Below are 47,035 nucleotides of genomic sequence, written 5' to 3' on the forward strand. Positions count from 1 at the left end.
TGAACGAAGCCCTCGCCGACAGCGGCGTCCCGGCCAGCATCGACATCATCGGCACCTACAACACCAACTACACCGGCAACAACACCTCCTCACTGATGTGGAGCAAGCTGAGCAACCCGCAGGACCCCGCGCTGGGCACCGCCGCCGCCGATGCACGCCAGCGCTACGGCGTGGACCTGATCACCGTCGTCAACAGCGTTCCGGGCCAGTCCTCCGGGCAGGGCAGCCTGCCGGTGCGCGGCAACTTCCACGACAGCCTCGCCTTCTCCGTCGTCGACTACGACTCGCTCACCGGCTGGTACAACCTCGGCCACGAGATCGGCCACAACCTCGGCCTCTTCCACGACCGGCGGACCCTCTCCCAGCAGGTCCCCGACGGCAGCTGGGTCAACGAGCTCAACACCCCGTACGGGACCGGCTGGATCACCCCCGACGAGCAGCACACCGACCTCATGGCGTACGCCAGCTCCTGCCGCCGGCCATGCCGCACGGAGAACGTGTACTCCGACCCGTCGCTCAACATCTACGGCCAGCCCCTCGGCGACGAGAGCAACAACAACGCCAAGCTCGCCCGCCTCACCACTCCCATCGTGGCCGGCTACCGGTCCCTCACCATCCCCCGGACCCGCTACGCCCTCACGCTCGAAAGCACCGACGGCGGCAGCGTCCGCCCTGCCGTCTACGGCCCCTACAAGCCGGGCACGGTCGTCTCCGTCACCGCCACCCCGGCCCCCGGCCACCGCCTGGCAGCCTGGATCTACGACGGCCGCCAGTACGCACCAGCCGAACAGGTCAACGTGACCATGGACGCCGCCCACACTCTCAGGGCGGTCTTCATCGAGACCTGAGGGACGTCATCCCGGGTCATCGAGCGCGTCTGAAAGATCGTGCAAGTCCGTGATGTGGCAGCCTGGCCCGGGGCTCGGCCTCGGGCCTGTGGGCCAGGCGGAACGGACGAGTCATGGCGGACAAGACGGAACCGGTGGCTGCGGTGGCGGCCGGGGACAAGACGGTCGACGAGGTCGTCGAGCGGTTGCTCGATAGAGCCGATGCCTCAGGGGGCAGCGCTGTTCCACTCGGTGCCCCTGTGGGGCCTGATCGCCCTGGCCGGAGCCACCACCGCGGCCGGCGCAGCGGACACCCTGTCCCGCTGCGCCACCGCACCCGCCGCCTGGCTGATCATGGCCGTGGTGACGGCGTACTGCCTGGCATCACCCGCCGTCCTCCCCGTCCTCTGGAACGAGGAGAACGAGGAGAACGAGACCTAGTGACAGCCCGGTAGCCGCCCACACGGGCAAAGAGGAGGGCCTCCCCCACAGGGGGCCCTCCTCTTTGCCCATTCCGCTCCCGCACTGTGCAGGTCGTCATCGGCGTCTTCACGGCCTCGTCGCCCCCGCCCGTCCCCGCTTCTGCTCGAGCGCCGCCTGCGGTCAAGGGCCGTCCTGATCAGAGGACTGTTTGCGCTAAGCCCGATCGTTTCTGCAGTGAACCTGACATTCCGGCAGGCGCGGCCCTGCTCGACAGGCAGACGGACCGGGATAGATCTGGAGACAGCCCGCAGGAGTACGCGGGCTCCCTGTCGATCGAGTGAAAGCAGATCCCTGTGCTGAAGAGGTCTCTGGTCGTCGCTGCGGCTGCGGCAATGACGTTTGCGTCGGCCGGCGTCGCGGCGGCTGACGATGTCGTGCGTGTGGTGGAGAGTGCGGAGGTGACCATCCCGGTCGCCAGCGGCGGGTATCCCGGCCGCGCGGTGGCGAAGGCGGAGTGCCCGGCCGGGGAGACCCGAACGGGCGGCGGTGCCATGGTGGTCGCGGGCAACTCCTACGCCGACCGTTATGCGGTCGGCGCGAGCATCCCGATCGCGGGTGAAGGCTGGTGGGCGTTCGCAACGAACTCCGACCCGAACGACCCCGGGAAGCTCAAGGCGTACGCGATCTGTGCGAAAGTCGTCAGGAACCCCACCCTGACCACTCCGTGACCGGGCCCGCCGGTCACCTTCCGCTCCACGGGCTCGACGAGAACGCAGGCGCGGCCTGAGTGACAAGAGCTCCCTCCACGGATGGACGCTGTTGGTCGATCGACGAGGGGCTTCGTGACGACGGCCTGTGCGACCCCGTGGGGGTTGTGCAGGCCGTCGTCGTGTGGGTGGGGTGGGGTTTCGGTGTCGCTGCGTGGAGTGGATCTGTTGGAGATCCCGGAGGAGACCGTGCGGGTGGCTCGCGCGGTGTTCCCGTCACATCGAGGAGGTCCGTACACGCCGACACAGCACGGCCGGAGTGTCGATGCCGGAGGTGACACCACGGACTCTGCCAGGGCCTGCGAGGCCGCTTGACGCCCGGCCACGGACCGGCGATACCGCCGGGCCCCTGCCGCCTCATCGATGAGGAAGTCATCGGGCCGGTTTCGCCGCAGCCCGGGATCAGCGGCGTTGCAGGATTCCCACCGCCGCGACCGCGTCCTCCACCGCGGCGAACACGGGCAGCGCCGGCTGGTTGACCCTCATCAGGTGACGGGTCGCAGCCAGCGGACACGCCGCCGCCATCGGCATTCGCTGCTCGACGCAATGCCGGAAGATCCTCAGCACCACGGAGACCACCGCATTCGTGCCGGCCGCACGGGCGAGGGCCACCACCAGACCCGACGGGCGCCGCTCGGCGATGAGAGTGTCGAGGGCGCGTGCCAGCTCGGCGCGCTGCGACGTACCGACCGGAGCGTGCACGCCGACCACCAGGCAGTCGTCGTGATCCCAGCTGAGCATGACCACCACACCCTTCCACCCACATCAGCCGGCACACTGCCGTGACGCGTACTCGACGGGAACCCTGCGGCCCACGCCGGACACCCACGCCCCCGGTTCCGGCCGCCACGGCCGGTGCAAAGGGACGAGGAAGAAGAGAGCGGCGTGCCGGTGAGGCCCGGCCATCGTGACGATGGTCCGGCCCCGACTTCGTTCTCAGGGGCGGAGCCCTTGGGGCTCCTCCACACCCTCACACACACTCCACCCGGGCCGCACACCCACGGGGCAGGCGAGTGAGCACACGGCCCCCGCCAGCCCTGCCGCCCGCCGCCCGCCGCCCGCCGTGCAGTGTCGGCATGGAAGGTGGGGCTGCGGGCGAACGCACAGCCCCACCTTGGCTGCGCAGCACGGCCAAGGAGGGGAGAAACCGCCCTGCTGCAACCCCTCGGGAAAGTCCTCAGACCAGATGTCTGCCCACCACCACACCAAACAGACACGGAAAAGGCAGGCTGGCGGCCAGGACCGGGTCGCCGACTGCGGCAGTGGTCGGCAACCCACACCACCGTGCCGGTGAAACCACCCGGACCGACCCGCGCCCGGCCTGCCCGGCCCGGGCGCGGGTCAGGGGCCGGTCGTGACGGGCGGGGTGGGCTGTCCGTAGAGGGCGGTGAGGGCGTCGTATAGATCGCGGAGGGCTGCTTCGGCGTCGTGGAGTCCCTCGGTGGAGGGACTGTGGTGGCGGCGGATCAGGGGGGCGAGGGCGGTGGCGCAGTCTCCGGCCAGGTGCCCCAGCGGGGTGTGGTGGCGGGCGCCGACCAAGGCCAGGGCGGTGACGGCTTCCCGGATGCGGTCGAGGCGGGCCTGTGGTGTGGCGCCCAGCGGGTACGGTGCCAGCCGGCCGAGGAGCGTGTGGGCGAGCGCCCGTTCCTCGTCGGTCGGCGCGACAACCACGACGGCAGCGGTCCGTGTGAACACACGGCAGGCGAAACGCATGCCGGTCTCGGCATCGGTGCCCGCGGTCACGGCGCGCGTCAGGGCGCGCGGGTCTGGCGCGCGGGGGCGCAGCCAGGGGGCAGGGGTACTGGTAGAGGTGGGGTGCGGCATGGCGGTGCCCGCCATTTCCGGGGATTCGGGAGCCCATCACGGTCGGCCACCTTCCGCGACGCGTCGCGGGAACTGAAGGCCGTCACGCACGCGGCCTCGGACGGCCGCGCACAGCCGAGCAAGGCTTCCGTACCGTCCGACAGCCACACGCTACGTGACCTTGTGGTGGCGCGGGGTCCCTCACCAGACCAGGCTGGTATTACCCCCAGTCTGCCCCCATTTCCCCGCAATAGAGACCTCAGGGCCAAAACCGTACAGACCGACGGTCGTGGGCACCCCCGGGGCTGCCTGCCCCCGGCAACACGGGGCACCGAGCCTCACCCGTGCGCGCCCTTTCGCCACGGCTACCTGCGAGCCCGGACCGGCACCCCCGGGCCGGGAAGCGCGCAGTTCCTCGCAGCGGCGCGGCGAATACCCCACCAGGGCACAACGACTCCACCCCGCGCATCTGCCCGGTGCACGGATCAGCCGGCAGCCGCCCGGACCTACGGGACGGCGTGCCGGGCGGGGCCGGGTTCCCCGCGCGGGCATGCCCACCAGGACACCTCCACCCACGTCCGGCGTGAGCGGGTCCCGGCGGCGGGCGCGGACGGTCACCTGATCCGCGCGCACCGGCCTCCTCGAACGCCGACACCGGCACCAGCGCGGCGCGCAGCCCTTCCGCGTCCACCGCATCCACAACCTTCCCCGGCCAACGCCCCCCGGGCCGGGCGCAGGAACCGCGCCGGTGGCCACCGCCCACCGCCACGCCCCCACCGACCCCCGCAGCCGTGCAACCGCTCCCGCCTCTTCCAACAGCCCCGAAGCGCAATGAAACGTGCCCCGCTCGCACGTTGCGCCGCCCGACCGCCGGGTTGCATGCCGGGTCTTGGGTTGACCCTGACACGGTGTGAGGGGGTTGGCTGATCTCACCCGCCCGGCGGCCCGCCGGCCGGGATCACCTCGGTCTCCGCTCAATCTCCACGAAGGATTCTCGTGCTCGCTTACGTCGGTTCCGGCCCTTACTGCTTCACCAACTCGCTGGCCATGATGCTGGGTGAGGAGGCGCCCTCCACGGCGGTCATCGAGACGCTGACGGGTTCACCGTTCGGCGCGCAGCTCCTCGGCGGTTCCCTGCCGTTGTTCGATCCGTACGGCTGGGACCCGGAGCTCGGTCTCGATGCCGCGATCGCCCTGCTGGGCTGGAGCTGTGAGCGCACCGACGGAGGGACGCCGGCGGAGGCGCTGGAGCGGTTGCGGACCGCCTGCTCGCGGGGGCCGGTCCTGGTCGGGCCGGTGGACATGGGCCTACTGCTGTACCAGCCCGGCACGCCCGACGACGGGGGCGGCGACCACTACGTCGTGGTGCTCGCCGCCGACGAGGACGGCGTCGAACTCCACGACCCCCACGGTCACCCGTACGCGACACTGCCCACGCAGGCGTTCCTGTCCGCCTGGGAGGCGAAGGCGATCGGCTACATCGACGCCCCGTTCGTGATGCGGGCCGACTTCGTACGCGAGCACCCGACCACTCCTGCCGACGCGCTCAGGCGGTCGCTGCCGGCGGCCGAGCGGTGGCTGGCCGGCCGTGACGACCTGCCCGTGCCGCCCGGCACACTGGGCGGGGCCGCCGCCGTCGAAGCACTCGCCGACATGGTCGCCCACGGCCTGCCCCCGCACGTCCGCACGCTGCTCACCGCGTTCGGCGTCCGTGTGGGAGCGCGCCGCCTCAACGACGCCGCGACCTGCCTGCACGAGCTGGGGCTGTCCCACGCAGCGTCCCTCGCACAGGGCCAGGCCCGGATCCTGGGCGGTCTGCAGTACCCGCTGCTGCACGGCGACGACCAGGCCGCGGCAGCGCAGCTGCGCCGGCTCGCCCCCACCTATGCACAGCTGCACGCGGCCCTCGCTGCAGCGCGGGGCGACGCGTCCTGACCGGACGGATCCGGCCCGGCCCTCATCGAACGGGCCGGGCCGGATCCGCAAGCTGCCGCCGTACGGCTCCAGGCATGCCGGGCACCGGGGGCACCCGTGCACGGCCTCTGCCCGCGGCCCCGGACCGCCACCCCGGTTGAGGATGCGCGCAGGCCCTACAGCGGATCGGCGGAGCGGACCCGGTGCAGATGGACGAGGACGTCGTAGGCCCGTCCCAGGGCGAGGACGGGCAGCGGCTCGGGGATGAACGTCGAACCGGCGTCGTAGACCGGCCGGGCCCGGTCTAGCCAGGTGCGGGCGGCGGCAGGTGCGGTGCGCAGGTCGAGGTAGAAGTCCCGGTGCCGGACCCGGTCCAGGGAGTGCTCGTTCATGCCGGGGCGCGCCGCCGGTACGGTGACCGGCTTCCACTCCCCGTCGAGGGAGGTGTCCTTGGTGAGGAAGGAACCGCCGGCGAAGCTGAAGCCGATCGCGGCGTAGCCGCGGCCCAGGCGGTCGCGCAGCAGGGCGCCCTGGGTCCGCGGGTACATGTCCGGATGGGTGGACCGGTATCCGACGTGACCGTTGTGGGGCGACAGCAGCACCTTGTGGCCGGTGTTGCGCTGCCACCACAGCACGTTGTCGGCCATGGCCTGGTCGCGCAGGCGCTCGGCGGCGGTGACCGAGGCCGGGTCGGCGAGGTCGACGGTGGCGAAGGCGAAGGTCTGCGCGATGTTCCGCGCGTGCTGCACCGTCCACGCGTGGTCGCCTCCGGCTTCCGGCTGCCGCCCGGCGTTCTGTTGCCCTGCGACCAGGTCAAGTGCCTCCTGCGCGCGGGCGGCGTTCTCCTTCCGCTCTGCGAGCGGAAGGCTCAGATAGCCGCAGATGTCGTCGAACGGGCGCAGAGCGGCGTACAGCTCGGTGAGCCGGGGCAGTGCCTGCGGGCGGGTACGGCGTACGGCGTACGGCGGACGGCGGACAGCACGCGCGCGAAGACGTGGTCGCCGAGCTCCGGCACCCCGAGATCGTCCCCCATGAAGTGGACGCGGCGGCCTGGGTGCCTGCGGTTGTGCTCGCGCATCCAGCCGATCAGGCTGACGAACTCCTCGCGCTCCCAGGGGGATCCGGCCAGCGTGTCCCGTGCGATGCTCCGCGGGTCGCCGGCACCTCCCCGGAGGTACTCGTCGATCCTGAGCCCGGCCGACCAGCTCATCTCCAGGGCGAAGGTGGTGAAGCCGCGCTCCTCGACGAGGTGCCGGAAGACGCGCTCCTTCATGGCGAAGAACCCGTGCGAACCGTGGGTGGCCTCGCCCAGCCCCACCACCTCCGCCTTCTCGACCATGGCGCCCGCCCAGTGCCCGCAGGTCGGCGCTCCGGCCGCCGGGGTCGGTGGAGCGCAGGGGGTGCGCTGCCCGTTCCAGGGAGCGCAAGAGGGCTGCTTCCTCTTTCCTCGCGCCCGAGCCTGCCGACGCGGCCGGCCCTGCCGGAGACGGAGACGGAGACGGAGACGGGGCAGCCTCGCCGGGGCCGGCCAGCGCCGTGGCGGCCAGTCCTGCCGTGAGTGCGAGCAGCCGTCGCCGGCCGGTCGCCTTCGTCGGGTATCCGTGCAATTGCGATCACTCCTCGTGTGCGGTGGCCCGGACCGCACTGGGGTGGTCCACCGGGTCGGGCCGGGGCTCACCCGGGGAGTCCGTACGGCGGGGGTTGCCCCGGTTCCCGGCCTCGTCGGACCGGAGCCTCCCGGGCGGGTCCTGCGGCGTCCGTTCAGGCCTCGGGTCCGGGGGCGAGGGTGGTGAGGGCGGTGGCGAGCTGGTCGAGGCGGGCGGGGTCGAGGGAGTAGAGGACGTAGTAGCCCTCGCGGCGGGTGGTGGTGAGTCCTGCCTGGGTGAGCTGGTGGAGGTGACGGGAGGTCACGGAGGGCGACAGGCCGAGGAGGGTGGCGAGCTCCTGCGTGGTGCGGCCCTGGGCGGCGAGGTGGGTGATGATCTGCAGGCGCGGGGCGGCGGCCAGGGCCCGCAGCGCGGTGAGGGTGTCCTCCTGGCTGGCGGGGCGGGCCGCCGAGGCCGGCGCGAGGGGCAGCGCAGGGTAGGTGATCCGCAGGGGCCAGGGTGCGTCGCAGGTGACACGGACGTGCGGCCAGACGTAGTGACTGGCGGTGAACGTCACGGGATGTTCGCGGCTGACGGTCAGGTCGTGGTCGTGCGGGCGGTCGAGTCTCAGGGTCCGGCGGCCGGGGTCGATGCGGATCTGCGGGGCCAGGGTGCGCAGCATCGGGAGCAGCCCTTGATGGGCGATCCTGGCTCCGGAGCGGGCGATCGACTCGTACAGGGAGGGTTCGATGCGGTCCCACTCGTCGGCGAAGGCCGCGCTCCAGTAGTCCTCCAGGACGGTGAGCACGTCGTCGAGGGCCGGGAGGGGGTCGGCGAGGATGCCGTCCAGGCGTGCCGCCCGGCCGGGGTCGGTCTGCCGGAGTGCGGTGAGGGCCGCGTCGCGGGCGGCGGGGTCGGCGACGAGGTCGTCCCCCGCGTGGCGGGTGGCGTGGACGAGGGTCCGGGCGAGTTCGGCGGCCAGCAGGGCGGGCGGCAGCGTCCGAACGGCGGCGAGCTGCCCCGCGAAGTCGGCCTCGTGATCGCCGGCCCTGCTCTCGAAGAACGCGGGGATGTAGTCGGCGACGACGGAACCCTGCTCGCGCATCCGCCGGCGCAGGCCGGCGGGCAGACGGCGGCACCGCCGGACCCACGGGACGTGCAGGGCGTGGTGTCCGGGATCGGTGAGGACGTGCCAGGAGTGCACGGCTTCGAGCAACGGTGAGACGGAGAAGGCGATGTCCTCCTCGGCCGTCTCGGCGAAGCGCAGGGTGATCACGATTGCAGGATTTCACAATCAGTTGATCCGAGCCCGCCGCGTCGCTCAGGCTCGGGAACAGACCGCATGCGCCGTCAGGCCGCAGGTCACCCCTCCCCCACGCCGAGCGAAAGGCCACAGGTCTTCCCCCATGAACACGCCCGAGGCGCTGTGGCGAGCCGTGCTGGACACGGACGGCTGCACGTACGCCGTCCACACGCACGCCCCCGCGCACAGCGTCGCCGAGCGGCAGGCCCTGCCCTTTCCCTGGTCGCAGGCGGTCAAGACGCTCGCCTTCACCACCCCGGACGTCGCGCTGCTGCTCGTGGTGCTGCGGGCGGAGGACCGGGTGGACTTCGCCCGCCTGGCGGCCGTACTCGGCACCAGCCGGTCCCGGCTGCGCCCGGCGGACCCCGAACTGCTCGCGGCGGAGGGCCTGGTGCCCGGAGGCGTCCCGCCGGTCAGCCACCGGCCCGGGGTGCCGTGCCTGATCGACACCGCGGTCGCCGAAGCGGACGGTCCCGTCTACTGCGGCGCGGGCACGGCCGACCGCACCCTCCAGCTCGACTCCGCCGTCCTGGTCCGCCTACCGCGCGCCCGGGTGGCCTCGGTCTGCCGGTAGCGACCACGGCCCCGGACCCACCCCCGCCGTCCCCGCACGACCGCACGACCGCTCGACCGCTCGACCGCTCGACCGCTCGACAGAACAGGAAGTCCCAGCCGATGGTGAGTACCGAAAGCCTTCTCGCGTTCGCCGCAATGTCACTCGTCGTGATCGCGATTCCCGGGCCCAGCGTCCTGTTCGTCGTCGGCCGCGCCCTGGCCCACGGTCGCCGTACCGCGCTCGCCACCGTCCTGGGCAACCTCCTCGGCTCCTACGCCCTCGTCCTCTCGGTCTCCCTCGGCGTCGGCGCCCTGGTCCAGAGCTCCGCGACCGTGTTCACCGCCGTGAAGCTGGCCGGCGCCGCCTATCTCGTCCACCTCGGTGTCCGGGCGTTCCGCCACCGCGGCCGGCTGCGCGCCGACCTGGTGACCGAGGCGGGCGAACGTCCCGGCGATCTGCGCACGGTTCTGGACGGCCTGCTGGTGGGCGCCACCAACCCCAAGGGCCTGGTCTTCTTCGCCGCGGTCCTCCCGCAGTTCGTCGACCACGGCGCCGGGCACGTACCGCTGCAGATGATGGTCCTCGGCCTGGTGGCGGCCGGAATCGGCCTGATCTGCGACACCGCCTGGGGCTTGGGCGCATCGGCCGCACGGACCTGGTTCGCCGGCTCCGACCGGCGCCTGTCGGCGATCGGCGGCGCGGGCGGCATCGCACTGATCGGCCTCGGGCTCACGGCCGCCACCACCCGGGCCTGACCGCTCCCGGGCTACCTGTGGACGATCGCGTTATTCCCCAGGCCCTGGTATGCGGGCTAGGCTGCGCCGGGCAGTCCCAGGACGACCAGGAGAGCAGAGGACAGTTCTTCCGCGAACAGGGCCGACCCGGTGAGTGTCTGCCGGATGGCTTGCTCGTCGGGCGTCAGTCCCGCGGCGGCCGACCAGGCGAGTGCGCCGGCCACGGCGGGTTCGATGGGGAAGTGCTCCAGAGGTATCTCGTAGCTCTTCGCCATCTCGCGGTTGAGCAGGCCCTCCCAGGAGTTGCCGTCCGGCGTGAGGGCCTCGATGAAGCCCACATCACTGTCGAGGAAGGACACCGTGACCGCCGGTGTCCCCGTTCGCTGGACGAGGTTGGCAAGGCTGCGCCGTCCGGCGTCGGCGAAGTCCGTGACCTGCCAGCCGTCCGCCAACGCCTGCGTGTCACCGATGTCGGTGAACCCGGCTGCCCGCATGAGCTGGTGCAGTTCCCCCGTGGACCGGGCCGTCAATGATCCGCCTGAGTCTCCCATGGCCCGCAAGTTGGCCGATGCCTCTGACAAGCCAACTCGTGCCCCTGAGACGTCGCCAATGGGGCCGGGACGGCGGTGCCTGGGCTGCCGGCCGGGCGACTCACCTCCCTGCTGCGCCCCGAGGTGCCCGCGGAAACCGGCCCGGCCCGTCCCTGACCTGGACCGGGCCGGGTCCGCCCGGTCGGAGCACGGGGCGCAGCGGGTGGACGCGGTCGTGTGGCGCCAGCCCCGCGGGGCCGATACAGCCCGAGGTGGAGACGCCCACGATCGCCGCCGAGCCCCTCCCGGTCGCCGCGCCGACGTCGGACGGCGCCTCGAGGCCGCGATGGCGCCTCGGGTGCCACCCGCCGACGGTTGGTTGCTCCCTCTGGGTGAGGGGGACCGGGCTTGCGGTCGTCTCGGGAGGAATGTGCAGCACCCGGCGCCACGCGCGGTGCGTACCGCGGGGACCGACCGGACCGGGTCAGCGGGTCGTGTGCCGGAAGCCAATCCGGGTCCGGCATCCGCTCCATGGCAGAGCCAGGTCAGCGACCTGGTGCTCGTCTGTTCTCCTGGGCCCCCGCTGGTGGTCAGGCGTGCTTGTCCGCGGGCTGGTGGGTGGGCTGGACCGACCAGGCCGGGGGTTCGTCGTTGCCCGACTCCTCGTCGCCTTCCGCGTCGGCGAAGCTTGCGTGGATCTTGTCCGGGGCGTGGTGGACCGGGGCGTAGACGGCGTAGAGCTGCAGGGGTTCGTCCCCGGTGTTGGTGACGTTGTGCCACGTGCCGGCGGGTACGAAGACCGCCCAGCCGTCCTCGACCTCCTGATCGAAGTCGAGGCGGTCCTTCGCGCTGCCCATCTGAACGCGGCCGCGGCCCGCGTCGAGCCGGAGGAACTGGTCGGTCTCCGGGTGCGCCTCCAGGCCGATGTCCTCGCCCACCGGGATCGACATGAGGGTCAGCTGGAGGTATTTCCCGGACCAGGCGACCGAGCGGTAGTGGGTGTTCTCCAGCGTCGCCTGCTCGAGGTCGAAACTCTGAGGTTCGGGCCCGATGTCCTTGATGGTCATGCTTCTCTCCCGGTCGACGGAGGTGTTGGCCGCTCTGGCACAGGTATTGCGCCGGGCCAACCCTTCCAGACTGACCGGGTGCTGAGCACGCGCGTCCCGCGGTCATTTCCGCGCCGAGGCCCAGTGGTGAGCTTGGCAGGCGTCCGCTGCGTCCAGAGCACGTCGACGAGCCGGTCGACCGGGACGTTTCGGCCCGGGCCGAAAGGAGGATTCCCAGGACGGTCCGCGCGTGTCGGCACCCGACCGTCACCGGCCGCCCGCCCACCCGGACGTCCAGCGGCCCGCGAATTCCCACCTGCAGCATGATCGGTCAGATGCGCCAACGGCCGCGCCTCGGATCGCGTGTGCACCCAGCACGCCGACGTATGCCAGAGAAAGGAGCAACCGGACGCTGTCAGTGGCAGGACCGTACGGTCCGGGTGGTGGCTCCATGACGGGTCACACGGGCGGCTGCAGAAGCCGTCGTGCGGTGCTCGCCAGTGAGGACTGGTGGGAGGCGGGCGGGCTGATGAAGTCCCGGACCCGTCTCGCGCTCGCCCGGGCTGAACCCGGGCCGGGCGCCGCACCGCAACGGCGGACGCAGCCGGCCCGAACGGCGTTACCGCGAAGCACGGAGTTCCTGCCAAGAATGGAGGACCTCGCCGCGGACACTTCTCACAGCGTCCACTTCCACGCCCTTCGCCACGGTGTACGCCCTCAACCAGGCCGTCAAGGACGCGCAGCAAGCCCCCACGAGCACGCCGGCACCCTCGTCCGCACCGGCCGCGGGCCCGCACCCGGCCCTGGCCGCACTGCTGATGCTCCGCGAGGTCCGCGAACAGCTCGCCGGCTGGGAAACCGGCCTGATCGAGAACGCCCGCGGCCAGGGCGCCAGCTGGGCCGACCTCGCCGGCCCCCTCGGAGTCGCCAGCCGCCAGGCGGCCGAGCGCCGCTACCTGCGCCTGCGGCCGGGGAAGGCCGGAAGTACGGGCGAGGAACGCGTCCAGGCCACCCGCGACACCCGGGCCGCCGACCGCAGCGTGGACGCCTGGGCCCGGGACAACGCCGCAGACCTGCGCCGCCTCGCCGGCCAGATCACCGCCCTCACCGGCCTGCCCGCCGGCGCCGGGGGTGCCATCGGCGACCTGAACCAGGCCCTCGCCCACGACGACACCGCCCGCCTCGTCCGCCCCCTGACCGACGCGCGCCCCCACCTGCGGCCCGAGGACGCCGACCTCGCCGAACGCATCGACGCCGTCACCCGCCACACCGACCAGCTCCGCCACGACACCCACGACACCCACGACCAGCGCAGCACGTGATCCGCACCCGATACGGCACGGCCCCGGCCGCAACGGGTGCCGACGACGGGTGGAACGCGGAACGACACTGCAGGCTGGCCCGACGGCGTCGCCGGGCCTGCGGCCCCCCGGCCGTGACAACGGTCGCCGGACGGCGAAGTCCGGCCACCCGGAGCGTTGTTCAAGACGTGTAGCAGCCGAGCCTTCACAACTCCCCCTCAACCGTAGCCGCGGGTGCCAGACTGACCGACGCTCCGTCAGGAACGACCCGCACGTCCATCGCCGCTCCGGACCGCGGGGCCCGGGGCCGGCGGCCATGCTCACGAGAGGGGAAGCAGTGGCACCACAGGAATCCCTGCTCAAGATCTACGGAGACCGGTCGTACCGGCACGTGACGATGGCGCGGCACCAGGGCACCACCATCGCGTTCGCGATGGACGCGTCCCGCCGTATCGTCTACTCGGCGTTGGACCTGTCCGGCCCGCCGGCCAAAGGCGAGACGGACACCGCGTACTGGAGCGACAACCCGGCCGAGCTGGTCTTCCCCCGGGAGCTGGCCGAGGTGGGGTACGCAGTGGTCGGCGCGACGGCGATGCCGACGGTCAAGCGCGGCGGGGCCGAGGCGGCTGTCGACGAGCGGCCGACGGCCCAGGAGACCGACCTCTTCCTGTCCACCACCGCGCGGCTGACGGCGGACGCCCCGTTCCACGTGGTCTCCGACAGTACGTACGTGGTGGTGTTACGGCAGTCGGTCGGCGAGACGCACTCCGACGCGGTGTACAAGCTGACCGGCGGCGGCTGCTCGGGCAGCGCGTCCCGCACGGACTACGTGCTCAGCGGTACGAAGAAGGTGCCGCTGGTGCGCGACACCCTGCTGTGCGACCGGTTCCTGCTGGTGGACGGCAAGCTCAAGCCGGTGCTCGAGGTCCGCTACAAGCGAAGCCGGCACGCCACCCGTCCCGAGTCGGCCAAGGACAGCCTGGGCACCGAGGACATGGAGGGCCGCCCGTTCCACGAGCCGACCCAGGAGCTGTCCTTCGTCCGGAACCTGACCCAGGGCCGGTTCGCCGCCGTGCTGGTGCCCACCGCGATCAGCGGCGTGCAGCGCTGGCAGCTGTTCGCCCACAACGACGCCACCGGGCGGGTCGACTCCTTCAGCGTCGAGCAGGGCGCCCAGGGCCTGTTCAACACCCGGGGCACCCGTTTCTACACCAGCCCCGACCCGTTGTACCGGGACGCGGTGTTCGAGCGCAGCCCGGGCAACTGCCCGTTCACCGGGCGCGAGCTGGTACCGGTGACGGGCACCGAGGGGCGTGCGGAGACCGCGCTGCGGCTGGACGGGACCGACGCCCACGTCGACCTCGGCGATCCGGCGGCGCTGCGGTTCGGCGGCAAGGCGTACTCGATCGAGGCCTGGGTCAAACCCGCCTCCTACGACGGCCCGGTGCTGGCCAGGAGCGGGGAGTACCTGCTGGCGGTGGACGCCGCCGGTCTGGTGAGCCTCACCCACCAGGGCGCGCCGTTGCCGCTCCTGTCCACCGAGTCGGTGCCGACGGACGCCTACACCCACATCGCCGCCACCTTCGACGGCACCACCGTGAAGCTGTACGTCAACGGCAGGCCGGCCGGCAGCGGGGCGCTGCCGTTCACCCCGGCCCCCGGTGTGAACACCCTGGTCGGCAAGGACTCCTCCGGCGGTACGGACAAGCTTTTCAAGGGCGACGTCGACGAGATCAGGATCTGGGACCGGGTGCGTTCCGCCGCCGAGCTCACCGAGGACATGAGCTATCGGCTGATCGGTAACGAGCCGGGCCTGGTGGCCTACTACCGGTTCGACGAGGGCGCGGGGAGCACCGCGTACGACCAGAGCGACCGGGCGCTGCACGGCACGCTCGCCGGCGGCGTGCAGTGGGCCGGCTCGGAGGCCCCGGTCGGCGACCACCCCGGGGTGCGGCGCGACAGCTTCACCCTCAAGGGGCGCTCGGTGGTGTCCGGCCTGTCGGCCGTGCTGTACCACCAGCAGGAGAACGCGGTCGCCGGGTACCGCTCCGACCCGAAGCCCGCCAAGCGGCAGGCCCGGGTGCTGCTGGCGTTCGCCGCCAGGTACGGCCAGAACCCGTGCCTGGCGAGCCTGGACTTCGCGGTCGGCCGCGACGGCCGGCTGGCCCAGGCGCCGGACGTGCTGGACCCGGCGGTGCTCAAGCGCCCGACGAAGGGCCAGGACTCGGAGCAGGTCAGCGCCCTGCAGCAGCTGATCAAGCGGCTGGAGCCGGAGGTCGCGGCCCTTCAGGCGGAGATGACCCGGCTGGCCGGCACCGCGGGCCGGGTGGCCGAGTGCCAGGCAGAAGTCGACCGGCTGAAGCCGGGCGTCGACGACCTGGAGCGGCGCTACTTCGCCGAGAAGGACCTGGTCACCTCCTGGACCTACAGCCTGGAACTCAAGACGCCGCGCCAGTTGGCCGGCGGCTACCTGGTGCAGTCGCTCTTCGCCATCCTCACCTCGGAGTACGAGGCCGGGGTGCAGTTCGTCCCTCCCAACGGTCCCCGGACGACCTGGCGGGTGGACGACACCGGCCAGAGCCAGAACGGCCGGCCCTGCCACTTCCTGGTCGCCCACGAGCGCAACCGGGACCTGCGCGTCACCGGCAACTCGACGTCCGAGACCGCCCGGCTGAGCACGATCGTCCGCGAACCGGGCAACGTCAGCGCGCAGTTCCAGCTGATCACCGAGGGCGAGTACGTCCGCATCGTCAACCGCGGCAGTCGGCTCGCGATCGGTTCGCCCTCCACGTACCAGTTGCCCCACCTGGTCCAGTCGAGCGAATGCCTCACAGGGGACTCGGGCCTGTTCAAGATGACGCGCCTGTCCATGCGCTCGGGTGTGGACGTGGCGTACCTCGCGGCCAAGGAGAAGCTGGACGCCGCGCGCCAGCTGCTCCAGGAGGCGCGCACGGCCCGGCAGCGGGTCGCCGAGCTGCAGCTCGTGCTGATCGGCAAACAGGCCGAACTCAAGGACTCGCAGGACCAGTTGGCCCGATTGTCGACGGCCCTGCAGGGGGACGACGACCTGACGGTGGCGATGCCGCTGCTGGCGGTGGACTCCACCGGTCTGAGCCTGTCCGGCGGCCTGCTCGAATTCGCCCGGGGCACCGACCGGCCCGCACTGCTGGACAGCGGCACCGGCAACGTCGTGCTGTACTTCCGCGGCGCCGAGAACCAGTTTTTCGCCGTGTACTACGACACCGCCGTCGTCCGCGGCGCACAGAGGCTCGCCGGGGACGGAGGCACACTCACCTTCCTCGCCCGCGACCCGGCGGTTCCCCTGGACAGCGCCACCATCAAGGTCGCCGACGGCGACGCGCCCGGCCGATGCGACCTGACGATCACCGTCGGGACGGACACCGAGACCTGGCGGTCCCTGCCGCGCAAGGCCGACCTGATGGCCGCCGCCCTGGCCGGGAGCCCCGGCCGGCCGGTGACGGTCGGCGCGGTCGCCCGGGTGACAGGCAGAAATGTGGAGCTGACCGGGGCCACCACCGTGCCGGTCCCGGCCAAGGCCCATCTCGTGATCGGCAGCACCGGCTACGCCGCGGAGGCCGACAACCCCACCGGCGCCAAGACGCTCACCCTCACGACGGCGGGCACCGCGATCAAGCCCGGCGACAAGGTCAGCCTGGTCGGCTACGACTGGGCCCGGGCGGAGTCCACCCGGGCCGGGGTCCTGCTGTCCGCCGGATCCCGGCTGATCGGGCTCACCACGGGCGGCGTCGACTCCGTCCCCAACGGCACGGCCAAGGCGACGATCACCGGGCGCGGCTGCCGCTGGCGGGCCGAGATGCCCGGGCGGGCCTTCCTGTTCGACGGCAAGGAGCAGTACCTGACCCTGCCTGCCGGCCAGGCGCCTGGCGTCGTTCTCACCGGCGACCTGACCATGGAGGCCTGGGTCAACCCCGAGTCAGGGCAGGGCCGGGTCATCCACGCCGGCGCGAACGGATCGGGCTACTCCCTCGCGCTCGCCCCCGTCGCCCTCCCGGCCTGGCAGTTCGTCGGTGGCACCAAGGCCGTGCTGACTCCCTCGCTCGACCTGGCGAACCGGGACTTCACCATCGAGCTGTGGGCCAAGCGCAACCAGTCCCGGGGCCGCGTCGAGCCGCTGCTGTTCCACGGCGCGACGGACGGCCGGGTCGACCAGTCCCTGCACCTGTGGGTCCACCCCGACGAGACCCTCTACTTCTCGCTGTACGGCGACGACCTGAAGACCGCCCAGGCCTACCCGGACCTGGAATGGCACCACTGGGCAGCGGTGTACAAGAACGCCACCCGCGAGCAGATCCTCTACCGGGACGGCATCGAAGTCGGCCGCCGCACCTCCAACGGGGCCTACACCGGCAACGGCCCGCTGATCCTGGGCCACTTCCCCTTCAACGGAGACTACCTCGACGGCCGGATCGACGAGGTCCGCGTCTTCGGGCGGGCCCGCACCCAGCAGGAGATCTCCGCCGAGCGCCACCAACGGCTCTCCGGCCGGGAGCCCGGGCTGCTCGGGTACTGGGCCTTCCCCGGGCCGAGCGGCCCGGCCTCACCGATCAAGGGCTACCAGGTGGTGGCCCGGGTGGGCGACCGGGTGGTGCGCTCGGCGGAGCGCTTCCCGTGCAACGAATGGGCGCACCTGGCCGCCACGTTCACCCAGTCCTGGGCCCTGAGCCTGAACGGCGGCGCGGGCCTGTCGGTGGCCCCGCAGAACTCGCTGGACGTCCTGGAGGACCTCACCATCGAGGCGTTCGTCCGGATCGACAAGCTCGGCGCACCGATGGGCCTGCTCGCCAAAGGCACGGTGGTCGACGGCGGCCGGGACGGCGTCCCGTACCAGTTGGGCATCCTGGCCGACGGCCGGGTGGAGTTCGCCTTCGCCGAGGCCGACGGCAAGGCCGTCCGCTACACCTCCGACCGGCCCGTGACGGCCGGTGCCTTCCACCGGGTGAGCGTGGTGCGCCAGCGCCGCAAGCCCGACACCTCCGCCGCCGCCCAGGCGAACGCGAGCATCCAGTCCGAGCAGGACATCCGCTTCTACCTGGACGGCGGAACCGCCGGCAGTCACCTGTACAGCGGGCCTGGTGCACAGTCCAACACCAGCGAGCTGGAGATCGGCCGGGGGCTGCACGGTGTCCTGTGCGAGGTGCGGCTGTGGAACTCCGCACGGCCGACCGTCCAGCTCGGGCTGCCGGTCACCGCGCGTGAGAAGGGGCTGCTGGCCCGCTGGCCCTTCAACGAGAATGCCGGGAACGTCACCGTCGACGTCTCCGGCTCCTTCCCGGCCAAACTGCGGGGCGCCCGCTGGACCCGCGACGTCGACCCCACGGCCAGCCCGCTGCGGCTGTACCGCAACGGCGAGCCGCTGTCCGAGGCCCCCGCGACCACCCAGGACACCGTCTCCTGGGGCGATGCCCAACTCACCCTGGGCGCCCGCCTGGAAGCGGGCAAACCCACGGAGCTGCTGGCCGGAACGCTGGAGGAGGTGCGGATCTGGCGCACCGTGCGCACCCGGGAGCAGATCGGCGACAACCTGTTCACCCGCCTGCGCGAGAACAAGCAGGACCTGCTCGGCTACTGGCCCTTCGAGCGGGACTCCACCGAACCCGGCACCACCTCGGTGCGCGACGAGGGCCTGCGCGGCAACAACCTGTCCTTCTCCGCGAAACGGCCCCGCGTCCTGCTCTCGACCGCGCCCGTGTCCACCGACACCGCCCAGGTCCGCTCGGCCCTCGCCGACGTCCGCACCCCCTTCCACGACACCATCGCCGGCGCCCCCGGCGCCACCGAGTACGCCGACCTCCAGTACGACGCGAAGGGTGAAGCGCTCGGTGTGCTCAAGCGCTGCTACGGCTTCGTCCGCGACGGCCGCTGGCACCTGGTCACCGGCTACAAGGTGGGCGACCTGACCACCGAATGGGTCGGCCAGGCCCAGTTCGACCCGCAACTCATGGGCTACATCGAAGGCGCCCCGCCGGTGCCCTCGGAGAACCTCACCGACAAGGCCGACGGCTACGCCGCCGCCTCCTCGGTGGAGTTCGCCGAGGCCAACCAGGTGGTGCGGAGCCTGTCCTCCAGCAAGACCCGCAGCGTCAACGCCGCCTTCGGCTTCGCGGTGGGCTTCGAGACCGACGCCAGCGTCCTGTCGATCACCGCTCCGGCCGGCTTCGGCATCGCGTCCCCCCTCGCCGACGCCCAGTTGAAGGTCGGCCTGACGGGCTGCCTTGAGTTCTCCAACACATGGAGCGAGGACACCAAGGTCAGCCAGGGCACCAACACCGCCCGCAAGGCCAAGCTGGCCCTGACCGGCTACACCGAGGACGCCGCCAAGGTGCTGAACTCCGCCGTCGGCCGCCGGTACGTGCCCGCCAACACCGGCATGGCGCTCGTTCAGTCCCAGACCGCCGACGTCTTCGCGCTGCGCCTGGCGCACACCGGTGCCCTGGTCGCCTACCGGATGCTGCCCAACCCGGACATCCCGCCGGACTGGAACCTCATCCACTTCCCGATCAACCCCCGCTACACCAAACAGGGCACCCTGGACGGCGCAGTCGGCTTCGACGACCGAGGCAAAGTCACCGACCCCGACTACCCCACCGCCACCGGCTACGGCGAGTACAGCTACTTCAAGCCGCGGGACGCCTACGCGCTCAAGCGCCGGATCACCCGCGACCAGCAGCGACTGCACGCCTTCTACGAATCGGTCTCGACCGAGACCCACCGCGCGGACCCGACCCAGGGACAGGCCAACGCGCTCCTGCGCTCGATGGGCATGTCCGTCGAGCAGCAGGAGACCGGGCGCAGCACCGCCGGCAGCGCCGCCGCCACCGGCTTCTCGCACCGGGACCTGGTCAACACCTACGTCTGGACGGCCCAGGGGGGCTTCTTCGCCGAGACCACCGAGGCCACCGACGCCGTCAGCGAGACGACCTCCGGCTCCTACGCGCTCAGCGGCAGCATCGGCGGCACCTACGGGGGCAACTTCGGCTTCAGCGGCGTGAACTTCTACGGCCAGCTCGAGGCCTCCGTGGGCGGCGGTTTCAGCGTCACCCGCGCCAAGGGCAAGGACGCCTCCCGCTCCTTCGGCCTCGACGTCCAGTGCGCACCCCCGGGCGACCTGCAGCGCCGCGACAAGGACGGCAAGCCCGTCTACGACGCGGCAGGCAAGCCCGTCCTGGTGCCGGGCAAGGTCGACGCCTACCGCTTCCTCACCTTCTACCTCGGCGAGAACAGCGCCAACTTCGACGACTTCTACCACAAGGTCGTCGACCCCACCTGGCTGTCGGGCAGCGACGCCCCCGACGCCGCCGCCCTACGGCAGACCCGCCAGAGCTCCGCGAAACCCCCGTGCTGGCGGATCCTGCACCGCGTCACCTACGTCAGCCGGGTACTCGCACCCATCCCGGCACCGGGAGCGCCGCCGCTGGAGAAGGCGATGCGCGCCGAGAACATCGACAGCAACTACGAGCTGATCAAGCGCCTGGAACCGCACGTCCGCCCCGCGGCCACCAGCACCGCCGCCCTCGCCACCGCCACCCGCGCGGCCCTGGCCGCCCAACTGCCCGAGCTCCTCCCCCACTCCACGGAGATCATCGACTACCTCAGCCGCTACTTCGGCATGGACAACTGACCTGGGCCCGGCCCTCCGTCACCTCGGAGGGCCGGGCGCTCCAGGCGTCCGGTTCGGACGGTCCAGGAAGTATTTCGGGGCCGCGGCGGTGACCGGGCGGGGCGCCGACCGAGGGCAGCAGCACGGCACGGACGCCCTCACATCACCGCCGAGGACCTGCCTAACTCGCTCCCCGAGTTGGCGGGGCCTGCGCCTGGCAGGCGCCGGGCACCTGGACCACCCCATGACCACCGGCAGGGTCACAGGCTAGCGCCCTCCGGGCGGGCAGATCCGGTGCGGCAGCCAGGTGGGGAAGCCTCGGCGTTCGTCCCGGGAGAGGTCGCGGCCGAGGACGTCGCAGAGTTCTCTCTTCCAGAGCTCCGGGTCGAGACGGAGGATGTTCACCACCTCTCTGTCGATGCGCCGGAGCAGCGTCCTGCCGTCGTGGGAAGCCGCCAGGAACTCCTGTTCCTCCGCGAACACATAGGACTCGCCGCGGTCCTCGGGGTCCGCCAGGTCCTGGAACCGTACGGAGTTCCCGTTGGCCAGGAAGTACTCCGAGGTGTCCGCCCGGAAACCGTGCTGGAACCCGCCGTACTGGTGCAGCGGTCCGACCGGGCCCAGCACCCTGCTCGGGGCCCGCCCCTCCCGCCCTGCCGACCACACCTCCACCATGGACCCCTTGGTCTGCACGACGGCGAAATCTCCGCTCCGGTCGAGCACGGCGGTGCTGACGTCGGGCCGCAGCCCGACCGCGAGCGCCTTGTTCTCTTTGCCCGTGCGCAGCGAAACGGCATGGACGACCGGGTCTCCGGCGACCAGGAGCTGTACGTGTCCGGGCTCGGGGTGGAAGGAAGCGGTGAACTGTGCCGGGTCCTTGGCGGCGAACGCCAGCCGGCGGACGTCGAACGGCTTCGAGAGACGACGGCCGTCCCGGGCGTTCCAGTGCTCGACGAGGAAGCCGGAGACGGTCAGCAACTGGTCGCCCGGGCCGAAGAAGACCTGCACCATCGTGTCCCGGGGTGGCGGCGCGGTGACGATGTCGGTGGCCGTCCGCAGGGAGGGGAGCTCCCAGACCCGGACCGTGGTCGGGCTGATGAGGTCGGCGGCCAGCGTCGCGTTCCGGTTGCTCTTCACCTGCGGCAGGTCCTGCGAGAACTCGGACCACGCCTTCCTCGAGGGCCGTTTCACCTCTTTGACGACGGTCGACCCTTGCGCGTCCATGCGTACGATGCCCAGGCCGTCCCCGTCCTCTCCGAGCCGGACCACCGTCTCGCCGCCCTCGCCCCAGGCCGCACCGCTGAGCAGCACCGGAGGGCTGTCGGCTGTGACGGTGCTCCAGGTCAAAGGGCGTCCGGTCACCGCGCTCTCGTCCCGGACGATCAGTACGGGCTCTTCCGGCTCGCCCACGAGGGTCAGGTCCTCGTCCTGCGATGTGGGCAGACTCGGGGGCCCCAGGGCCTCCCGTACCTTGCTTCCGGGCCGGGTCCCGACGACGTGCCAGGTGGCGCCCACCGTGCGGACCGCGAAATGGTCCCCCGTACCGTCGGCCGCGATGCTCTTGCACGAGCCGGAGAACTTTCCGGTCGCGTGACGCGTGAGCACCCGTCCGTCCGCCACCCGGACGGCCTCGTACGTGGGGCCGGCCCCCAGCCGCCCGTCCCGGCAGACGGTCAGCACCGCGCCGTTGCCCGACAGGGCGAGAGCCGGGACCTGCGACGCCCGGACGCCCGTCGCGAGCTTCCGCGTGCTTCCCGTGGCGGTGTCGACTCGCACCAGCGAGCCGGTCCCGGTCCTCTTCTGTTCGGCGTCGGGTCGCAGGTGAGCCACGAGCGTGTCGCTGTCCGGCCCGAACCACACCCGGTCGATCGCGGGCGGCCGCCCGGGCAGCTCCCGCGTGTGCCCGGTCGCCAGGTCCCGTATCCGTACCTTCCCGTCGGTCGCGGTGACGACCTCGCGCGCGTCCGGTGAGAAGTCCGCCAGACCGAGGCGTTGGTCGAACGAGGTTCCCGGCTGTCCGAACTCCGCACCGCGGATCTTGTTCTCCCGCCCCAGCACCGCCGTCCCGTCGGTCTTCGCGCGGTTCACGTCGTGCCAGACCAGGGTGCCGCCGTCCTTGGTCGACAGGTAGCCGATCCTGCGGCCGTCCCGGCTGACCATCGGGAAGAACACCTGTTCGGCGAGCGGGAGCCGGGCTCGTACGATCCGCTCGCCCGCGCCCCGGACGAAGAGCACGGTGCCGCCCTTCGAGCTCGTCACCCCGCCGACCTTGGTCGTCACGAGCACCACCCGGCCGTCCGTGCTCGTCGCCATCTGGTCGATCAGGGCTTCGGTCCCGGACAGGGCCCATCTGTCCTGTACGAAGCGGTCGTAGCGTCGCAGCAGCGCGTTGCGGGCCTCCTGGGTGGGGGCGAGGTCGTGAGCCGCCATGGCAACCAGGGCGGCACCGCCCGGGTCGCGCTGCGCCAGCTCGTCCGAGAGGACCGCCAGCGACCGGGACCGCCCCTCGGCCTCCCGTACGGCGCTGACCCGGGATTCCTGGACGAGGAAGGTGCCGAGCCCGGCGACGAGCGCCAGGACGAGGGCGGCTGCGCCCCACGCGACCCGGACGCGGCCGCGCCGGAGCCGGTGGCGGCGGCGTGCGAGGTGGATGAACTCCCTTTCCTGATCTGTCAGTTCGGACTCCCGAACCGACAGCCTGGCTTCCAGAGCGTCCAGTTGCAGCGGTCCGGGCAGCAGGTCGGGGGAACGTCCGGCCGTCTCCCAGCGGTCGAGGTCGTAACGCAGCTCCGCGCGGGCCGCCAGCAGCTCGCTGTCGGTCCTCACCTGCGCGGCCAGCGTCGGCCATGTGGTGATCAGGGTTTCGTGGGCCAGCTCGGCCGTCTGCGTTCCGTCGAGGTCGCCGTGCAGGACGAGCAGGCGACGCCCGGCCAGCGCCTGGGCGATCCGCCACCGCGCCTCGCCCGCCTCCTCGCGGGTGATCATCCGGCGCAGCGGGGAGTCTCCCCCGGGCACCACCCGGACGAGTCCGGTCAGCAGCCGCAGGGCGTCGGCCTCGTCCGCCGGGGCCACGCACTCCCGCCAGGCCTGCTCGGCGTAGCGCGCCAGGGCGCCGGAGACCCCGCCGATCTCGTCGTACGTCTCCAGGCGCAGCCGTCCCCCGGCCCGGCGGTCCCACAGCTGGGACAGGACGAAGCCGAGCAGAGGCAGGATGCCGGGAGCGCCGCCGGCGTCGTCCAGTAGGCGCTCGGCCAGGCCAGGGTCGTACGTCACGGCCGGCAGGGGTCTGACCGGCTCGCGGATCACCTCCTCCAGTTGGTGCCGGGACATGGGAGTGAGAGGGATGGTGGCTCCGCCGTCCAGCGCCGGCCCCAGTACCGGGTGGCTGAGCGCCGCGTCCACGAAGTCGGAGCGAAGGGTCAGGAGCACGCGGATGCCCTCCGGCTGCTGCTCGCGGAAGAGCAGGCCGGCAGCCTCCGCCGCCTCCGCCTCGGAACGGTCCAGGAGGGCCTCGGCCTGGTCGACGACCACGAGGACCCGGGCGGCCCGGGAACCGAGCGTGCGGTGGAGGGTGCCGGCCAGCCCCTGCTCGGTCAGCAAGGACGCCACCGACTCCGGACTGCCGACCGGAGCGGGCCCGCCCCCGCCCGCTGCCCGCTCCGCCACGTGCAGGCTGTACAGCTCGCCGGCGAGCGCGTGGCGCAGGGACGCGATGTGCCCGGCGTTGACCACCAGGACCGCATACCCCTCCTCCCGCATCCGCGGTACCACTCCCGCGAGCACCAGCGAGGACTTCCCGCAGCCGGAGGGGCCGTACACGGTGACCGGGCTGTCGCGGGCCAAGGCGGCGGCCACCCGGGTGATGTCGCCGCCCCGCCCGAAGAAGACCCCGGCGTCGGCTTCCCGGAAGGTGGTGAGCCCGCGGAAAGGCGTGCGCGGAGCGACCAGGGGAAGCAGCTCGGGAAGGGCTGCCAGGAGTGTGCCGGTCCGCAGGGCGAACGCCTGCTGTGCGCCGCGCCCGGGTTCGGCGGCCACCATCAGACCGACGGCCGCGCCGAGGTCGTCGTCCCAGACGGGACTGCCGCTGAAGCCCTGCTTGACGTGCACGCCCTCGCCGTCGCCCCGGGACAGCTGGATCCATCCTTCCCGGGTCGGCCCCCGGAACGTACCGCTGTGCCAGATGCCCCCGGGATGCTCGTCCGTGAAGCCGACGCTCCGGGCGGAGTGGTGCCAGACGCCCTGCGGCGGGTCGACCAGGGGCAGGGGCCGGGCGCCGGGTATCGGTTCCGGCAGTCGCAGGAGGGCCATGTCGCCGGTCCGGTCGGGCCGAACGGGAATCCAGCGCTGAACGACGGCGGTATGGTCACGGCCGTCGTACGCGGCCAGCGGCAGATCGACGGCGACCTCGGCCCCGGTCTCCACGGCGTCCTCCCGAGGCCGGTCCAGGGCGTCGGAGACCACATGGGCGCACGTGAGCACGAGATCGTCGGCCACCAGGAAGCCGGTGCCCGCCACGACGCCGTCCCGGCCCTTGATGCGGACGACGGCGCTCACGAGGGCGGCTTCGGGACCGTACGGGGAGTCGGGGCGCGGAACCGCGCCTTTCGGGGCCGCCTCACGACTGTCCCGGTGGTCCCTGTCCGAGGCGTACAGGTCGCCGTCGCCGGCCCCGTCCCCGCCTCGCGCTCCGTCTGTCACTGGACCCCCACCCGCATCAACCGCTCTGCACCCGCCCGGTATCGGTACCGGAGACCGTCCCGTCGCTCCTGTTCCAGGTCAGGCTCACAGAGAAGTTGGCCGCCGTCGCAGTGCTGGCGATGACGACGTCCGCGGCGGCCGACAGGGACACCCCGAACTGCAGGGTGATCTCGTCCGGCGCCTGGGCCATGCCGGAGAACCGCCCCACGAAGCTCTCCGCCACGGGACGTACGGTGTCCAGCATCTGCCCGAGCGTCTGCTCGGCCCGCGCCACCGTACGGCCGCCCCGCCCGACGCGGACGAGAGCCTCGTCCACCTCACGGATCTGGACCCGGACGGTCTCACTGCTGCCGTCGCCCAGGGGCACTTCCACCGTGTGGACGGGACGTTCACTCATGGCGCCACTCCAATGCTCTGGGGCTCAAGATCGTATCGAGGGCAGCCAGGCGGGGTGGGGGCGTCCGGCGAATGGGGACTGCAGTTCCCCTGTGATGCTGACCACTCGATGCCCGTGCGGCGGCGGGGTGTTGGCGGTCGTCGTCGCCGAGGCCCGCCTGCCCGGCAGGCTGCGGATCGGCGACGCCGCCGCGGGATTCCAGGACCTGGCGACGTCCGGGAGCACCGGCTTGCCCGTGGTCAGGCGGGCCGGGCGGGGGCCCGGAGTTCGAGCTTGTATCCGCCGTGTGGGGTGGGCCCGGCGATGAGGGTGCCGTCGAGCAGTTCGGCGCGTTCCTTCAGGCCGATGAGTCCCTGCCGGGCGCTGGGCAGGGCGAAGGACGGGCGGGTGGGAGCGGTGTTGGTGATCGTGACGCCGAACTCGTGGGCGTCACGCCACAGACGGATGTCGGCGCGGGCCCCAGGGGCGTGCTTGCGTACGTTGGTCAGGGCTTCCTGGACCGTCCGGTAGACGGTGCGCTGGGCGGTGGTGCTGATGTCGGCCGGCAGCTCTCCGGACAGGGTGGTCTCGATGCCGCTGTTGGCGATGAGCTGCTGGAGGTCGGCGAGGGTGGGCTGGGGGGTGAGTTCGGTTTCCTTGCCGCCGGAGGCCCGGAGCAGGGTGACCATGTGGCGGAGTTCGTCGAGGGTGTTCGCGCTGAGGGTACGGATGGTGCGCGCGGCCTCGCGGACGTCGGGGTCCTTGGCGGCGACCTGCAGGGCCCCTGCCTGTACGGCAATGAGGCTGACCTGGTGGGAGACGACGTCGTGCATCTCGCGGGCCAGTTGGGCGCGTTCTCGGGCGAGGACGGTCTGGGCGTACAGGGCGCGTTCGTGTTCGCGGGCCTCTTCGACCTCGACGAGCTGGCGGGCCACGTCGTGCCCGGCCTGGACGAGCTGGCCGAACAGGACGGGGGCAGCGGCCGTGGCAAGCGTGTAGACGAACTGGACGAGCGTCCAGGTGCGGTCGCCGTCGAACGCGTCGGACAAAGGCCAGAGGAGGGTGCCCGCTGTCGCGTTCAGGAGGGCGCAGCCGGCGAGCAGGGGGCGGTTGCGGGTGGATGCGGCCAAGGTGTACAGGGCGGCGATCGGGGCGACCGCGACGTCCATGAACAGGGTCATGGGCAGGGTCAGCAGGAAGACGGCCAGCGGGAATCGTCTGCGCAGGAAAAGTCCGGCGGCGCCCACGGCGGCGCAGGCCCACATCACAGGGGTGCCCTCGCCCAGGAGGTTGATCCAGGCGTCGAGCGCGGCCAGTGCCACGAGGCCCGTGTCGACGGACCAGGGCGGCAGGCGCCGCCACAGCGCCCGGGCCGTGCTCATGGCCGGTTGTCCCGGGTCGCGCCGTCGTCGGTGCGCGTGAGCACTCCGGCGCGCTCGGCGAGCAGTGCGGCCTGGACGCGACTGGTGACCCGCAGCTTGGTGAGGATCGAGCTGACGTGGTCCTTGACGGTGCCCTGGCTCAGGTGGATGCGGGTGCCGATGTCGGCGTTGGAGAGTCCTTCCGCGATCAGGATGAGGACGTCGCGTTCCCGGTCGCTGAGCAGCCTGACGCGCGCTGTGTCCGCGTCCTGGGGTGCTACGGCCCCCGGGTGGCTGCGGAGCAGGGCGCGTGAGGCCTTCGGTGACATCACCACTCCACCCGCGGCCAGGGTGCGGACCAGTTGGGCGAGCTGTTCGGGCTCGGTGTCCTTGAGGAGGAAGCCGGAGGCCCCCGAGCGCAATGCGGTGAGGATGTACTCGTCGGTGTCGAAGGTGGTCAGCATGGCCACGTGCGGCGGTTCGGGCATTTCCTGGATCTGCCGCAGCACGGTCAGGCCGTCCACGTCCGGCATGCGGATGTCCAGGAGCACGACGTCCGGCCGCTCGTCCCGGATCACGTCGGCCGCCTGGGCGCCCTCGGCGGTCGCCACGACCTCGATGCCGTCGGACGCGTTCAGGATCATCCGGAACCCGGACCGCACCAGAGCTTCGTCGTCCACCACCACTACCCGGATCACCGGCGTTCCGCCTCACGCTCTCGTCTGCTCTGTCCAGCTGCTCTGCGACCCGCACGCCCGGGTGCTTCACGTGCTTGTACGGATTCGCCTGACGTCGACCGTACGCCCGGCAGAGTACGTGGCGGTGTGCTCACCCCTGGAATGTGGACACCCGGCGGGTCGGCGCCAGCCGGTCGGGGGGTGCGCTCCGGCCGGTCGGCAGGCCGGCCGGCGATGCTCGGCGGATGGCGCCCGCCGTCCTCGTACCGTGGGGCCGGCCCATGCGACCGTCTGTGGCCCCGCGCCGGGGGCCGCAGCCGCAGCCGCAGCCGACGTCCGTACCGTTTCGAGGACGCGTCCAGGAGCTCCTGCCCGCCCTCGACCGCCACCTCTGACCGTGCGACCACCCCGCCGGTCGGCGGGGTGGTCCCGGCCGGTCGGCGGGGGTGCCACCACAGCCTGACGGATGGTCCGCCTCCGGGCGGCACCGGGAGGTTGTCCGTATGACACAGACGCAGCCGCCACAGCAGACATCCGTTCCGCAGGAGCACGCGCCTCCACGGACGGCGGGGTCGTCCGAGTCCACCGGGAAGCCCTCGGGCGGCCCCTCGATGGGGCGTCTGGTCGGCGTGGACCTGGCCCGTGCGCTGGCGGTGTTCGGCATGTACATCGTGCACATCGGACCGGCCCTGTCGTCCACGCACGGGGTCGGCACCTGGGTTCGCTACCTGGCCGACGGCCACTCGTCGGTCCTGTTCGCCACCCTGGCAGGGTTCTCGCTGATGCTGATCGCCGGCCGCCGTGAGCCGAAGACCGGCCTGGCCGGCCGGCAGGCGAAGGCCCGGATCGCGATCCGGGCCGTGATCCTGCTCGCGCTGGGCACGGTTCTGGCGATGGAGTACGGGGGCGTGATCATCCTCGGCTTCTACGGCGTCTACTTCCTCCTCGCCCTGCCAATGCTGCGGCTGTCCGCCAAGGCACTGGCGATCACCGCAGCCGGGCTCGCGCTCGTCACACCTCAGCTGGCATTCGCCCTGAACTCGCAGCTCAGCGAATCCGTCCAGCAGACCGTCAACGCCTACGACCCGCTCAAGAAGGTCAGTGAGGTCGGCGTACTCGACCTGCTGCTGACCGGCTTCTACCCGACGATCACCTGGATGTCGTTCGTGGTCGCCGGCATGGCACTGGCCCGCCTCGACCTCTCGGCCGTCTCCGTCCAGCGTCGCCTGGCCGCGCTCGGCGCCGCCCTGACCGCCGGCGCGTACGGGCTGTCCCTGCTCGTGGCGGGCAAGGACGCACTGCGCAGCATGGCGGAGGGCGGGAAGTCGTCCGGCGCGTTCGAGAAGGGGCCGTCCTTCGGCAGCGGATCCTTCGACGCCCCTCAGCGGGCGGCCTCGGAACTGCTGACCGCCGGGCCGCACAGCGGCACCACCTTCGACATCATCGGCAGCGTCGGCGTCGCCATCCTCGTGATCGTCGGTGCGACGGTGCTCATGGACCGCGTGGCGCGCCTGCGCCGTCTGGCCAGGCCCGTCATCGCCGTGGGCACCATGTCCCTGACGGCGTACGTCGGGCACTTCCTCGCCCAGTCCGTGCTCGGCGTATCGGCCGGCGAAAGCAGCCAGGCCTCCTGGATCCCCGTGCTCGCGTTCATCCTCGGGGCGATCGTGTTCGCCGCGCTCTGGTCGCGCTTCTTCCGCCGGGGACCGTTGGAGGCGCTGCTCAACGCCGCCACCAAGCCGGCGAAGCACGTCCGCTGACGCCGGGCCGGGGCGGGCGGCCTGTCACGGCCCGCCCCGGCTCCGACTGCCCTCGCGGGCCGCACACCTCGACCGCCGGGCCGGCACCCCGCCGAACGGCTGAACCAGGCCCCGATCAGCTCGGGCAGGAACGCTCGACGCCGCCGACCACGGACGGTGGATCCTAGGCTGCGGCCGGGCTGACGAAGTCCTGACGAGCATGCTCCTCGCGCGGCGGGGACCGGCCCCTCTTACTCCGTACGTGTTGTCGCCCCGGAACCGGAATCCACATGACCTTCGTCCTCATCGTGATCACCGCCGTGACTGCCGGGTGGGCGCTCGCCGCCCGCAGGCTTGAGCGGGGGCACGTCAGAGCCCCTGTGGTGCTGGTCCTCGCGGGCGTCGGCACCGGGGTGTTCACGCACAGCCAGATCGCGGTGACGCTCAACTCCGAGATCGCCCAGCACGTGGCCGAGGTCATCCTGGCGGTCCTGCTGTTCGTCGACGCCACGGAACTGCCGGGCGGGCGGCTCTTCGGCAACCACCCCGGCGCAGCCGCCCGCACCCTGCTGGTGGCACTGCCCCTGAGCCTGGCCGCCGTCGTTACGCTCGGCACGCTGATGCTCCCCGACCTGCCCGCGGTGGTCCTCCTGATCATCGCGTGCATCATCGTCCCCACCGACTTCGCGCCGGCCGAGACCCTCGTGCGGGACACCCGGATCCCGGCACGCGTCCGCGACGTCCTCAACGTGGAGAGCGGCTACAACGACGGCATCATCTCGCCCGTCTTCCTCTTCGCGCTCGTCCTGGCGGGCTCCACCTCACAGGCGCACACCCCCTTGCAGGCACTGGGCACGGCCGTTCCGTTCGCTGCGAAGGCCCTGGTCGTGGGTGCCGCCCTCGGTTCCCTGCTCGCCTGGCTGATGATCACGGCCGATCGCAGGCAGTGGATGACCGGACAGTCCCGACGCGTCCTCGTCCTGGTCACACCGCTGCTGGTCTACACCGTGACGGTGGCGGCCGGCGGCAACGGCTTCGTCGCCGCTTTCGTCTGCGGGATCGCCTTCCGGTACGTCCGCCAGACCCCGGCCCGGCGGCACGAAACCCGAGGCGCCGACCCCACGGACTTCCGCCTCGTCGAGGACACCAGTTCGATCATGACCATGTGCATGTGGTTCTTCTTCGGAAACGCCGCCGTGCTCGCCCTGACCGACGGCCTCCACGTGCCGACCGTGCTGCTCTGCCTCGCCGCGCTCACCGTCGTACGCATCGCTCCGATCCTGCTCGCCTTCCTCGGATCGGACTTCACCCGGGGGGAACGGCTCATGATCGGGTCCCTCGGGCCCCGCGGCACCACCTCGATCGTGTTCGGCCTGCTCGCCTTCAACGCCCTCCCCGACGGCCCCGCTGCGGACACCGCCCTGTACGCCATGACCATCACCGTGCTCGCCAGCGTCCTGCTCCACGGCCTCGCCTCCACACCCCTCGCCCGCCTGCTCACCACCGCCGGCCCCGCCACGACAGCCAGCCCGGAGCAGGTCCGCTGAACACCCGAACCGGCCGGGTCACACCTGGGCCGCCCGCGGCAGTCCGCTCGGTTCAGCGGGACCCCGCCGGCCCCTGCCCCATGGGCGGGCATGAAGACTCCGGAGTCCGGTGCCACCACCAGCGCTGCCCCCGCCATGCGGCGGGGGCAGCGCTCGGCCACTTCTGTCACCCGGCGGGGCGCCCGGCCGGGGTCAGGAGCTGGGTCGTGGCGAGCTGTGCGTACAGCTCGTCCCGCTCCACCAGCTCCTCGTGGGTGCCGATCGCGCGGACCCTGCCCTGGTCCATGACGACGATGCGGTCCGCCTCCGTCACCGTCGACAGGCGGTGCGCCACCACCAGGACGGTGGTCTCGCGTGCCGTCTCGGCGATGACGTGCCGCAGCGCCACCTCGTTGACCGCGTCGAGCTGCGAGGTCGCCTCGTCCAGCAGCAGCAACCGGGGCTTGCGCAGCAGTGCGCGGGCGATCGCGACGCGCTGGCGTTCACCGCCGGACAGCTTCGAACCGCGGTGCCCGACCAGGGTGTCCAGGCCGTACGGGAGACGCTCGACGAGGGTGTCGAGCCTGGTGCGGGCGAGGACGGCGCGGATGTCGTCGTCCGTCGCGGCGGGCGCGCTGAAGACCAGGTTCTCCCGCAGGGTGCCGGCGAGCACCGGCGCGTCCTGCTCGACGTACCCGATGGCGGACCGCAGCCCGGACAGGGGCCATTCCCGTATGTCCGTGCCGTCGACCAGGATGCGTCCGCCGGCCGTCTCGTAGAACCGCTCGACGAGTGAGAAGAGCGTCGACTTGCCCGCACCCGACGGCCCGACGAAGGCGGTCATTCCGGCGCCCGGCACTTCGAAGTCCACCTCCTGGTGGATGTACGGCAGCCCGGGACCGTAGCGGAAGGAGACTTTCTCGAAGCGGACGGACGCCGGACGCTCCTCGGCCTGCGCCGGCTCGTGTGTGGCCGACGGCTCCGCCGGCAGGCGGTCCACTTCCTTGATGCGAGCGATCGCGGCCGCACCCTCCTGGTAGGCGGAAGCGGACTCGACCAGCCTGTACACCGGTTCCATCAGGTAGAACAGGTACAGCAGGAAGGCGATGAGCGTGGAGACGGGGATGTCCCCGGACGCGACCCGCGCCCCGCCGACCGCGAGCACCGCGAGGAACGCCAGCTCGACGGCGAGGTTGTCCGCCGTTCCCAGCAGGGCCTCCCACTTCGCGCCGCGCACGCCGTGGCGCCACGCCCGGCGGGCAGAAGCCTCGAGGCGGGCGGTCTCCCTCTCCTCGGCGCCGGACGCCTTCACGGTGCGGAACGCGCCGAAGGCCCGCTCCAGGCCGGTGGACAGCTCCCCGACGGCGGCCTGGGAGCGTTCGGCGGCCTGCCCGATCTTCGGCATCACCAAGGCGGCGCCCGCCCCGACGACCGCGACCACCACGAGGGTGACGCCGAGCAGGACTGCGTCGAGGAAGGCCATCACCACGACCGCCGCGATCAACGTGACCGTCCCGGTCGCGGCGTTGACCACCGCCTGGGTGCTGACGGCCCGCAGCAGCGTGGTGTCGGAGGTCACCCGGGACATCAGATCACCCGGCTGCATCCGGTCCACCGCCGAGAGCCGCAGCCGCAGCAGCCGGCCGATGAGGCTGCGGCGAGCGGCCAGGACCACCGACTCCGCCGTCCGCTCCAGGACATAGGCGCCGAACGCCTCGGCCACCGTGCTCAGCAGCACCAGTGCGGTCAGCGCCGCCAGAATGCCGGCAAGGGTGCCACCGGACGAGAGCCGCTCAACCAGCTCCTTCGTGGCCAGCGGCTGCAGCAGTCCCCCGGCGGCCCCTGCCAGCGCCAGCAGCAGACCAAGTACGACGGTCCACCGGTGCGGGCGGACGTACCCGTACAGCGCCTTGAGCGTCTCCCGGACGCGCAGGCACTCGGCACCCGTCGCCTCCGGGGCGGATGCGGTGTTCACAAGATTCCCTATCTCTCGGTGGCCGGCCCCGCACCGCGTCAGCAGCAGCGGGCACCGGCCGGAACGGGCCTTGGCGCTCGGCTCATGGAGTCGGCTCGACGGCCGTCGCGGCGAGCGTGTGCACCACGACAGCGCAAAGGTCAGGGCGGACGACAGCCAGACAGAGGACACTCGCCACCAGCGCCATGCCGGGGAACTCCCAGAGCCCGCTCGCGTGCCGCCGGGCGTTCCCACGGGCCCCTGCTCCCGTCGACAGCCGACGGGAAGTGCCGGGTTCCAGCTCCTGCGTACGCTCTGTCATGCCACCAGCCTGGAGGCCGAGGCGTTCCGTGGGCCATCCGACGATCGTCGGCTCCACCCCCGCCAAGTGGCTGGAACCCCCAGCACACACCGTGATCGCCCGGTGTTCGGCTGTTGTGCAGATCTGCTGGTCCCGTCCACTGCCGGACCGCTGTCCGCACCGGAAAATGGAGACGCGGCACAGTCGGCCGCCGGGCTGCGGGGCACAGAGCCGCGCGCCAGCGGTCACCACCGCATGACCGAGGTTCGGTGACGTCGCCGGCGTCTACACCAAGAGCGACCGGGCCGCCGAACTCCTCGGCCGGACGCCGAAGCTGTCTCTCGAGGACGGCATCCGGTCCGCTCTGGAGTGGACCCCGGTCCGCGACAAGCTGCAGGAGCACTGTGAAGACCGCCTCTCGCACGCACCCGCTTCCGGCCGAAGCAGTACGGCACCCACCGCGCCCCCGAGGAGCCCCAGTTGCTCGAAGGTCCGCAAGCGGCTCCGGGTGCACAGGGGTTCGGCAGCCGTCGCGGAAACGCGGGCTGCCGGACGGCGATCGATCAAGTCGCCCGATTCCGCCCGTCGGCGTCGGGCAGGACGGGAAACTCTGCACTACCCGCCCGCCGTGGTCACCAACTCACCGGTAAGGGCGCGCATGCGTGTCGCGTCGGCGCGCGGTGGCGCGCCGAACTGGCGCTTGTACTCCCGGCTGAACTGCGAGGGGCTGTCGTATCCCACGCTGGAGGCGACTGCGGTCACGTCGTTGGGGCGGCGGGCCAGCAGCAGCCGGGCTGCCTGCAGCCGGATCTGCTTCTGGAACTGGATCGGGCTCATCGCGGTGACCGACTGGAAGTTCCGGTGGAACGCGGAGACGCTCATCCCGGAAGACCGGGCCAGGTCCTCGACCCGAAAGGCCTCGGCGTAGTGCTCGCGGATCCAGCCAACCGCCCGGGTGACGTGGGTCAGGCCGCTGTCCGCGAGGCCGAGCTGCCGGACCGTCTCTCCCTGCTCCCCCGTCATCAGCCGCCAGAGGATCTCGCGCTTGATCAGAGGGGCCATCACCCGGCGGTCACGCGGCCGGTCCAGCAGGCGCAGCAGCCGCACGACGGCGTCGATCAGCTCGGCCGGTGCGTCGCTGACCGTGATCCCGGGCCGGGTCGACCGGGACGACGGCGGCAGGTCGCCGGGCCCCGCCCGGAGCATCAGCTCCGCGATGACGGCGGGATCCAGCGTCATGCCGAATCCGAGTTCGGGCCCCTGTGCGATGCGGCCCACCACCGGCAGGTCGGCCGAGGCGACCAGGTACTGGCCCACCCCGTACTCGTACACCCTGTCTCCGAGCGCGAGCCGCTTGGCCCCCTGGGCGATGACCGCCAGCACCACGCCGGACATCGTGTACTCCGGCTCGGCGCCCGGTTCGGCCCGGCAGATCCGGACGCCGTCGATGGCCGTGCTCAGATCGGGCCGCGCATGGCGGCCCAGCAGGTCGCGGAGCTCGTCGAGAGACATGCCCCCATCTCATCACGAGTCCCGCAGGATCCCCCTGGCAGCAGGAGGATCGTGCAAGAACGTAAGAAGATCGGGCGGGCCGCTGCGTGCCGGGCCGGCCAGGGCGTCTAATCCCCGGTGTGCGCGTAGTGCGCAATGATCCGGCCACGGGCGCTGGCATGAAAGCGCAGGTGGAAGCCGACCAGGGCCGGCGACGCGTCCGCATCCGGGCCCAGTTTCTCCCGGTCGACGGCATACACCGTGAACACGTACCGGTGCGGGCCGTCCCCTGCCGGAGGTGCCGCTCCCCCGAAGTCCCTGCTGCCGTAGTCGTTCCGTACCTGCACGGCACCGGTGGGCAGCCCGGTGAAGTCTCCGGTTCCGGCCCCCGCCGGCAGCTCGGTGACGTGCGCCGGGATGTCGAAGACCGTCCAGTGCCAGAACCCGCTGCCGGTCGGCGCATCCGGGTCGTAGCACGTGACCGCGTAACTGCCGGTGCCCTCGGGCCCGGCCGACCAGCCGATCTGCGGCGAGGAGTTCCCCTTCGCGTACACGTGTGCGTCCGGGAGGGTCCCGCCGTCGGTCACGTCCGTGCTGCTCACCGACAACTCGGGCACCGGCGGGTGGAAGGCGTGCGGCAGAGGAGGCCGTTGCACCTGATCGCTCAACGTCTTGCTCCTTCATCGTGTCTACGAGGGCTGCTGCCCTGGGCGTGTCCCCATCGGAACACGGACCCGGCGAGCAGGGCGTCCGCCCGGCAGGATCGTGCAAGAGGTTGCGATCTTTGCCCGGTGCCGGAGCGCAGGTGCGGCGTCGGCGGCTACGGACTCTTCGGTGACGACGGTCTGCTCGCCTCCCACGTTGCGGCACACATCGTCTTCTACATCGCCGCGGCCCTGCACATCGGGCTCGTGCTCGAGCACCAGCTCGTCGACCGCGACCACTTGCTACACCGCATGCTGTGACGTGCTCGTCCCGGTCGAGGGTGTTACGCATGGGAGACAGGGTCACCGTTACCGCGCCGTGAGGGCTGCAGACGAGATGCGTGAAACCGGGATGTCTGCGTCGCTGCTGTAGCGGTGGTGGAGACGTGCGCCGTTGCGTGTCACCCTCGGGCCGTTCAGGCGGCCCGAGGGTGACACGGGTTCAGTTCACGTGCTTGTCGAACCACTCGACCAGCTGCTCGGGGTGCTCGGAGAAGTAGTTGTAGCCGTCCCAGCGCCGGGTGCTGCCCTCGATCCAGAACAGCTTCTTGTCGCCGACGGGGACGGCGTTGAAGATCGCCTGCACGTCGGAGGGCTTGGTCAGTGCGTCGTCATGCACCTGGGTGATGAAGGTGGGCACCTGGCAGTTCTTGGCGTACTCGATCGGCGACACCTCGTCGATGGTGAAGCTGAGGTTCAGTTCCACCTCCCGGTCCACGGCCTCGAACTGGTCCGCGATCCCCATCGCCTCAAGGTTGCGCTCGACCATCGCGCGCATCGAGATCGGCTGGATGGCGACCAGGGCGTGCACGTCCGCGAAGAGCTCCGGATGCCGGGTCATCGCCATGAACGTGGCGTTGGCGCCCATGCAGCGGCTGAGCAGGCCCACCTTCATGGTGGCCGCGTCGGGGCGGGATCTGGCGTACCGCAGCGAGCCGGCCACGTCGCGGGACTCGAACTGGCCCCAGGTGAAGATGAAGCCGTTGGCGTCGCCGCTCTGGCCGTGGTTGCGTGCGTCGTAGGTCAGCACGTTGTAACCGGCCTCGTGCAGGTGCTGGTACTCCCGCATGTAGTTGACCTCGATGGTGTTGCCGGGGACGAACTGCCACGGCGGCAGGTGCGAGGGGAAGCCGTAGCGGTTCATGGGCATCGGGTGGTTGGCGATGATCAGCTTGTCCGAGCCCGGGCAGGGGATCCACCACGCTTCCAGCGGGGTGCCGTCCAGGGAGGGGAACGTGACGTCCTCGTACGCCATCCCGTACTCGTCCGGCGTGTGCAGGATCGGCGCACGCACCGGGCTGCTGAGGCCCTTCGCCAGACCCTTGACCATCTCCGAAACATCCGCCATGACATTGCCTCTTTCTGTTTCTGTTTCTGTTTCTGTTTCTGTTTGGTGGTGAGATCGTCTGGTATTTCCTTCGGCTATATGAACTTAACTTTCGGGCTGGGGAGAAGCCACTGGTGAAAGGTGTACTGGCAGGGCACCCCTCCTTCCGGGATGGGCCCGGGATTCCGCCCTAATCTGGAAACCGTGGACAATGCAGCCGAGACCCGGGAGTTTCTGACCTCCCGCCGCGCCAGGATCAGCCCGCAGCAGGTGGGGCTGCCCGACCATGGCCCCCGTCGGGTACGGGGACTGCGGCGCGCCGAGGTCGCGCAGCTCGCCGGGGTCAGCGTCGAGTACTACGCGCGGCTGGAGCGCGGCGATCTGTCCGGTGTGTCGGACCAGGTCCTTGACGCCCTCGCTCGGGCGCTGCGGCTGAGTGAGGACGACCGCACCCATCTGGAGGATCTTGCCCGCGCCGCCGGTCCGGGGCGTCGGCGCCGACGCCGGGCGGCCGCCGCCTCGGTACGGCCGAACCTGCAGCGCCTCCTGGACTCCATGACCTGCCCGGCGTTCGTCCTGAACGGCCGTGGTGACGTCCTGGCCGCCAACAGCCTCGGCCGCGCCCTGTACGCCCCCATGATCGAAGCTGCCGGGGGCACCACCCCCAACCATGGCCGGTTCATATTCCTGGACCCCCGCTCCCGCCAGTTCTGGGGCGACTGGGAAAGCGCCGCCGACAACCTGGTCGCGCTCCTGCACGCCCAGGCGGGCCGCGACCCCTACGACAAGGACCTCACCGACCTCATTGGTGAGCTGTCCACCCGCAGTGACGATTTCCGTACCCGCTGGGCCGGCCACGACGTCCGCCAGTACCACCAGGGCGCCAAAGCCATCCACCACCCCGTGGTCGGCACCCTTCACCTCGCCTACGAATCCCTCGACCTGCCCGCCGACGGCCTCATCCTGTTCGCCTACGGCGCCGAGCCGGGCAGCGACTCCGAAGACGCGCTGCGCATCCTGGCCAGCTGGACCGCCGGCCACGTCCCCGAGCCGACCGAGCGCTCCCCCGGTAGGACGAGCAACGTCCGGCGGCCCGGTGTCCGGCAAGACGCCCCCCGCACCGACGACTGACAGTGAGGATTGGCCATGGCACCGCTCGGGGGTCTGACTCTTCGACTGACTGGCGCTTCGGCTGTCCTGCTCCGGAATCGTCGGCCTGCCGGGCGGTGCCACCCGGCGTGTGGCCGGTCGGGCTTATGTGACTTCACAGGAGCCCGGCCAAAGGTCCCATCACTGTCTTGTCCGTCTGCCCGACCGGCCCGCGCCCTCCCATCGGCGCGCGTTGGAAGGGCAGCACACAACAGCATGGCAGCACAGGACATAGCGGTGGTCGGCGGGATCGACACCCACGCCGACCTCCACCAGGCCGCGGTCATCGACAGCATCGGCCGGCACCTGGCCACCGAGCAGTTCGAGACCACCCCGACCGGCTACCGCAGGCTGCTGGACTGGCGGCGCTCGCACGGCGAGGTCCTGGCCGTCGGGATCGAGGGGACAGGCGCCTACGGTGCCGAGATCGCCCGGTTCCTCACCGCGAACGAGGTCACCGTGGTCGAGGTGGACCGGCCCGACCGCAAGGCCAGGCGTGACAACGGCAAGTCCGACGCCATCGACGCCTACGCGGCCGCGACCGCGGTCCTGTCGGGGCGGGCCGCGGGCACGCCCAAGGCCCGCAACGGGATCGTAGAGGCGATCCGGGCCCTGCGGGTGGTCCGCAAGAGCGCCGTCAAGGCCCGCACCCAGACCCTCAACCAGGTCCGCACCCTCATCGTCACCGCGCCCTCCAGCGCCCGGGACAAGCTGCGCGGACTGTCCGCGAAGGATCTGATCGACACCCTGGCCCGCTCCCGCCCCACGGGCGAACTCGCCGACCCGGCCTGCGCGGTGAAGACCGCACTACACAGGCTCGCCCGCCGCTACCAGGCACTCGACGAGGAGATCAAGGAGGCCGACCGGGAGATCGCTCCGCTGGTCACCCAGGCCGCCCCCAGGCTCATCGCCCTGCCAGGCGTCGGCCCGGAAACCGCTGGCCAGCTGCTGGCCAGCGCGGGCGACAACCCCGACCGACTCCGCTCCGAGGCCGCTTTCGCCCACCTCTGCGGGGCCGCTCCGGTCCCGGCCTCCTCCGGCCGCACCAACCGCCACCGCCTCAACCGCGGTGGCGACCGCGCGGCCGACAACGCGCTGCACACCATCGTCCTGGTCCGCATGAAGTACGACCAGCGCACCCAGGAGTACTTCGCCCGCCGCACCGCCGAAGGCATGACCATGACCAAGAAGGACATCGTCCGCTGCCTGAAACGGTTCGTCGCCCGCGAGGTCTACCGCCATCTACCCCACACAGCCCGAAACCACGAACCGCTCCCGCAGACCACTTGACGATCTATAGGAGCTTCCGGAGCGGTGAAGGCAGCACAGCAGCCAAGATCGCCACCGCCCTCGGCATGCCGCTGGTACCGAAACTCGAAGAGATCGCACCGAAGGCATTCGCCGACCGGATCAAGCGCACCGGAATCGTCAACGCGATGCACGACGAGAACTTCAACAAGGCGGTCGAGAACACCGGCGACGCAGGCTCGTGGTCGCCGGCATCACGACCGAGGTCTGCGTCTGCGTCGTGTTCCCGGACCTCCGAATGCTCGACGAGGGGCACGAAGTGCCGGTGGTCACCGACGCGTCGGTTACCTTCACCAAGATCGGCGACGATGCCGTGCCGCGCTCCGTCGCGTGGAGCAGACCGGCGCCGTGATCACCTCGACGGCACCGATCATCTCCGAACTGACGGTCGACTGGACCTCCCCCAGGGGTCAGGGGCCGGCCGCCCCGATGGGGCTCTGACCCGGCCCCCCACCGAGTCGAACAGCCCCGCGGGGCAACCGTGACGGGCGCGGTCCCGGCGCCCGCGCCACCCCGCCGCTGCTGTCACAGTGTGCCTCAGCCCGGACCAACTCGGTCCGGCTCAAGGTGCGTTCGCCTGCGGCAGACGACCCTGCACGAACCACTCGACGATGTGATCCCGGGCTTCCCGAGCAGACATCGACCCGGCCGCACCCCACCAGGGAGGCGCCGGGTTCTGACGTCCTCCTGTCTGCAACCTCTACTCCCAGCCTCCGTCCGGCGACACCCTCCACACCGCGACAGCGACCGGCTCCTCGCCGACGGGAACCCAACCGATCTGCTTGTCGTATCCACCGTGCGGGGTCGGGGACTGGTGGGAGCGGGCGGGCTGGTGGGGGGCGTGGATGGTCTTCACGGCCGCCGGGGGTGGCTGCCGCTACTGGGCGGCAGGCCGGGTCTTCGGCGATGGAACGGTGTCCGCGCCTACTCGATGGTGTTCACCCTGGGCACCCCTGGGCCGCGCAAGGGAAGCGTCCGACTGAGGACGAGGTTGGTGGTGGTGCTCCCGAACTCGGCCAGCTCGTCGACGATCTCCTCCAGGTGGGTCATCGACGTGGCCGCCACCTTCATGACGTAGCAGTCGTCTCCGGTGGTGCGCAGGCACTCCATGATCTCCGGACGGTTCTCCAGCAGCCGGCGCAGCGGCTCGTGCCGGGTTCCCGGCCCCGGGTACTTGAGCCGGACCACGGCCATCACCGGGTAGCCGATCCGCTCGGGGTTGACCTCCGCGCGGTACCCCGTGATCACCCGGCCCTCTTCGAGCCGGCGCACCCGCTCCTTGGTGGCCGACGCGCTCAGGTTCACCCGCCGCGCCAGCTCGGTGAACGGGATCCGGCCGTCCCGTTGGACTTCCGTCAGGATCGCCCAGTCCGTTGCATCGAGACTCTCGGTCATACACCGATTCTACCGGCGGATCCACGGTTGAACCGCCCCTGAACAGGCGCGAAGCCCTTCTGGCAGCCCGTACGTCGTGCCTAGGGTTGGCCCTTATGAAGATCGGAGTGAACGTCCCCAATTTCGGCCCGGGCACTGACCCCGGAGTGCTGCGGAGCTGGGCTCAGACCGTGGAGGGCCTGGGCTTCGACCTGCTGATGCTCTCGGACCACATAGCCATCACGCCGGACGTCGCCGAGCGCTACCCGGCACCCTTCTACGAGCCCTTCACCACCTTGTCCTGGCTGGCCGGCCTCACCACCCACGTCCGGCTCGGCACGACGGTCCTCATCGCTCCCTACCGCCACCCCCTGCTCACCGCCCGAATGGCGGCCAATCTCAGTGAACTGAGCGGCGGCCGGCTGGTCCTCGGCGTGGGAGTGGGCTGGGCACGGCAGGAGTTCGCAGCCCTCGACATCCCCTTCTCACAGCGCGGGCAGCTGACCGACGATCACCTGCGGGACATCCGGGATGCCTGGAAGGACACCGCCACCTACGGCAAGCGCCGGATCCCGGTGTGGGTCGGCGGCAACAGCGACGCGGGGCTGCGCCGGGCCGTACGGCTCGGAGACGCATGGCATCCGCTGCGCCCCACCGTGCCGTGGCTGCGCGAAGCCGCAGGCAGGCTGCAGACGTACGCGGACGAGCAGCACGTGCCCGCGCCCGCCCTGGCTCCCCGCATCGCGCTGCATCTCACCGAGGAACCGGTCGACGGAGCAGGACGGCTCGCCGGTCAGGGCACCATCGACCAGATCATGGACGACCTCGACCAACTGCGGCTGCTGGGGGCCACGTCCGTCGTCCTCGACACCTACCCGGGCGACCCCCGCGCGACATGTCACCCGCAGGCGGCCTGGCAGGCCCTCGCCACCGTGGCCGCGCACCTCCCCCCAACCGGCACCCCACCCCGCGCCACGATGGAGCAGTCATGACCACACCCGAGGACCACGCCCTGCTGCGGCGGGCCATCTCGCTCGCAGCCAAGGCACGCGCGAGCGGCAACCCGCCCTTTGGATCTCTGCTGGCAGGACCGGACGGGACGATCCTGGCCGAGGAGCACAACACCACGCTCACCGACAACGACGTCACCGCACACCCGGAACTGAAACTGGCAAGGTGGGCCGCGAGAGAACTCGACCCGGAGACGGCGGCGAGCACCACGATGTACACCAGCTGTCAGCCGTGCGGAATGTGCGAGGCCGTCATCCAGTGGGCCGGGCTGCGACGAGTGGTGTTCGCCCTCTCCAACGAACAGCTCCTGGACATCAGGCCGGGCAGCAGCCGACCCCCCGTGCCGCAGGACGGCCCCGCGCTGCTGGACGAGGTCCGGGCTGTGGTCAAGCCCTACTACCGCTGACTGCCGGCCCCGGGGCGCAACCCACTGAGGGCTCGCAGAAAATCGGGGGTTACGTCCGGACGGGCTGCGGGGATGTGACGCCACACCGATCCTGGGGGCGCGACCTCCAGCCGGTCGCAGGTCATCGTGCACGAAGACAGCCGGAGACTTCCGACAGTCACCAACCGGCCGGAGGAAGTCACCGGTGACTTCCGGCAGACCGGTGAGGTCCGCGAAAAGCACCGTGACTTGTGCGGGGTCACCGGAGGGTTTCCGGCGCACCGAGGTGGCCGCTACCAGGGGGACCACTTCGACCTGGTGCCGACGGAGACCGGGCAATAGCCAGGGGAGCGGGGCGCCCAGCCGAACGGGCTGCCCGCCGGCCGGTACGGCGGGGTGGCCTGTGGCAGGCTGCCGAAGCGCACCATCTCGCCGTAGACAGCCCGGGGTACTACTCCGGGGGCGCTGCCTGCCAGGTGCCGTGGCATACATCGAGCCCGGGCGTCGGCGCGCAGCCACTGCGTCGGCCATTCATCCGATGATGTGGGCACCGTGCCGGCGCGTACGAGGAACACCGGCCACCTTGCCAGCGGCCGGTACCGCACCCCCGTAGGTGTCGAACCACGCGCCGCCCCGCGGCACGGCCCGCCCGGGCCGGCGGGCGACCCAGCACACACGCACGGAAGTCCCGGGCCCCGGCCGACCAGTTGCCCCCGCCATCGCGCCGCCTCCGCGCTCCAGGCACTCGCCGGAAGACTCAGACCCATCTCCGGGTCTGGTGCGTCTGCTCGGTAGCAGGCTTCGCCGAGCGCCAGCCACCCCGGTCCGCAACACCCCCGAGACGAGTTGCCCCACCGGCAGAGGCGGCTGGCCACACATCACACACGACCCCGTACGCACAGACGTAACGCCGGCCGGGGAAGCAGCGCAGCCCGCGGGCGAACACCAAACGCGTGACGGCTACGCCTGCCACTGCTGGGACCAGGCCGCGCGAGCCGATGGCTTCACGTTCAGGGGAGCCTCGCCTCGCGCCGCTTACGCCTGCCGCAGCTGCCACTGCTCCTTCGTGATCTCGTACCGTACGCCCCCGTGCTCGGAGCCTTCGATCGCCATCATGTCGTCCGGCGTGGGGATGCTCTCCGCAAGCGTCATCCCCAGCTTCTCCATGACGTTGCGCGAAGGGCGGTTCACCGTCATCGTCTCGGCCCAGACCATGCGGATGCCGAGTTCGGCGAACCCCTTCGCCAGCAGCGCCTGCGATACTTCGGTGGCGTAACCCCGGCCCCAGGCCGCCTGACGCAGGCGGTAGCCGAGTTCGGCCTCCTCACGCGGGCCGCTGCGCAGCGGACGCAGGCAGAACCAGCCGACGAACGCGCCGCCGTCCTTCTCGTATGCGGCGAACAGGCCGAGCTCGTGATCCCAGCGCTCGTAGCCGGCGAGGATGCTGGGGATGGCGAGATCGCGGACCTCCTCCGGCGGGGTCGGAGCGCCGCCGCTCAGGTAGCGCATCACCGCCGGGTCGCTGTCCAGCTCGATCAGCAGGTCCGCGTCGGCAGCCACCAAGTGGCGGAGGGTCAGACGCTCGGACTCAAGGTAAGTGATCACGTGAGGATCATGACCGAGGCAGGTCGGCCGGTCCATTGAGTTTTTCGGGCCGCAGCCGTGACCGGGTGGGGGGTGCCGGCGGAGGGCAGGAGCACGGCACGGCCGCCCTCACATCGCGGCCGAGGAGCTGTCTGAATCGCTCCCCGGGTTGTTGAGGCTTTGGGGGCCATTTTCGTCGTTATGGCATTCGCCCCGGTGAGTCATGACTCAGTCGGATGCCAGCGCGGCCACTCCGTCGAGGATCCGTTCCAGGTCGAAGTCCAGCGGGCTCGCCTTCCGCGGTGCGAAGGCGCCCGCCGCGATCGCCTGGGTCAGGGTGGGGAAGCGCTGCTCGTGGCGCTCCAGGGCTTGGGCCGTCAGGCGCGCCCACTCGTCGCTCGCTGCGTCGTCGTGGTCGACGTACTGCTGGGCGACGATGCAGACGTGGCCCACGAGCAGCAGGAACGTGTCATGCCGCTGGGCGGGTGTCAGGCCTGATCCGGCCAGTGCGGCCAAGACCGCTTCGAGCCAACCAAGTTGGTGCGGGCCCATGATCTGACGGCGTGTTCCGGTCGCCGCCAGGATCCACGGGTGGCGACGGTACATCGCCAGGCACTGCCGGGCCCATTCGGTCAGCTGGGGGCGCCAGCCACCGGGAGTGTCGCCGACTTCGGCCGGGGGACCGATGGCGAGGTCGACCATCAGGTCGAGGAGTTCGACCTTGCCGGGGACGTACCGGTAGAGCGCCATGGCGGTGACGCCGAACTCCTTGGCGACCCTCGCCAGCGAGACCGCGTCCAGCCCTTCCGTGTCGGCGATGTCGAGGGCCGCCTCGGCGATGCGGGTCGCGGAGAGCGAGGGTTTCGGGCCCCTGCTCGGAGGCTCCTGCTCGCCCCAGAGCAACGCGAAGCTCGCCTTCACGTCGCCTGGCCGTCGACAAGGTCGTACTGCTCGGTCACTCCTACGGAAGCGCCTTCGGCCTGGGGCTCGCCCGCGAGTTCCCCGAGCGCTACTCCGCATGCGTCGGCACCGACCAGAACATCCACGACGCCGGTCGCGACGACTCCGTACACCAGGCCCTGCTCGCCCGGCTGCGCGCGGGCGGAAAGCGGAAGGAACTGGCGGCGGTCTAGGCGCTCCACCCCGACGAGCGTCAATGGACGGCCCGCGAACGCGCGATGCACGCCAAGCTGCTGGCCATCAGCGACCCCCTGACCCTGGAGACGATGAAGAAGATCGTCATGGGGTCCCTGTGGTTCTCACCGCCGCACTCGCTGCGCGAGCTGGGGCGCTTCCTCCAGGGGATGACCCTCTCGGAGCAGATCACTCAGGGCACCGCCGGGTTCGACGACTGGGCGGACGGCACCACGCTCGAGCTGCCCTTCTTCCTCTTCCAGGGCGAGAAGGACGTCCTCACCTCGCCGGAGCTCGCCCGCCGGTTCTTCGACAGCGTCCAGGCGCCGGTGAAGGCATTCGCGCTGATCGAGGACTGCAGTCACCCTCGATCCGGGCAGACATGCCGAGACTCCACGCGAAGACCGCTCCGGCCCGTGTCCCATCCGCGCCCTTCGGAGCGGCGAACAGCCGGTCGGCCTCCTGGGCGAGCGTGACGACGTGGCGGTGCCCTGGTCGACTCGCGCCCGGACTTCGTCGAGGGGATCAGGCTGCACCGTCCGGTCGTCGGCTGCCGCGAGGTGCTGGCCGGGAGAGTGCGCTGGTGGTCGACACAGAGGTGTTGACGGCCCCCGGACGGCAGTCCGATCCCTCCGACGCCGCTGATCTGCAGGCGAGGAGCCGGTCGATCGCGCTCCCACACGGGTTCGGACCCGGGTGGGGCCGGACAGTCATGCGAAAGACGGCCATCGATCGGCGGCCCACTCCGGCCAGCCCGGCCAACCAGGCGGCGGACTGCCGACTTCATGCCCCCCGAGCTCCGCGGCGTTTGGCTCCTCGAACAGCGTCCTCCAGTGCACGAGGTCCGCCTCACTGATCGGGAAGGTCTGGTCCGGAGTGGTCGACTGGCGATGGGCGATCCGAGCGCGTTGGGTCTCCAGGTCCACCGGCACGTACACGAGGTCGCAGAACGCGCCCACCGACTCCACCAACCAGCGGATGGCGGACCTCTCGTCACGAGACCAGCATCCGAAATCCAAGACCACGTCGGTTCCGAGCCTCAGCGCATCCAGGGCAAGCGAGAGCAGCCGTCCTTCCAGGACATCGCGCTTCCCGTCCGCCTCCGGCTCACCGAACAGCGGAATCATCCACTCATCAGGCGTCAGCCGAAGCGCGTTGTGCTCCTTGGCCAGTTGCCGAGCTCTTGTGGTCTTGCCGGCCCCCGGAAGGCCGACTGTCAGAAACAACGTGGTCACACCCGGATCGTTCACGGAAACCACGGGGAGGACAACTGCTTTCTCCACCGAGATCGCCAGGCCCGCGTCGCGGCTCCCGGCAGAGAGCGACCTGGCTGGTTACGCCGCACACTTCTCGGGATCTCCCCAGTGGATCACGACGCTGCTTGGTCCGGAAAAGTCATCCGCATCGATCCGAGCGCGCCGAGTGGGTTTCCGGCAGTTACCGACCAGCCGGAGGGAAGTCACCGGTGAGTTTCCGGTCGTACAGGCAGCCGACCTGCATTGGGGGGCCATACCCGGTCGGTGAGGCACCAACGGGTGTGTCACCGGACCGGACCCCGTCGTGCTCGTCAATCGGTCGGCTGATGAGCACCCGTGGCTGTGGGGGCGGTCCACGCGAGCAGCATGTGGAGGGCGTCGTGCGACGAGGTGTCCGGCTGGGCAGCGTACGTGATCAGTGCCTGGTCGGGGTCGTCGGCTGCGCGCAGGCTCTCGTAGGTCAGTTCCAGGTCGCCGACCAACGGGTGGTGGAACCGCTTGATGCCCGAGGTCTTGTCCTGGACCGGGTGTTCCGCCCACCAGCGGCGGAAGTCCTCGCTCTTCAACGACAGCTCCCCGATCAGGTGTGCCAGTCGCGGGTCGCCGGGGCCGTTCCGGCCGGCCTCCAGGTGGAGGTAGGCCACGTTCTCGCGGGCGCAGGCGGACCAGTCCGCGTACAGGTCTCGGGACGCCGGGTCGAGGAAGGTGATGCGGGCGATGTTGCGCTCGGCCGGGTCCATGGCGGCGTAGTCGCCGAAGAGGGCGGCCGCTGCCGGGTTCCAGGCCAGGATGTCCATGTGCCGGCCCATCACCAGGGCCGGCATGTCGTTCAGTTCGTCCAGCAGTCGCTGGAGCATCGGCCGTACGTGCTGCCGGCCGGCCTGGTGCCGGCGCGCCGGACGGGTGGTCTGCCGCGGTTGGGCCAGCTGGTGCAGGTGCCGGCTCTCGTCGTCGTTCAGCCGCAGTGCACGGGCCAGGGCGTCGAGCACGGTGTCCGAGGGGTTGGCCACGCGGCCCTGTTCCATCCGCGTGTAGTAGTCGATGCTGACTCCTGCGAGCTGGGCGACCTCCTCGCGGCGCAGGCCGGCGACCCGGCGCGTGCCGCCGAAGTCCGGCAGGGCCACATCCCGTGGGTGGAGGCGGGCGCGGCGGGTCCGGAGGAAGTCGCCGAGGCTGGTTACGGTGCTCATACGACGATTGTGGCCGGTCAGGGCGGTGGGGGGGGGGGGGCCCCGGGGGGCCCCCCGCCCC

General features: G+C 71.2%; 38 protein-coding genes (1 of these 38 cut by a window edge). 17 read left to right on the forward strand and 21 right to left on the reverse strand.

Going from position 1 to position 47,035, the window contains the following annotated elements:
- The 3 genes from LG634_RS19475 to LG634_RS19485 form a co-directional block, all read left to right on the forward strand.
- A protein-coding gene (locus tag LG634_RS19475) for an InlB B-repeat-containing protein (RefSeq protein ID WP_226735154.1) crosses the window boundary here: on the forward strand, positions 1-848 show its 3' portion. It extends 727 nt beyond the left edge of the window; only the last 848 of its 1,575 coding nucleotides appear in the window; its start codon lies off the left edge, out of view; the stop codon is at positions 846-848.
- Positions 849-1,049: 201 nt separating this feature from the next.
- Positions 1,050-1,268 carry a hypothetical protein gene (locus LG634_RS19480; protein WP_226735155.1) on the forward strand — a complete coding sequence of 73 codons (219 nt, stop codon included), beginning with the start codon at positions 1,050-1,052 and terminating at the stop codon, positions 1,266-1,268.
- A 335-nt stretch (positions 1,269-1,603) separates the two neighbouring features.
- Positions 1,604-1,978 carry a hypothetical protein gene (locus LG634_RS19485; RefSeq protein WP_226735156.1) on the forward strand — a complete coding sequence of 125 codons (375 nt, stop codon included), beginning with the start codon at positions 1,604-1,606 and terminating at the stop codon, positions 1,976-1,978.
- 441 nt (positions 1,979-2,419) lie between these two features.
- Here LG634_RS19485 and LG634_RS19490 read toward each other — a convergent pair whose 3' ends face one another.
- The gene (locus tag LG634_RS19490; RefSeq protein WP_226735157.1) at positions 2,420-2,758 is read right to left on the reverse strand and encodes a hypothetical protein; all 339 of its coding nucleotides are present in this window, start codon (positions 2,756-2,758) and stop codon (positions 2,420-2,422) included.
- 600 nt (positions 2,759-3,358) lie between these two features.
- Positions 3,359-3,688, reverse strand: coding sequence for a hypothetical protein (locus LG634_RS19495; protein ID WP_226735158.1), 330 nt, complete (start codon positions 3,686-3,688; stop codon positions 3,359-3,361).
- A 1,128-nt stretch (positions 3,689-4,816) separates the two neighbouring features.
- On the opposite strand from LG634_RS19495, the gene LG634_RS19500 reads away from it, so the two are divergent.
- The gene (locus LG634_RS19500) at positions 4,817-5,755 is read left to right on the forward strand and encodes a YobF C-terminal domain-containing protein (RefSeq protein WP_226735159.1); all 939 of its coding nucleotides are present in this window, start codon (positions 4,817-4,819) and stop codon (positions 5,753-5,755) included.
- Between the two features lie 155 nt (positions 5,756-5,910).
- On the opposite strand, the gene LG634_RS19505 is transcribed toward LG634_RS19500, so the two are convergent.
- The 3 genes from LG634_RS19505 to LG634_RS19510 all read right to left on the reverse strand — a co-directional run bounded on the left by LG634_RS19505 (position 5,911) and on the right by LG634_RS19510 (position 8,596).
- Positions 5,911-6,666, reverse strand: a complete 756-nt coding sequence (locus LG634_RS19505; protein ID WP_264203336.1) for an erythromycin esterase family protein — start codon at positions 6,664-6,666, stop codon at positions 5,911-5,913.
- The gene (locus LG634_RS37920; protein ID WP_264203326.1) at positions 6,603-7,073 is read right to left on the reverse strand and encodes an erythromycin esterase family protein; all 471 of its coding nucleotides are present in this window, start codon (positions 7,071-7,073) and stop codon (positions 6,603-6,605) included. Before LG634_RS37920 ends, LG634_RS19505 begins: the two co-directional genes overlap by 64 nt.
- Before the next feature lie 422 nt (positions 7,074-7,495).
- A complete protein-coding gene (locus tag LG634_RS19510; protein ID WP_226735160.1) occupies positions 7,496-8,596 on the reverse strand; it encodes an ArsR/SmtB family transcription factor in 1,101 nt (366 codons plus the stop codon).
- 130 nt (positions 8,597-8,726) lie between these two features.
- On the opposite strand from LG634_RS19510, the gene LG634_RS19515 reads away from it, so the two are divergent.
- Both LG634_RS19515 and LG634_RS19520 read left to right on the forward strand, forming a co-directional pair.
- Complete coding sequence (locus LG634_RS19515; protein ID WP_226735161.1) at positions 8,727-9,197, forward strand: aminoacyl-tRNA deacylase; 471 nt, start codon at positions 8,727-8,729, stop codon at positions 9,195-9,197.
- Positions 9,198-9,298: 101 nt separating this feature from the next.
- The gene (locus tag LG634_RS19520; RefSeq protein WP_226735162.1) at positions 9,299-9,934 is read left to right on the forward strand and encodes a LysE family translocator; all 636 of its coding nucleotides are present in this window, start codon (positions 9,299-9,301) and stop codon (positions 9,932-9,934) included.
- A 56-nt stretch (positions 9,935-9,990) separates the two neighbouring features.
- Here LG634_RS19520 and LG634_RS19525 read toward each other — a convergent pair whose 3' ends face one another.
- Both LG634_RS19525 and LG634_RS19530 read right to left on the reverse strand, forming a co-directional pair.
- Positions 9,991-10,464, reverse strand: coding sequence for a hypothetical protein (locus LG634_RS19525; protein WP_226735163.1), 474 nt, complete (start codon positions 10,462-10,464; stop codon positions 9,991-9,993).
- Between the two features lie 569 nt (positions 10,465-11,033).
- Entirely contained in the window at positions 11,034-11,510 is a 477-nt protein-coding gene (locus LG634_RS19530) for a cupin domain-containing protein (protein ID WP_226735164.1), read from the reverse strand.
- 686 nt (positions 11,511-12,196) lie between these two features.
- On the opposite strand from LG634_RS19530, the gene LG634_RS19535 reads away from it, so the two are divergent.
- Positions 12,197-12,811, forward strand: coding sequence for an HSP18 transcriptional regulator (locus tag LG634_RS19535; RefSeq protein ID WP_226735165.1), 615 nt, complete (start codon positions 12,197-12,199; stop codon positions 12,809-12,811).
- 316 nt (positions 12,812-13,127) lie between these two features.
- Complete coding sequence (locus LG634_RS19540) at positions 13,128-20,450, forward strand: LamG domain-containing protein (RefSeq protein ID WP_226735166.1); 7,323 nt, start codon at positions 13,128-13,130, stop codon at positions 20,448-20,450.
- Positions 20,451-20,696: 246 nt separating this feature from the next.
- Here the strand turns inward: LG634_RS19540 and LG634_RS19545 are convergent, their stop codons facing one another.
- The 4 genes from LG634_RS19545 to LG634_RS19560 all read right to left on the reverse strand — a co-directional run bounded on the left by LG634_RS19545 (position 20,697) and on the right by LG634_RS19560 (position 27,508).
- A complete protein-coding gene (locus tag LG634_RS19545; RefSeq protein ID WP_226735167.1) occupies positions 20,697-24,983 on the reverse strand; it encodes a serine protease in 4,287 nt (1,428 codons plus the stop codon).
- Between the two features lie 160 nt (positions 24,984-25,143).
- Positions 25,144-25,524 (reverse strand): CU044_2847 family protein, encoded by a 381-nt coding sequence (locus LG634_RS19550; protein WP_226735168.1) that lies wholly within the window; start codon positions 25,522-25,524, stop codon positions 25,144-25,146.
- Between the two features lie 239 nt (positions 25,525-25,763).
- Positions 25,764-26,885, reverse strand: coding sequence for a sensor histidine kinase (locus LG634_RS19555; protein WP_226735169.1), 1,122 nt, complete (start codon positions 26,883-26,885; stop codon positions 25,764-25,766).
- Complete coding sequence (locus tag LG634_RS19560) at positions 26,882-27,508, reverse strand: response regulator (protein WP_264203340.1); 627 nt, start codon at positions 27,506-27,508, stop codon at positions 26,882-26,884. The genes LG634_RS19555 and LG634_RS19560 overlap by 4 nt, the downstream gene beginning before the upstream one ends.
- Positions 27,509-28,044: 536 nt before the next feature.
- Between LG634_RS19560 and LG634_RS19565 the strand changes: the two genes are divergently transcribed.
- Together LG634_RS19565 and LG634_RS19570 are read left to right on the forward strand one after the other, a co-directional pair.
- Positions 28,045-29,301, forward strand: a complete 1,257-nt coding sequence (locus LG634_RS19565; protein WP_226735170.1) for a DUF418 domain-containing protein — start codon at positions 28,045-28,047, stop codon at positions 29,299-29,301.
- A 269-nt stretch (positions 29,302-29,570) separates the two neighbouring features.
- Positions 29,571-30,827, forward strand: a complete 1,257-nt coding sequence (locus tag LG634_RS19570; protein WP_226735171.1) for a cation:proton antiporter domain-containing protein — start codon at positions 29,571-29,573, stop codon at positions 30,825-30,827.
- A gap of 166 nt (positions 30,828-30,993) precedes the next feature.
- On the opposite strand, the gene LG634_RS19575 is transcribed toward LG634_RS19570, so the two are convergent.
- From LG634_RS19575 to LG634_RS19585, 3 genes are all read right to left on the reverse strand, one after another.
- Positions 30,994-32,781 carry an ABC transporter ATP-binding protein gene (locus LG634_RS19575; protein ID WP_226735172.1) on the reverse strand — a complete coding sequence of 596 codons (1,788 nt, stop codon included), beginning with the start codon at positions 32,779-32,781 and terminating at the stop codon, positions 30,994-30,996.
- An 895-nt stretch (positions 32,782-33,676) separates the two neighbouring features.
- Positions 33,677-34,573: an AraC family transcriptional regulator gene (locus tag LG634_RS19580; protein WP_226735173.1), complete on the reverse strand. Its 897-nt coding sequence runs from the start codon at positions 34,571-34,573 to the stop codon at positions 33,677-33,679.
- A gap of 107 nt (positions 34,574-34,680) precedes the next feature.
- Positions 34,681-35,220 carry a YbhB/YbcL family Raf kinase inhibitor-like protein gene (locus LG634_RS19585; protein ID WP_226735174.1) on the reverse strand — a complete coding sequence of 180 codons (540 nt, stop codon included), beginning with the start codon at positions 35,218-35,220 and terminating at the stop codon, positions 34,681-34,683.
- 123 nt (positions 35,221-35,343) lie between these two features.
- On the opposite strand from LG634_RS19585, the gene LG634_RS19590 reads away from it, so the two are divergent.
- Positions 35,344-35,517: a hypothetical protein gene (locus LG634_RS19590; RefSeq protein ID WP_226735175.1), complete on the forward strand. Its 174-nt coding sequence runs from the start codon at positions 35,344-35,346 to the stop codon at positions 35,515-35,517.
- A 181-nt stretch (positions 35,518-35,698) separates the two neighbouring features.
- Here the strand turns inward: LG634_RS19590 and LG634_RS19595 are convergent, their stop codons facing one another.
- Entirely contained in the window at positions 35,699-36,604 is a 906-nt protein-coding gene (locus LG634_RS19595; protein WP_226735176.1) for an alpha/beta hydrolase family protein, read from the reverse strand.
- A 183-nt stretch (positions 36,605-36,787) separates the two neighbouring features.
- On the opposite strand from LG634_RS19595, the gene LG634_RS19600 reads away from it, so the two are divergent.
- The 3 genes from LG634_RS19600 (at position 36,788) to LG634_RS19610 (ending at position 39,392) form a co-directional block, all read left to right on the forward strand.
- The gene (locus LG634_RS19600) at positions 36,788-37,714 is read left to right on the forward strand and encodes a helix-turn-helix domain-containing protein (RefSeq protein WP_226735177.1); all 927 of its coding nucleotides are present in this window, start codon (positions 36,788-36,790) and stop codon (positions 37,712-37,714) included.
- Between the two features lie 234 nt (positions 37,715-37,948).
- On the forward strand, positions 37,949-39,022 hold the full coding sequence (locus tag LG634_RS19605) for an IS110 family RNA-guided transposase (RefSeq protein WP_226735178.1): 1,074 nt from the start codon (positions 37,949-37,951) through the stop codon (positions 39,020-39,022).
- Positions 39,023-39,221: 199 nt separating this feature from the next.
- A complete protein-coding gene (locus tag LG634_RS19610) occupies positions 39,222-39,392 on the forward strand; it encodes a cysteine hydrolase family protein (RefSeq protein WP_308072588.1) in 171 nt (56 codons plus the stop codon).
- 572 nt (positions 39,393-39,964) lie between these two features.
- Here the strand turns inward: LG634_RS19610 and LG634_RS19615 are convergent.
- Complete coding sequence (locus LG634_RS19615; RefSeq protein WP_226735179.1) at positions 39,965-40,435, reverse strand: Lrp/AsnC family transcriptional regulator; 471 nt, start codon at positions 40,433-40,435, stop codon at positions 39,965-39,967.
- A gap of 95 nt (positions 40,436-40,530) precedes the next feature.
- On the opposite strand from LG634_RS19615, the gene LG634_RS19620 reads away from it, so the two are divergent.
- Together LG634_RS19620 and LG634_RS19625 are read left to right on the forward strand one after the other, a co-directional pair.
- Positions 40,531-41,406, forward strand: a complete 876-nt coding sequence (locus tag LG634_RS19620) for a TIGR03619 family F420-dependent LLM class oxidoreductase (protein ID WP_226735180.1) — start codon at positions 40,531-40,533, stop codon at positions 41,404-41,406.
- Positions 41,403-41,831, forward strand: a complete 429-nt coding sequence (locus LG634_RS19625) for a nucleoside deaminase (RefSeq protein ID WP_226735181.1) — start codon at positions 41,403-41,405, stop codon at positions 41,829-41,831. Before LG634_RS19620 ends, LG634_RS19625 begins: the two co-directional genes overlap by 4 nt.
- Before the next feature lie 1,014 nt (positions 41,832-42,845).
- Here the strand turns inward: LG634_RS19625 and LG634_RS19630 are convergent.
- The 3 genes from LG634_RS19630 to LG634_RS19640 form a co-directional block, all read right to left on the reverse strand.
- Positions 42,846-43,415, reverse strand: a complete 570-nt coding sequence (locus tag LG634_RS19630) for a GNAT family N-acetyltransferase (protein ID WP_226735182.1) — start codon at positions 43,413-43,415, stop codon at positions 42,846-42,848.
- 207 nt (positions 43,416-43,622) lie between these two features.
- Positions 43,623-44,315, reverse strand: a complete 693-nt coding sequence (locus LG634_RS19635; RefSeq protein WP_226735183.1) for a TetR/AcrR family transcriptional regulator — start codon at positions 44,313-44,315, stop codon at positions 43,623-43,625.
- Entirely contained in the window at positions 44,312-44,578 is a 267-nt protein-coding gene (locus LG634_RS19640; protein WP_226735184.1) for a hypothetical protein, read from the reverse strand. Before LG634_RS19640 ends, LG634_RS19635 begins: the two co-directional genes overlap by 4 nt.
- Here LG634_RS19640 and LG634_RS19645 point away from each other — a divergent pair.
- On the forward strand, positions 44,573-45,004 hold the full coding sequence (locus LG634_RS19645) for an alpha/beta fold hydrolase domain-containing protein (RefSeq protein ID WP_226735185.1): 432 nt from the start codon (positions 44,573-44,575) through the stop codon (positions 45,002-45,004). The two genes, LG634_RS19640 and LG634_RS19645, sit on opposite strands and share 6 nt — an antisense overlap.
- A gap of 234 nt (positions 45,005-45,238) precedes the next feature.
- On the opposite strand, the gene LG634_RS19650 is transcribed toward LG634_RS19645, so the two are convergent.
- Together LG634_RS19650 and LG634_RS19655 are read right to left on the reverse strand one after the other, a co-directional pair.
- Positions 45,239-45,763, reverse strand: a complete 525-nt coding sequence (locus LG634_RS19650; protein ID WP_226735186.1) for a P-loop nucleotide/nucleoside kinase family protein — start codon at positions 45,761-45,763, stop codon at positions 45,239-45,241.
- Positions 45,764-46,095: 332 nt separating this feature from the next.
- Positions 46,096-46,974: a helix-turn-helix transcriptional regulator gene (locus tag LG634_RS19655; RefSeq protein ID WP_226735187.1), complete on the reverse strand. Its 879-nt coding sequence runs from the start codon at positions 46,972-46,974 to the stop codon at positions 46,096-46,098.
- Positions 46,975-47,035 lie beyond the last annotated feature (61 nt).

Source organism: Streptomyces bambusae (assembly GCF_020532645.1).
Lineage (GTDB): Bacteria > Actinomycetota > Actinomycetes > Streptomycetales > Streptomycetaceae > Streptomyces > Streptomyces bambusae.

Coding starts and splice junctions, on each gene's coding strand:
- LG634_RS19555 (WP_226735169.1), bottom strand. CDS start 26,885: ATGAGCACGGCCCGGGCGCTGTGGCGGCGCCTGCCGCCCTGGTCCGTC.
- LG634_RS19580 (WP_226735173.1), bottom strand. CDS start 34,573: ATGTCTCTCGACGAGCTCCGCGACCTGCTGGGCCGCCATGCGCGGCCC.
- LG634_RS19480 (WP_226735155.1), top strand. CDS start 1,050: ATGCCTCAGGGGGCAGCGCTGTTCCACTCGGTGCCCCTGTGGGGCCTG.
- LG634_RS37920 (WP_264203326.1), bottom strand. CDS start 7,073: ATGGTCGAGAAGGCGGAGGTGGTGGGGCTGGGCGAGGCCACCCACGGT.
- LG634_RS19625 (WP_226735181.1), top strand. CDS start 41,403: ATGACCACACCCGAGGACCACGCCCTGCTGCGGCGGGCCATCTCGCTC.
- LG634_RS19565 (WP_226735170.1), top strand. CDS start 28,045: ATGACACAGACGCAGCCGCCACAGCAGACATCCGTTCCGCAGGAGCAC.
- LG634_RS19490 (WP_226735157.1), bottom strand. CDS start 2,758: ATGCTCAGCTGGGATCACGACGACTGCCTGGTGGTCGGCGTGCACGCT.
- LG634_RS19615 (WP_226735179.1), bottom strand. CDS start 40,435: ATGACCGAGAGTCTCGATGCAACGGACTGGGCGATCCTGACGGAAGTC.
- LG634_RS19530 (WP_226735164.1), bottom strand. CDS start 11,510: ATGACCATCAAGGACATCGGGCCCGAACCTCAGAGTTTCGACCTCGAG.
- LG634_RS19570 (WP_226735171.1), top strand. CDS start 29,571: ATGACCTTCGTCCTCATCGTGATCACCGCCGTGACTGCCGGGTGGGCG.
- LG634_RS19620 (WP_226735180.1), top strand. CDS start 40,531: ATGAAGATCGGAGTGAACGTCCCCAATTTCGGCCCGGGCACTGACCCC.
- LG634_RS19560 (WP_264203340.1), bottom strand. CDS start 27,508: ATGATCCTGAACGCGTCCGACGGCATCGAGGTCGTGGCGACCGCCGAG.
- LG634_RS19520 (WP_226735162.1), top strand. CDS start 9,299: ATGGTGAGTACCGAAAGCCTTCTCGCGTTCGCCGCAATGTCACTCGTC.
- LG634_RS19605 (WP_226735178.1), top strand. CDS start 37,949: ATGGCAGCACAGGACATAGCGGTGGTCGGCGGGATCGACACCCACGCC.
- LG634_RS19645 (WP_226735185.1), top strand. CDS start 44,573: ATGCACGCCAAGCTGCTGGCCATCAGCGACCCCCTGACCCTGGAGACG.
- LG634_RS19655 (WP_226735187.1), bottom strand. CDS start 46,974: ATGAGCACCGTAACCAGCCTCGGCGACTTCCTCCGGACCCGCCGCGCC.
- LG634_RS19595 (WP_226735176.1), bottom strand. CDS start 36,604: ATGGCGGATGTTTCGGAGATGGTCAAGGGTCTGGCGAAGGGCCTCAGC.
- LG634_RS19515 (WP_226735161.1), top strand. CDS start 8,727: ATGAACACGCCCGAGGCGCTGTGGCGAGCCGTGCTGGACACGGACGGC.
- LG634_RS19525 (WP_226735163.1), bottom strand. CDS start 10,464: ATGGGAGACTCAGGCGGATCATTGACGGCCCGGTCCACGGGGGAACTG.
- LG634_RS19550 (WP_226735168.1), bottom strand. CDS start 25,524: ATGAGTGAACGTCCCGTCCACACGGTGGAAGTGCCCCTGGGCGACGGC.